Origin of the sequence: Halogranum amylolyticum, assembly GCF_900110465.1 — an archaeon.
In the GTDB taxonomy this organism is placed as follows: Archaea; Halobacteriota; Halobacteria; order Halobacteriales; family Haloferacaceae; genus Halogranum; species Halogranum amylolyticum.
The window spans coordinates 1-57671 of record NZ_FODV01000013.1; the positions used below are offsets into that span (position 1 = coordinate 1).

Genomic DNA, 57671 nt, shown 5'->3' on the forward strand with positions numbered 1-57671 from the left:
AAGTGTTCGGCCCGCACGTGGCGCTGCTGAAATACTCCGGTGACGTCGAGGAGGGCGTCGCGATCCAGAACGACACCGACTACGGACTCGCCGGTGCCATCATCTCGGAGAACTACCGCCAGATCAACTACTACCGCGACAACGCCGAGGTCGGCCTCGCCTACGGCAACCTCCCGTGTATCGGCGCGGAGGTCCACCTGCCGTTCGGCGGGGTCAAGAAGTCCGGCAACGGCTACCCCTCGGCCCGTGAGATCATCGAGGCTGTCACCGAGCGGACCGCCTGGACGCTCAACAACTCTAAAGACATCCAGATGGCTCAGGGGCTCTCCGCCGACATCAAAACCAAAGACGACTGAACCCCCGGCGCTTCCCTCCTCTCTTTATTTTTTTTAGAGAGTACAGTATATACTCGATTTGACTTTTCGACTGAAAACTTACCCGCTCGCTAACCACGAACGGTGACTTCTCCCACGACCTGTTGCCGCCAGCGAAGGAGAAAGAACCAACCGCTATTTTTAGTAACCTATCAGACAAAACTCTCAGAGATCGTTCAGCAACTCTCTGACCTCCGAAGCGTCCAACCCTTCCAACCCGTCCAAACCGTGCTGGATCAGGAGCGGGAAGAAGTGGCGGTTCTTCTCGAAATCTTCGCCGAACTCGTACTCGTAGTCCGCCTTCAGAAGTCCGTAGGTCCGCTCAATCTCTCGTTTCTGGCTCTGGGGGAGATACATGTACGTTCCGACCTGCTCTGCTTTCACCGACTGTTCGTTGTTCTCCTCAGATTTGGACTGTTTGTCTGCTTCTGACGTTTCGTTCGGTTTGGACGACTCTTCGTCGCTCTCCTCGTTGCTCGTGTTCGCCGCTCGATCTCGCGTCTTGTTCCGTCGCTCTCGGAGTCGACTCGATCGGTCGTCGCTCATGCTTCGACCTCCACGGTGTCGAACTGCGCGTCGAGTCCTTCAGCGATAGCTAGAAACACTTCACACATGTCGCTCTCGGGGTTGAATTCGAGTAGCGAGACCCCGGCATCGAGCGCCTTCTGTACGTCGGCTCGCTCCCGAATCTCCCAGACGGGAACGTCGTCGAACGCTCTGTTGATCCAATCGACCATCTCCTTGGCCTGGTTCTTCCGGACGTCGATGCGGTTGACGACGACGCCTCGTTCGTGGATGTCGATCTCGTAGTCCAACTCGAGTGCGTCGACGTGATCGAACAGGAGCTCGAACGCCCGCTTGCTCGTGGACTCTGCCAACGCTGGGATGAGGACGTTCTGTGTCGCGAAGAGAGCGTTGTCCATGAGATTCCCGAGGTTGGGGGGACAGTCGACGATGACGTAGTCGTAGTCGTCTTCGAGTTCGGCGAGCACGAGATCGAGTTGTTCGCCACTTCGTCGGGCGAGAGTGAGTTCTGGTTCGGCCGCGGTCATGTCGATGTTGCTCGGAACGACGTCCATCTCTTCGTGGGGTCGAACGATCTCGTGGATCGCCGCCCGCTGTTCGGGATCCGTGAGACAGTCGAACAGGCTGGGTGGCTCCTCGTCGTACGCTTCCATCATCCCGAGGTTCTCGGTCGCGTTCCCTTGCGGGTCGAGGTCGACGAACAGAACGTCGTGACCCCGCGCGTTCAACGCTCCTGCGACGTTGATCGCGATCGTCGTCTTTCCGACGCCGCCTTTCTGGTTCGACACACAGATCTTGGCTTGCTCGGTCATACAAACTGGTTTGTACAGCCGAATGACTTAACTCTGCGTCAGACATTCACCGAGAACTGGCAGTGCAGGTTCCTCCAGTCGGCGTCTTTCTCTTTACTTCGAACACACCGCATTCACGGGAGACCCCTGTCGTTTGGATCTCTCTGACTATTTGGATATGTTGGACAGATCGTAGCTCACAACTACTCGAACTACCCTAAAAGGGACAACCCACCAAGTCCGTCCGAACAATACGAGCGAGCCAACTGCGATTGGACCCCTCGTGACTTCTCCCACGACTCCAGTCGTGGGCTTTCTCCTCGACTCTCTGTAAGCGCGACTCAGATACGAACCTGTCGAGGCCCGTAGTCAGAAGCTCTGACTCCGCGAGTAGCACATCTACACCGCGTGCCGCCATCCGAATTCGAGCGACCTCGGCGACGGAGTTCGGATTTCTGGGTTCTCTTCTCGCTGGCTCCTCAGGTTCGAGCCCAAATCGTCGGACTAGAAGTCACCGAACGTGGTGTCGTGGTACTCTCGAAGGACGTAGAGCAGCGGCCGGAAGTCGTGTTCGCGCAACCAGCTGCGCGTTGGCTCCTCCTGTGTCAAATCGAGGCCGTCAGCTTCCAGTGCTGGAGCCACAACCGCCCAGTACGCGTCGACGAGTTCGTCGCGTTGCTGAAAAGGTAATTCGAACTGCAGAGGTCCCCGTGCTGGCTGTGCAGCTTGCTGAGTGACAGTTTCTCACCGCGTGGGGTCAAGATGAGGGGCCGGCCACCGGGGGAGTGGCTGGTGGTCGCCGATGGTTCGGGGTGTCACGACCGACGAAAAAGCGCGGGTCGTGACGAAACCGCAAGTGCCGTCTGTGCGTCGTTCGACGTACAGGAGGGTGTGAGAGCCTGTTCGTTGTTCAACTGTAGTTCACCGATGAATCCGCTAACGTTGCGGACAAGATACGCGCTCTACATTTAGCACGCAGGTTTCAGGAGGGAGAAAACGTGTGCCATTACAGAGTACGAAGGCTTCCGCTCACCGCTCTGAGAAACTCATCGGCGGAGTTGCGCTCGTTCGCGCTGTACGCTCGCGACACGTGGCCGTTCTGGACGTCGTCACTTCGTAATCCGGAGACTCGCCTCGGCCTCGTAGAGACACCCCCTTCAACAGCAGTTGTTCGAGGAGGGACTCCGCCTCCGGATACTCGACGTCGCCGGCATTGACGCGGCCGATCGCTGCATCGTGCGTGGATGTTTCGTCTGTCTCGATCAGCTGTTCGATCGGTTCGAACGCTGTTTGTTGCGATGGAGTCGACAGGGTTGAGGAAAGCCGCCTCACGAGCAGGTCGTGTCTCGGCTGACGTGATTGTTGAGACACTGTATGAAGCCCCCAATATCGATGCACCGCAATACGATGACTCCGTCTTGGGAGATCTACAGCGATTCGAACGCTTCGACGGCAGCCGACGCGACACTCACGTCTTCCTCCGCGCTTCCACCTGAGACGCCAACAGCGCCGACCACGCGTCCGTCAACCTCAAGCGGAATTCCGCCACCGAACGTGACGATTCGACCGTCGTTTGTGTTGCCAAGTCCGTACAGTGATTCGCCAGGCTGTGAGACCTCCCAAATCGTCTCCGTGTCGAGCTTTAGCGACACCGAACTGTAGGCCTTGTTCTGGGCAATGTCGATGCTCGCGAGCAGTGCATCATCCATCCGCTGGAATGCGACGAGATTTGCCCCTCCGTCCATCACTGCAATACACATCGGGACGTCGATCTCCTCAGCTTTCTCTTCGGCAGTGTCCACGAGCTGTTTGGCGATGTCAAGTGTTATCTCTGTCATCTCTACTGGTCCGATAACCGCGTCAACCTATACTGATGTAAAATTTTGTGTGCTCGAGGACCGATTGACTGTGACGTGGGCCCGTGTTCGTGGCGATGCGGGCCCACAGGGAGTGTGCCACGCACCGAGCGAAGCGTTACACCGACGTTCGTCCGACCTCATATGCCTGTGATGAGCTCGGTAGAGCGTGTCCCTTCCGGTGATTCAAAAAGAGAACCTGCCCGTGTGGCGGATCGCAGTGTTGTTGCTGTCGTCCCAACGACGCCACAGGTTAGTGTAACCCCGAAAGCTAGTCGGGGCACGACTTCGCGGTCGTCGGCTACACGGTGAACACGAAGACGTTATGGGACATATCGATGGCGAGCGGCCGTAGCTAAAAGAGTACTTTGCGCGGCGGTGTTTGTCTTAGGCGTTGTTCATCCGCAGCGTCGTCTCGGTTTGACATTCCATGCAGGTCGCCACACGATACGGCTCGCGGGAATACTCCGCGTTCTCCGGTTTTGAACTCTCTATCCGGAGCTCCACCCGGACCTTGTGGAGCGTCTCACGTGCGCAGTCCGTGCATGCTTCTGTGACTCCGTCAAGGGCGGATGGTTTGGTTGCCATAGCACTCTGTCGGACACAGGGAGACCGAATAAGGAGATATCTCTGTCTCGTATGGTTTCATTCTGTTTCAGATGCTTTCGACCGTTCGCCGCACGCCGACGGTGACTTCTAACCCTGAAACATGTCGATCATCGATGACGGCGGTTCACCCGTCTCTAAGCTAGTTAGGGAGTCGAATACGCGATCTGAGACGGAGATAACCAGCACAACTAGTCGTGGACAGCTCGGAAATGCCCGCTCGGAGAGACGCTCCCGTGGTCTAGATATTCGCTTCGGGTCGTATCCAATGAGGGGAACGTGAGAGCGACGATGAGCCCATCGACGGCTGTCTATCCTGTGTCTTCCCAGTGAGACGACTACGAGTTACGCATCGTCGCTCGGAGCGGACATGGGTTTGTTTAGTGATAGAACACTTGCGTTGCTGGGGACGATAGAGATTCTCCTCCGGTGGATGCTCGATGAGTTACCGCTGCAGGGGGGGGACAACCGCTCCCGAATGGCCGCGCTCGTGTGGGGGCTTTCGCCGTCCTTCGGGCGCAGGATGTTCCGAATCGCACTCGAGTCGATCGTGTTGCCTGCCGGGACTTTCTTCGATACTCCCAGGGTGTTGCAGGCGTGTTGCTGATTGGCCGTGAGTCTGGCGACGTCCTAGTCTGGTCTGAATGTTCGGTGCACGATCGTATCCGCTGAGACTCGACGGCACCAACTGTGTCTAAAAGGTGTTCGACTGGTTATGCTTAGAGTTGGTAGACGACTGCCTCGAACGGACGGAACTCGTGACCAGTGGGGTTAGCCGGACTGTTGTCGTAGTTGCTTACGATAACGTCCGAATCCGTGATTGCCATTGACGGACAGTTGAAGAGAGTAACTTCGGTTGACCAGTTGAGGACGACGAGAACCGTATCGTCACCAAGTGTCCGGCGATAGGCATAGAGGTGCTCGTGGTTGGGGAGCAAGAGTTCGTACTCACCGTAGACGAGGGTGTCCGATTCGTGTCTGAGCGCGATGAGTGACTGATAGTGGTGCCAGATGGACTTTCCGTCGGCAAGCGCCGCTTCGACGTTGATGTCGTGATAGCTCTCGTTGGCTCTGAACCACGGCACGCCGTCGGTGAAGCCAGCACTGGGGTTACCCGACCACTGCATCGGCGTTCGTGCGTGATCACGACTCTGATAGTTAACGAGGCCACGTACCTCCTCGAAGGAATCGATCTTCCCCGCTTCGATGAGTTCTTCCACCTTCCCGATAGTCATCACATCGTCGAGTTCGTCGAGGCTCTCAAACTCATCGTTCGTCATGCCGATCTCCTCACCCTGGTAGATATACGGGGTGCCACACAGCGTCAACAGAAACGTAGCGATGAGTTTTGCACTCTCCTCATGATATTCCTCGTCGTCGCCAAACCGAGTGACAATTCGGGGGATATCGTGATTACCGAGGAACAACGCGTCCCAGAACTCGGATGCGAGCTCGTTTTGGGCACGGGTTACGATTTCTTTGAATTCTGTAAGGTCCCACTCTCCCCACCCCTCGGGGTCCCACGGCCCGTTCGGACCATCGTCGACGGCTAAGTGATTGAACTGGAAGATCATGTCCAGCCCGCTTCCACCCTCAACCAGATACTCTGCGGCCTGTTCAATGCTCGTCCCACCCATCTCGCCGACGGTCATGACGTCGTAGTTCGCAAGGGTCTCGTCGTAGGCTTCTTGGAGATATTCGTGGATGTGAGGGCCGTGAGCGTACTGCTCGTGTCCCACGAGCGGTTCGTTTGGGTCACCGTCAGGCAGCCCCTCAGGTTTCGAAAGGAAGTTGATTGCATCCATTCGGAAGCCGTCTATGCCTCTCTCGAGCCACCACGTGATCATCTCCTTGATATCCTCTCGAACATCCGAGTTTCGCCAGTTGAGATCTGGTTGGTTCTCATCGAATATGTGGAGATACCACTGTTCACGTACCTCGTCGTAGGACCACGCCGGCCCACCGAATATGGATTGCCAGTTGTTTGGGGGAGTATCTGGCGACCCGTCGCGCCAGTAATAGTAGTCCTCGTACTTGCCCTCACGCTGTCGTGATCTCTGGAACCACTCGTGTTCCATTGAGGTATGGTTGATGACGAGGTCCATGATGAGTCGCATGTCCCGCGCATGTAGCTCATCTACTAACTCCTCCCAGTCGGCCATCGTCCCGAACTCGTCCATGATCGAGCGATAGTCACGGATGTCGTAGCCGTTGTCGGCGTTCGGTGAGTCATATACTGGACAGAGCCAAACGACGTCGACACCTAGTTCGTCGAGATAATCGACCTTCTCTGTGATACCCGGGATATCGCCAACCCCATCGCCGTTGCTGTCGTTGAAGCTTCGCGGATAGAGCTGATAGACGACGGCTTCCTTCCACCACCGTTTGTCGGTGTCGATACTTCGTCTCTGAGTCGTTGTTTGGGAATCGTCGTGAGTCATAACTGTGATTTTGTGGCGACACTACGGGGTGAGATAGACGTGAGCTTCGTACGGACCGAGTTCAAACGCCGGGCGTGGCGCTGTCGGTACGTCGGTATTCGCGAGAGCGAGCTCGAGTTCGTCAAGAGTGATGCTGTCGGGCACGACGAACTCGACCGGGTCCGTTCCGAAGTTGAGGACGACGAGGCCACGTTCGTCGCCAAGCGTTCGCGTGTAGGCAAAGATAGCAGGGTGGTTAGGGACGAGGAGATCGAACGCTCCATACACCAAGACGTCACGGTCGTGGCGGAGTTCGATGAGATCCTGATAGTAGTGCCAGACGGAGTTTTCGTCAGCGCGGGCGTGTTCAACGTTGACTGTTTCGTAGTTCGAGTTGCAATCGATCCACGGCTCGCCGTCGGTAAAGCCAGCGTCAGGCGCATCCGACCACTGCATCGGGGTGCGAGCGTTATCCCGACCGACGTACTCCACTGCATCACGAACATCGTCGTAGGAAGCTGCATCGCCCTGCTCGAGTGCCTCTTCTACGAAGTTCACCGCCTCGACGTCCCGAAGTTCGTCTGGGGAGGCGAACGAAGCGTTCGTCATCCCGAGTTCCTCACCTTGGTAGACGAACGGCGTTCCCTGAAGTGTATGGGTGAGTGTTCCAAGGAGCTTCGCGCTTTCTTCGCGATAGGTGCTGTCGTCGCCGAAGCGAGAGACCATCCGCGGCTGGTCGTGGTTGTTGAGATAGAGACTGTTCCACCCCTCGTCTGCGAGGCCGTTCTGCCACTTCGCGATGATCTGCTTGAACTCGACGAGTGACCAGTCACCGGCGTCCCACTTGTGTTCGTCATGGTCGAAAGAAACGTGCTCAAACTGGAACACCATCGAAAGACCATCGCCGTCAGGGCCGACATACGTCCGTGCGTCGTCAACGCCGGCACCAGGTGTCTCGCCGACAGTCAAAAGTGACTCGTCCGAGAGCACTTCATCGCGCATCTCACGGAGATAGTCGTGGATGTTCGGGCCGTTGAAGAAATGCTCTGCACCAGTCAGTCCCCCATCTTCGTCACCATCGGGGAGTCCGTTCGTTTTCGAGATGAGGTTGATGACGTCCATCCGGAAGCCATCGATCCCCTTCTCCAACCACCAGTTCATCATCTCGTAGACTGATTCACGAACGTCTGGGTTGCGCCAGTTCAGGTCTGGTTGTTTCTCGTCGAACAGATGGAGATACCACTGGCCGCGCACTTCGTCGTATGTCCACGCAGAACCGCCGAACACGGACTCCCAATTGTTCGGTGGGTCGCCTCCGTTGTTGGTGCCATCGCGCCAGATGTAGTAGTCCTTGAACTCACTGTCGCCCTGGCGCGACCGCTGGAACCACTCGTGTTCGTCGGATGTATGGTTGACGACCAGATCCATGATAAGACGAATGTCTCGTTCGTGGAGTGTACTCAGGAGCCGTCGCCAGTCATCCATGTCACCATAGGCGTCGTTAATTGAGCGGTAGTCGCTGATATCGTAGCCATTGTCGGCCTGCGGCGACTCGTAAACGGGACAGAGCCAGACGGCGTCCACACCAAGATCGTCTAGGTAATCCACCCGCCGCTCGATGCCACGGAGATCTCCGATGCCGTCGCCGTCAGTGTCGTTGAAGCTTTTCGGATATATCTGGTAGACGACTGCTTCCTTCCACCACGTGCGGTCGATCCCTGCTCTCGTTTTGATAGCGTCTTTCGGAGTCATTGGTTAGATTCGATCCTCTCTCACTCGCTGCTACTTGCTACGGTCATTGACCATCGACTTATACAGATACAAAATCGCGAAGAACAGCTTCTACCCGAAATTTTATTCGGGTGTGTGTAACAATCGTAGACGACCATGATGGACAATGACAATGGGAGCGGCAACCGATCGCCGCTCTCGCGGCGGCGATTCGTACAAGCGCTCGGAGCAACCGGTGTTACAGCCGGGTTCGCGGGCTGTGGTGGCCAGCAAGCGGTTGAAACGACGGGTTCTTCGTCGGATGGAAACGCTGAGAACGCTGCTAGCGACACCGCGACACCAGCCCCGGTCGATAGTGAGACCAAGCGGAAGATTCAGGAACTCGCGTATGTCACGAACCAGACTCTTCCAGTCCTCCCGCTTCAGGAGAAACTCGCCCAGTCGTTCCAGACGACTGACGACTGGTCTGTTCCCTCGAAGGACAGTCCGAACATGCAGCTCTACTGGCCGACCGAGTGGCTCCCCCGCACCGGCGCGTGGAGTCAGTCCGACGGCGCCAACGACTCGAAACTGACACTGGCACAGTGGGCAGTGCCGCAGGATTCGCAGTACAACCCGTGGAACGGCAAGAACTTCGCCGAACCTCGGCGGATGCTGTTCGATCGGTTCATGCGGTACAATCTTGCAAAGCAGAAGTACGAGCCGTACCTCATCGCCGACTACTCGCTCGACGGGGAGACCATGACCCTCTCGGTTCGTGAAGACCAGACCTGGCACAACGGTGATCAGGTCACTGCCACGGATGTCGCGAACCAGATCAAACTCGACATCTACAACGGCGGGAGCCTCGGCCAGTTCGTCGCCCCCGAGGACAAGGGGAAGGTTTCAGAGCGTGTAACGACCGTCGACGACTCCACCGTCGAACTGTCGCTCACGATGGCGGCGAACGAGGAGGTTCTTCTCGCGTATCTCCAGCCGAAATACCTCGTCGCTCACGAGAGCACCTACGGGGAGTACGTACAGCGGTTCGACGACGCAGAATCGGACGACGCTCGCTCGAAAGTGCTCGGTGACCTGACGAGCGAGACTGTCCCCGAACCGGTCGGGTGCGGCCCGTTCCAGTTCGAGAATGCAGATACCCAGCGGACCCTGCTCACAAAGTACGAGGAACATCCGGATGCCGGTCAGATCGACTTCCCGGAAGCGGAGTACCTCTACATGCCGTCGAATCAGAAGCGCTGGAATGCGCTCATCAACGAGCAGACCGACGGGTCGGCGACGCTGTTCATGCCCTCGAACAAGCTTAACCAGCTCCCTGACTCGGTGCAGGTCAGTCTCATCCCGCGTCACTGGGGGCTCGGCCTCGTTTTCAACTTCGAGAAAGAACCAGTCGATGACCCACGTGTCCGCAAGGCGATTGCACACGTGATCAACCGCGAGTCGGTGGCGAAGAACTCCGGTGCTGGCACCAACTCGAAGATTGCAGTCACGTATCCGAGCGGCCTGACCGGCGAGTTCAACGGTCAAATCGAGGGACACTGGCTAGAGGGCGTCGCAGACAAGTTCGAGACGTACGGTACGAACAAGTCGCAAACCGACAAGGCTGCCGCACTGTTGGAGGAAGCCGGCTACCAAAAGCAGGGTGGCACGTGGAAAAAGAACGGAAAGGCACTGAGCATTCCCATCAAGGGTCCCGCTGGGTTCTCTGACTGGGTCTCTGGCGCACAAACGGTCGTCTCACAGCTCCAGCAGTTCGGTATCGAGGCGGAAGCCATAATGAAAGATACCTCGACCTACTGGGGGAAGGACTACAGCAACGGTGACTTTGTCGTCGGTCTGCAGGGATGGGCGTCGTACGACCAGGCCTATCCGTATTTCCACTTCAAGTGGATCTTCGACAGCTGGGACGCGAAAAACGCATGGAACCTCTCGAGTGAGTTCGAGACACCGGTCCTCCACGAGAAGGTTCGCGACAGCAAGACGGTGACGCCTGCGGAGATTGTCTCAGAGTTAGCCACGAGCCAGTAACGGAGGACACTCATGAGCTACATCTTGAAACGGGTTGGTCAATCGGTGCTCACCGTCTTCGTAGTGATATCGGCCAGCTTTGGTCTCATTCGGTTGCTTCCAGGTGGCCCACTCGACTACTTGCGAGCTCAAGCGATTCAACAAGGCGGGAGCGACATGTCGATGGCCGAAATCAACGCTCGGATCGCCGCACAGACCAACATTGCAGTAGACGAGCCGGTATACATCCAGTACCTCGAGTATATGGCTGCGATGCTTCAGGGCGACTTTGGCCAGTCCATCTGGTACGACCGGGCAGTCACGAGTGTGATTGGCCCGGCGATACCGTGGACGGTCTTCCTGACCGCATCGGCACTGTTTCTCGCGTTCACCGTGGGGGTGTCGCTGGGAGCATTCATGGCTTACAAGGAAGGGTCGAGTTTCGACGTCGCCAGCACCGGTGTCGGGTTGGTCCTCAACTCGACGCCTGGATACGTCGTCGCGTTGCTGTCCGTGGCCTTCCTCGGTTACCGCTTCGACTTGTTCCCGACGGGCGGTCGATACGCCTCTGAACTCACGCCAGGGCTCAACCTCCCGTTCCTGACGAGCGTGCTCTATCACGGCACGTTGCCCATCCTCTCGATGGCTGTCGTCGGCTTCGGCGGGTGGGCGCTGAGTATGCGTGGCAACAGTATTCGTGTACTCGGTGAGGATTACCTCCGCGTCGCCCGCCTCCGTGGACTACCGACGCGCCGTATCGCTATCCGATACGTTGCCCGCAACGCCATTCTGCCGATGTACACCGGGTTGATGATTGCTATCGGCACCGTCTTCGGCGGGGCAGTCATCATCGAGAACATCTTCGCCTATCCAGGCGTCGGCTTCTATCTGATTCAGGCGATCAACGCCCGTGACTACCCGCTGATGATGGGTGGGTTCATTCTCATCACAGTCGCGATGGTGATCGGGATCACAATTGCTGACCTGACGTACGGGTGGCTCGACCCCCGAGCCAAAGGAGGTGCGTCGCGTGAGTCCTACTGACCGCGACAGCCACGATACACGCGGAGAGGTCGACATTGACACCGATCTCGATGAGTCCGTCGCCCACGACGACTCAGAACCCGACGTCGGACGTCCACGCTCGGCTATCACTGGTCACGCCCGAAACGGTCGCGTCGCTGCTGATGGTGGGACACCTACCTCGGAGTTCCAACAGATGGCCGAAGTGTCGATGACTGACAGGGAGCGTCGTCGCCAGTGGTTCGACGAGAAAATCCTCGCGCCAGCCCGCATCGTCTGGGACGACTGGCGCGCCCGGACAGGTGTGCTCGTCGTCCTTTTCTACCTGTTTGTGGGGACGATGGGACCGATGCTCGTCACAGCGCCACGACCCAACCAAGGGCCGCTTCTGGTCGGCGCCTTCCGGACCCTCGAGTATCCGCTCGGGACGACGGCATCAGGGACAAATATTCTCTCGCAGCTCGTCTATGCGACGCCGTCGATGCTCACCATGATCGCCTCCGGTGCCGTGTTTACGGTTGGACTCGGAACGGCGATCGGTACCCTTGCGGGCTACAAAGGTGGCCATCTCGATAGCGGCTTGATGACCCTCACGGACATCATGATGACTATCCCCGGACTGCCGCTGACGATCGTCTTGGCAGCAGCGCTCGATATCCGGGGAAGTCCAGTCACTATCGGGATTCTCATCACCATCAACGCGTGGGCTGGGTTGGCCCGGGCGGTTCGGTCGCAAGTGCTCACGCTCCGCGATGCCGAATACGTTGAAGCCTCCCGGATCATGGGTATGAAAACCCCGACGATCATCGGCGGGGACATCATCCCGAATCTGATGCCGTACATCACGATGAACTTCGTCCAGCAGGCGCGGGCGGTTATCTTCGGCTCCGTCGGTCTCTACTTCCTCGGTGTGTTGCCGTACAACGGCATCAACTGGGGGGTGATGATGAACGCGGCTGTGAACCGTGCCGGGGCGACGTCCTCGCCCGCCGCGTTCCATTGGCTGTTGATGCCGATGTTGACGATTATCGTTCTCGCGCTTGGATTGACCCTCCTCGCACAGGGTGCAGACCGTATCTTCAACCCACGGGTGCGTGCCCGTCACGCGAAGTCGATCGCGAGTGACGACGAGAGCAGTTCGACCACAACAGACACTGGAGGAATCTGAAATGCAACGAAGCAAACAACGCACAAGACACAGCACCGCAGACCCGATCGTCGAGGTCCGCAACGTGAGCGTCACCTACGATTTGGAGCACCGTGACGCGATGGTCCTCGACAACGTCAGTATCGACCTCCAACGGGGAGAGATTCTCGGCGTCGTCGGCGAGTCCGGGTCGGGAAAGTCGATGCTGGCCAACGCCATGATGGATGCCGTCGAAGAACCGGGGATCACCACTGGTGACGTCCGATACTATCCGGAATCCGGTGCGGACCCAGTGGACGTCCTCGACCTTTCAGACCGAGAGCTGAAAGAACTCCGCTGGGAGGAGATCTCGATGGTGTTCCAGGGGGCGCTTTCGTCGTTTAACCCCACGATGACGATTCGTGGGCATTTCGAAGAGACACTGAAGGCCCACGACTACGACGTCGATGAAGGGATGGAACGAGCACATCAGTTGCTCGCCGACCTCTATCTTGACCCCGAACGGATACTGGATTCGTACTCACACGAACTATCGGGCGGCATGAGTCAGCGGGCACTTATCGCGCTCTCGCTCATTCTGGAGCCGAACGTCCTCTTGATGGACGAGCCGACCGCTGCTCTAGACCTGCTGATGCAGCGTTCGATTCTGAGTCTCCTTGACGATATCAAAGAGAAGTACGAACTCTCGATTCTGTTCATCACTCACGACCTCCCGCTCGTTGCTGGACTGGCCGACCGATTGGCCATCCTCTATGCCTTCGAACTCGCGGAGGTCGGCCCGAGTGAGCAGATCGTTCGGCATTCACAACACCCGTACACTCGGGCGCTGCTGAAGGCAGTGCCGAACCTCGATGCTCCGATCGAAACGATGAAACCGATCGAGGGGTCGGCACCGAACCCAGCACACACGCCGGAGGGCTGCCATTACGCACCGCGGTGTCCACTTGCGACGAGCAAGTGTCATCGAGAGGCCCCACCGTGGGAGAACGTCGGCGACGAGCATCGGACAGCATGTTTCCACCACGAAGATGCAGAGGAAGCGGTCCCCTTCGAACAGGATGTGGTGCAATCGTGAGCGACCGATACACTGACGACGACATCGTGATGTCACTTGACGAGGTTTCCGTTCACTTTGAGAAAGAGCAGGGGCTCGTCGACTCGCTGTTCAACGATCCCGACCGGGTACAGGCCGTCGACGACATTTCCATCGACATCGAGGAGAACGACGTGCTCGCGCTTGTTGGGGAATCGGGCTGTGGGAAGACGACCCTGGGTAAAACCATCATCGGCGTCCAGCGGCCGACAGAAGGGAACGTCACGTATCGCGGACAGGACGTCTGGGACGCAAAAGACGGGGTGGGAGACGTCGATATCCCCTATGGCGACATCCGAAAGGCGCTCCAGATTATCCATCAAGACCCCGGTGCAGCGCTCAATCCCAACCGGAAGGTGTTGACGTCACTGGAAGCACCCATCGAGCGGTGGAAACCCGAGATGTCGACCGAGGATCGCCGTGCACGTATCTTCGCGCTGCTCAAGCGCGTCGGAATGGAGCCGCCCGAGGACTACGCGCATCGATTCCCCCACCAGTTGAGTGGTGGTGAACAACAGCGTGTTGCCCTCGTACGGGCACTCCTGATGAACCCAGACGTCATCCTCGCCGACGAAGCAGTGAGCGCACTCGACGTGTCACTTCGTGTCGAGACGATGGACTTGCTCTTGGAACTTCAAGAGCAGTTCAATACGTCGTTCGTGTTTATTTCTCACACGTTATCGAACGCCCGCTACCTTGCCGAGAAGGCCAATGGTCGTATCGGAATCATGTATCTGGGTGAGCTTGTCGAAATCGGGCCGCCCGAAGAGGTGCTCGGCGATCCGAAACATCCCTACTCGAAGGTGTTACGATGGGCAACTGCCGACCTTGATCCGAGCAGTCAGGAGATGGTGGATCCACCGGTCCGGTCGATCGATATTCCCGATCCGGTCAACCCTCCCTCGGGTTGTCGGTTCCACACCCGGTGCCCCGAGGCTCGGGAAGTCTGTACGACTGCTGCCCCGGAGCTGGGTGACGATGAGTCGACGCCCGGGGCACACTGTGCAGCCTGTCACCGAACCGATCCGAACCATGAGTATTGGGAGAGCCAACTACTGGAGGGCGTCCATGACAGTGACGCCGTGACGACAGGAGAAGCCGATGACTAACCATGTCGACCAACCCACGGGGAGGAGAGTCCAATGACTGCAGTCTGGCGGGTGTTCTTTGCTTTGAGCATCGTCCTGCTTGCATTCCTCGGCCTCTCCGTTCCCTATGTCGAACCAGGAACGGCAACCTTCGTCGTCGCGTTGTTGAGCTTTGGGATGCTTGGGGTGATGCTCGTCGGCTCGTCCGTCTTCATCTACTTCGACTGGGATCCGTTCGAGGAAGTCAAACTGACCAGCTGAACCATGAGCCACCAGACTACACCTATGCCACGTGCACTCGTCGCCATCGAAGACACGGACCGTGACCGAGATGTCCTGCAGCGAGCCAAAACATTCGCTCTCGGAGCAGAGATTGACCTCGTCGTTGTCGCACTCGCGACCTCAGACGAGTATACCGAGGTTGAGCGAACCTTGGACGAAATCGGCCGCGCCGAACACACGAGTTACGACGAGAATGCCGTTCTCGAAGGGTTGTTCGGCGATGTCGACGATCTCGCACACGATGTCCTTGGTGACGCCGTCGACTACGAACTGCGAACAGTTGTCGCCGACACACGCGACCAGGCGACGTCCATCGTCGATATCGCACGTCAGACTGATTGCGATCACGTGTTCCTCACGGGAGTCCGCCGATCACCGACGAAGAAGGCCATCTTCGGTGATCGAGCACAACAAATCATCCTCGAGTTCGAGGGATACGTAACTGTCAGCATGAGCTGACGAACTCGCTTTCACTTCGACCGGGGGTCTCTTACCGACCCGTCTCATACTCTCACTCACCAATATCCAACTTCTATGGCTGAGGATTCACGACTCACAAAGACAATGACTGGCGCACAGGACGACCCGGCGCTTCGAGACGAACTCAGCGTGTTCGGTCTCTCTGACACCGAGATTGATACGTATCTCGCCCTGCTGTCACTGGGTGAGGCACCGACACGCGCTGTTGCCGAGGAAGCGGACGTTACACAGCGGGCCGTGTACGGAATCGCCGAGCGACTCGAACGCCGAGGGCTCGTTCGCGTGAAAGAACACGCATCACCGACGACCATCAGTGCATTACCACCGAAAGAGGCGATTGCGAACCTCTCGTCACGGCTCGAAGCGCTGACCCCCTCACTTGAGGAGCGATTTGAGCAAACAACGACTGAGGCCCCCGAGATACAGATCATCAAATCTCGTGAGACGGTTCTCAAGCGATTGCGGAACGCGCTCTCGGAGGCCGAAACAGAGGCGCTCGTTGCTATTCCCGACCACGTCTACCCAGAGATCGAAGCAGAACTCAGGGCTGCAGTCGATAGGGGGGTATTAGTTTTTCTCCTACTTGGTGAAACTGTTGACCCCGACGACGATACACGAGATTTCACCGGTGTCGCAGACGTCGTCCGCTCTTGGGACGCAAGTATCCCATTCCTCTATACGGTCGACAACGAAGCGGCAATGATTGGTGATCCACACGTCCTCTCGATGCAGCACAACGACAAAGAGGCCGTCACCATCTCACAACCACATCTCACGTCGTCTGTCCTGGGGATGTATCTCAGTGCCTACTGGCCCGTCTCCACGATTCGACATGTGACAGAACCCGATTCGCTCCCTGCGTCGTACGACTGGTTCCGTGAAGCCGTCTTGCAGGCATTCCTCCATTGGGAAGCAGGACACGATTTCTGGGCTGACATCGTGACTGAAAGTGGCGCAGAACTCTCGGGGAAGGTGAGTGACGTTCGACAGGCATTCGTTGAACCTTCAACGAATGACTTTACTCTCGAAACGAGCCTGCATCTCGAGACGGATGATGGTGAAGTGAGTGTTGGCGGCCCAGGTGCGTTTATCGAAGACTACCGGGCAGAGGCGGTCACACTCCGATTTGAATGAAACAGATCTACACGTGAGGATGTCGGCACGCTAACAACAGTCGTTCGAATTCGATTCCGGCCTCATCACACCCGCTGTGATACGCCTCGAACGAGCGAATCGCCCAACCTCCTTTTATCCATCACTACTACTCCTAATTAGCTGCGAGGCTCCCGAATGCTGCAGCTAGTCATCCATGCGTCCCCGCGTGTTGTGTTTGTTGTCTATCATGTATCTGGTGTAAAGCACACTCTCACTATTGCCACCACATCACAACGTCTGTGATACTGCGTGAATTGGTCTTCGAGCGCGTCACCAACGTACCCGCGGAGTTCAGTACCTAGTGACATCCTCCCCGCGGTTAACGAGGGGGCTTCCCACGCCCACCAACGGGCGGTTCGTTGTTCTCTGAGGGTTTGCACACCGACGAGTGTGGGAGTGCCACGCCCCCGTTACTCCTCTCCTGTGGTGGGTTCGAGTGGTTCTGCCCCGCTGATTCAGAGTTATCTTGTTGTTGTGTGTCGGTATCCTCGCCTATCACGCAGGGGATACCTACGTGAATCGGGGTGGAAGGCCGATATTGTCCGATTGTCCCGGTATGGGGGCGGGTGTACCGCCTCGGTGATGTGCAAGACGTTCTTAATCGGCAGAAAGACGAGGTTGGTCGGATTCACGCCCGCCCTGAGGGGCGGGAGTCTCTCCTTGATTCAAGATAGTACTAAACTGATATTTCCGCGTCACTCCCCACCCAGCTCGAAGCCCTCGAAGAACGCTCCCCACAACACTACGGGACGCTCCGACGGCACCTCCTCGGCACTCCTGTCAAGCAGTGGCTACAGACTGCCTCCGAAGCTGCGGCGACACGTGATGAGAAAGCAACGCTATAGCAGGCTGTCGCCGTCTGAGGACAAGTGCCCGGATTTAAATCCGGTCTTGAGTGCTGACTAACTGGGTTCAATGCCCTTGCAAACCTTTGGTTCTCGATTCTATGTTTTGTCTCTTCTCCTGGTTAGAGAGTGACCAGCGATAAAAGACGGGCCGGGATGGCCCTAACTCGATGCGTGATTACCCGTCGACGCCCTCCACTTCGTCCGCCTTCACTTCGAACAGGCGCGCATCACAGCCCTCACACGCAGAGGCGATAACTGCCCACGACCGACAGCAAGATGTGCGGGTCTTCTGTGCCAGTCGCACGGCACCGCCGCACTCTGGACACCACTCGAGGAAAACCCGCAGCTGTCTCAGTAGCACACTTCGCTGTTCGACAGGGACGTCATTCCATCCCCGGGTCAACTCCGAGAGAGCACGCTCGGCGGTCATATCCGCGACGAACGCAGCGCGGGACTCCCACTGTCCAACTTGGTTTCCGTCGACCGTGGCGACGAACGATCGGCCACGGTTCTGGGTCGTAAGTCGTGCCGAAGGAACGTCAAGGAGATCCGCGAGCGTTCGCTCCGGAGCGTCGATCTCGAGACGTTCGACCTGCTGGTGCCACGCCTCGCTGAAACGGGGTGACAGACAGAGGTCGTCCCCGCCGGCGCACACCTCGAGTGCGTCCGCCCGCCGCAGGATGTCTTCGGCGTCGACATCCTTGATGTCGCCGTAAACGTGGAACGTCTGTGTTGGTTCTTTGTCGAACCACGCAAGCACCTGATCCGGGAAATATCGCTTCGTGAGCATTGGCGTCCCCGGGACGAGGTAGCCCCGAAGGTAGATCACCGCGATGGCCGTCACAAAGGCAACGAGTCCCGAAGGTGGCGAGAGAAACGCGAGTGCGAGGCTGCCAATGACTGAGATGACGACGTTTGCGATCGTGCAGGGTAGACAGCGATTCTCCCCGGTGTACTCGGGCTGTCGAATCGCACTGTAAATTGTGTGTTTTCTAATTGACATCGTATGTTTTGGATTCGGTTTAATAATGGGGGAACCGGATTAGCCGCTACGTGCAAGCAGCTCCGGTTCAGCTACAGTTGACGCTGGAACACTCATTGCTCCGATCTTCACACACATAGAAGTCGATGTGGCTGATCTGGGACAGCTGTCCGCCCGGGTTCACATTCGCACAGAGCTCGGATGCTTCTCTCGTTCCACACGGGAACTCGTATGTCTCGCCAGCATCTGGACCGCCACCACCCTTGACAAAGACCCTACAGATGTCCACGGTGGACGTGAAGCTGAAGCAGGACCCATTCTGAGTCACATTGGTTACTGTGATTGCACCGTCACAGTACGACTCACCTGCCTCTGGGATTCCCTCAACTTTACAGAACTTATTTTCGCAGACACATCTGCAGTCAAGAGACTCATCGGGCGTGCAGGTCTCAATGACGTTTTCGTTGTCGTCATAGAACGTGACTTCCGTTGGGTTGCAACAGAGATCCGAGAGATCGAACGTGTAACAACCGCTCTCCTCGAACGTGTGCTCCATCGAGGAAGTAGTACACGCGTTGGTACCTTTTGGAGACTCCAGAGACAGTTTCGCTGTAACTGGGCAGGTCAGTGAACCCTGTTCAACGTCGTCGACGCACACCATCACACCGTCACAACAGAACGAGTCCACCCGCGTCATATCGGCCGTGTACTCACACTCCTCCGGGGGCTCACCGTTGCAGTTGTATTCGACGGTAATGTGGCTAATGTCGTTTTGGCAGTCTTCTCCCTCTGAGGTCGTGGTACACAGCTGATCATCTTCGTTCAGCTCGACTTCCGAGAGGTACGTACACTCACAGAAATTCCCGGCCTTGAGCGCGATGTCGCTAATCGCCCCGTCCGGATCCGAGTAGCTTATACACCGGCCACTTTCGCGGGTGATCTCAATGTTGGTGTCCGGAATCGTGCACGATTCGCCCACACTGAGGCTTATTTTGCAGTACGAGCAGTTCGTGTCCTGTTCTTCTTCGGGGAAACACTGGGTTGTCCCTGCTTCGCAGGTACAGTCGTCTTGTACGCCGCTCGCAGCTCCAACACCGGAGAAGCCGGTTATCGCCGCAGCGGTACCGGCCGCCTTCATCACGTCCCGTCGATTGATTGGAAGTCCTTCATCGTCGCTTGGTTCGACATCTTCTGTCATGGTTGTAGTTCACACCCCACGAGTGGTGGGGTGGCAGATAAAGAACACGACTGTTATTAACCAGAGCAGATTGTTTGACATGGTTTCAGGCGTTATAAGTTTACTATCGACAACTACTGTACAGTATCCCCTTCGAAATAATCGTTTACCCCAGAATATACTCCTATTCCGGAGGTACTGGTAAGATTCTATAGCAATTGGTACTGCCCTACTCTGACCTCGATCTCCACCCTATTTCCTAGTCGCTGAACATCCACAAGAGACCACATCTGTCCTTTGTCTTCATAACCGTTGAATTCCATCGAAAGCAGTCATTCTTATAGTATGTTATGAATAGTCAAGTATTGCAACTGAAAAAAATGACCGATTACTAGATATGACGTACTAGATTCTGGGATGAATTATATCACGCGGCGGCGCTCAATGAACTCGAGGCACTGCTCAGGTAATTACTCCCACAGAGTGTACGCTTGGCAGCCGTCTGTCCCCCTCTCGTCACCGTTCATTTGGGTATCCACCGTTGTCGCCACAGTTGGGTGTCAGGCTGGTCGTCGACGAGTGGGTGTCGTCTAAACACGAGAGAGCGCGCATATGCAGCACGCTTGATTACAGGCCTCGTGCTCTTCTCCCGGCGATGCCTATGAGGCCGAAGGTCGTAGAAAACGCGTGGGTGAGACGGGCAAATCCACCCATAGAGCGGTGTCAGAGGCACGCACTGACACGGGTGATCATCCCGTGCAGCGCGGTTAATGTTTTCTCATTCACACATTTTATTTTTTGACGGCCGCGTAATCAGGCATGTTCTGTTACTTGTTAACTGAGTCGCCCTTCGAATGTTGCCCGAAGTTTCTGACAACGTTCGGTAAGGTATCTGTGGACGTGCTGAACTCAGCGCGCGAATCAGTTGGGGAGAGGGTATCGCCGGGGAATCTCAAAGCAGTTTTCCCCTGGGGAAATTCGCGAGGTTCTTCACTCTGCTAAAATCATCTCCCCGGTCAGGAACTGGAGATTGTCGAGGACTCTATTGCGGGGCTCTACCTCACGGAACCACTTATTACAATCCTAAGGGTCGCTGTATTGCCTTCGTCACCTACCTCGGAAACGTCAGAGGTCACGGATTACGAGATTCACTCACTGTGATCACTCATGTTTCTTATCAGAACTGGTCGGAATCTGGTCCACTAGGTAGGAGCTGACGGGGAATTGTCAGAGTACACCACTTGTCTCACATAGATACGCGAACGCCTCCTCGAGGCACTTCAGCGCAGGCCGGGAACGCGTCCGAACGACCGAAGGAGTCGGAGGAGTCGGCGCGCTGAGACCTCGGCATCCTCGCCAGCGGGGACGAACGTCATTCCTCAGTTCCGTGCGATCGTCTGGGGGACCGTGTACTTCAGGAGCCCTTCAGGCCCGTGTCACCGTCCGATTCCAGATCCTTTCGTTCCGCCCATCGGTGCCGTGGGCGCGGCGTAACCGACCGCGTAAGCATCGTTGATGGTGACCATTCCAGCGTCGAGTCGACGCGTGACAGACACGCCCCGCTGTCGATCGCTCGTCCAGACGCTCGCGTTCAATCCGTATGGCGTCTCGTTCGCCCGCCTGATTGCTTCCTCGGCGTCTTCGACCCGGTAAATGGCGATGACGGGGCCGAACGTTTCCTCAGCGCACAGCGTCATCTCCTCGGTGACGTCGACGAGGACCGTCGGTTCGTATACGGTCGGACCGACGTCGGGCCGGGCTCGACCGCCCGTTAGGACCGTCGCACCCTTCGCCACGGCGTCATCTACGTGCGCCGCCACCTTCGCGAGGTGAGCTTCCGAGATGAGCGATCCAACCTCGATGTCGTAGTCAAACGACGCGCCGAGGGTGAGCTGTTCGACCCGCTCTATGAATCGTGTGAGGAATTCGTCATAGACGGCGGCTTCGACGTAGATGCGTTCTGGGGCCATACAGACCTGCCCGGAGTTCCCAAAACAGCCCTGAACCATCCGTTCGAGCGTCACGTTGAGGTCGACATCAGCGAGGACGACCATCGGATTCTTGCCGCCGAGTTCGAGCGAACAGCTGATACCCCGTCGACCGGCTAGTTCACCTATCTGTCGCCCCGTCCCCGTGCCCCCTGTGAACGAAACGAAGTCGACGGTGTTGACGAGTGCAGCGCCCGCCTCCGCGCCCGTTCCGGTCACGACGTGGAAGGCGTCCCGCGGGAGTCCCGCTTCGTAGAGTAGCTCTGCTCCGGCGAGAGCGCTAAACGGCGTCTGCTCGGCTGGTTTGACGACGACCGTATTGCCCGCGAGGAGAGCCACTGTTTGCTTCACCGCTCTGTTCGATCAGGCCCTGTTCACGCAGCGGGCGGAACACATAGGTCCGTGAGCCCTCGGCGATATCGGCGGCAGACATGACGTCGTGGACGGGTGCGTCCCCACCGAGATAGGCGATTGCTTCGAGGGCCGACCGCCGGACACCTGTCACAGTCTCGATACTGGATTCATCGTCGTTAGTGTCGCTCATTGTGGGGTCCTTCACACTGAATCGGTGTAGGTTTTAATGCATTAGTAACCGGTTCATCGAAACCGCCGACACAATAAGGCGGGGTATGAGGTGAACGCTGGCCAGATGGGGTGTCGAACAAGCGATGCTAAGTAGTGGGGTGTCGACGACGAACGTCTCTGGAAGTTGATATAGTCGCAATGGGGGGTGTCAGGCGAGCGCTCGAGAGGGGATGTCGACCACTAGCGACAGGCGAGATGCGGATGAGTGCACCCTCGCGGCGACGCCAACCTGACGACGACACACATCGCGAATGAGGGAGGCGACGGCGTAGACTTGGCCCTGCGTGTACGACCTGTGACGTCGGCGACGACCGTCGCCGCAGGAGACCAACATTGGTGGGCCGACGACGCACTCGATCGCACTACACCCAACAGCACAAACAGTTGTGCCCACCGCTCGGCGACGAGTAGATGACGCTGGCGAGGTCACCGAACACACAGACGAAGTCACTGGTTCCAGAGTGTCCACACTCCGTGTCCGTCCGGAGGCGACACCACTACTCGGTGCGTCGGACTGCAACTGCAAGGAACGGTCACAGCTGGCCACTACACGTAACCGCGTGAGGGACGAAGCTGAGAATGCATTCTACCCACCCCGCAATCATAACCCCGCAGCGGGGAGAATGCAGATGGCATTCCGGTTTTCGCAACGCCCTCTGGCCCAGGGCGTTTTCACCCGAGGCGAGTGCGTGCGGAGTCTCAACTATTGGGTTCTCCCTGGGGACTCTCTCGCGTCGTGACTAGCGCACGCCACTGTCGCGGTGGGAGATGGGTCTGCTTTCTTCTTCGCGTGGGTGGTTTCACTAGCCGTGTTGTCGACCGTCTCTCACTCACTCAAGGACGAGTGCCCAGTGCACTGAACGAACGGGGCCATGAGTGTCTGCCTGCCAGCGAGCATGTCGATCTCGACCTCCGTGGTTCCGTCGACGAACAAACTGGCTGTGAGATGGATGCAGACTGCCAACGGCGACGACGAGGCCCGTGCTGACGAGACACCAGCGTACCCGACGGCTGCGACACAGTGGACGCGACCGGACGAACGCGAGTCCAGCCACGTGGTGTGTCACACAGTGGGTCCATCTCGGTGCTCGCGTCGTAGTTCTCTCGAGTGCGACATCCTGTCTCTGCAGCAGGCGACTACTGACAGCGCCCAGGGCGGGGTTGATTGGCACCGTCGCCGCGTGGCAGATGCATGAGTGGCGACGCCGTCGACACGTCTGTCTCGTGTTTAGACGACACCCCAGCCGGCGGCGGCCAGCCCGACACCCAACTGTGGCGATGACTGTGGACACCCCGGAGTGCAGCACTGGCTTCGTCGGCGGTGCGACAACATGCGTGGCCCTCCGAGAAACGAGACGGCTGTGTGTCAATCCACTCGTGCGTCGCGGTGGGTCACACACCCATGCTGAAACGACCAGAGTCGCTATCAACTCACTCCTCGCAACGATGAAGCCCAATCCTCGGAAAGAGACAACTGTGGTGTGACCAAGCAGATATCACACAGTGTGAAGCGAGTTGTATCGACTGTTTCTCGTGTATAATTGCCGATTACTTATTTGACAATAAAAGCAAAGAAGGTGTATGGTCCCTCGTAGTATGATTGCGCGGTCACAGAGTACTACTGACCGCGATGCAGTGGTCATCCCAGCATCGAAATACCCACACGGCTACGCGTCGATTCGCTCGCTTGCGCAGGCAGATGTGCACACTATCGTCGCTGTGTCAGACGCCTCCCACCCGCTTACCGCCTCGCGATACTGCGATGAAGTCGTCATGATCCCCCCGTCATGGGAGCTCGGTGCCTACAAAGATACACTCTTGGGCCTCGCTGCCCGGCCAGACGTGCGAACGATTATCCCCCACCGACCGCAGGAGCCCTACCTCCTCGCAAAGTATCACGACCAGTTCTCCGAGTACGTCGATCTCGCCGTGCCGTCGCTTGAGACGCTGACGCGTGTCCACGACAGAAAGCGACTGATGGAGGCTGCCGCGGACGCCGGTGTCCCAGCACCACGGACCGAACTGCTTGATGACGCCGCCGACTGGAACACCGATCGCATCATCAAGGCTCGATACAACCTGCTCGTCGACGACTATGTCGAATCGGTTGGGCCGGACGAGTCACAGATCGTGAAACACGTCGAGCACGTCTCAGCAGACGAATCCCACGATAGTGCAGCAATCCGAGAACAGATGAACCACACTCCGATCGTCCAAGCGTACGTCGACGGCCCAGAGTACATGATCGGTGCACTCTGCGAGCATGGCGAAACAGTAGCAATGTACCAGCACCGACAGATCCGGGGTGACTCACACACTGGCGGGGGTGGTGTCTACCGCGAGACGGTCAAGAACCCGGAGCTCGAAGCAAACGCTCGCGCCCTGCTGGAGACACTTGAGTGGCATGGCCTCGCTTGTATCGAGTACGTTCGCGACGCCGACACTGGCGCGTTCAAACCGATTGAACTCAACCCCCGGATGTGGCAGTCGCTCGCATGTGCGACGCGTGCAGGCGCTGACTTCCCGGTGTGGTACTGGCTGCAGGCGACTGGCCGCTCGGAGCAAATCGAGCCCGGATACGACGCCGGCGTTGGGACGCACTATCTGGGCGGGGAACTGCAACACATCGTGAGTATCGCTCGCGAGCGATCATCACTCGTCGAGACGCCGTCGCTGACGGGCCGCCTCCGTGAGATTCTCAAATCGTGCTATGAGTGCCCTGCGTTCGACTATCTCCACGCGGATGACCCCAGCCCATTCCTGCGGCAGACACACACGGGATCTATCAAAGCGATTACGAGACGACTGTGAGACGCTCACCCACGTAGATGGGGTGTGTCGGTCTCGTAGCTCGTCGGGCGGTACTCTCAGACTCGACGCTCTGCGTTCGACGCCACGCTTCCATCAGCGCAGACGTTTCTCTTCGGCTGTCATAGCGACCAGAGGGACGACATCTCACCACCGGTTGTGCGGCGTCGGACCGAGTCCGTTGTCACACGACGTCGTCGAGGTGCCTACGCGAGCAGCGTCTCAAGCTCGTCGAGGTCAACCGCGTCGTATGCACGAATGTCGTAGCGATTCGCGCTGGAGCGCTCGGTGTAGAGCTCGATGATCTCGAGCTCGACCAGCAAGGCGAGCAGGCGGCCGAACGTGCGGGCTGGGAGGGGTGGGTCCTCAAGATGGGCGTCCAGTTGCCGACTTGTTGGATAGGGCGTGTGGCGTCGTTCTTCGTAGAGTGCGGCAACGAGCGGTTCTGCGGCATGCGGTGCGATGATGAGTACCGCATCACCCTCGCCGTGCGGCGTCCTCCTCACAGAGTTGTTCGTCGTGGTCGCGGGCGCTCTTGCCGTGTCAGTCTATTGTCCCCGCTTGCGCCGGAACCAGATTTGCGAGCCGACCGGCGATTGGGTTTCGTCGATGTCGAGCCGACTGACGAAGAGGTCCCGGATTGCCAGTGTGACAACCAGTTCAACCGACTTGCCGTCAGCGTCGACGACGTCAACCACGCAGTGGCCGTCGCACTCTCTAATCCGCTCGATGGTGCCGGTCTCCCACCGGTCGAGGTCATGCGTCGGCTGCTTCGCGTGGATCCGGTCGTGTTTCATCGACCGGCGGTAGGGCCGCAGAGGTGTTCAAACCGCCGGACGAGACTTCCGAACCGGACGTGACCGACGCGACCACAACAGTCGTGCTCGTGTGGTCCTTAGCCCTGACATGGACGACGACCTTTTGTGCCGCGACGAGGCGATTCGCCAGACCAATCGATACATATATCGTATTTGACTATTGCACACCACACACCCAATGAGTCTCCTGCTCGATCTCTTGAAGAGCGTCTTTCTCGGGGCCATCGATCTGTTCGTCATCGATGCGGGCGGGGACCGCAAGTCGGTGCGACGTCAACTACGGATTGCTCGACTCGTCGTCGGGGTGCTCGTCGCCATCGCTGCACTCGTGGTTTGGACAGTCACTTCCCCGCTACGGTGGGGTGCGGCAGCTATCGGTATGCTCGCAGTTGCATACGGATTGTATGCGGAAGTCCGCTATCGCTGAGCCAGTGTGACAGATTGATCGCGGTTTGTGCCATCGAGGTGCTTACGCGAGCAGTGCCGCGAGTTCCTCGAGCGCTGCCGGGTCATATGCGCGAATATCGTAGCGGTTGGCGCTGGAGCGCTCGGTGTAGCACTCGATGATTGCGAAATCGACCAAGAGGGCAACCAAGCGGCCGAACATGTGGGGTGGGATCGGTGGGTCTTCCAGTTGATCGTACAGTTGCCGACTTGTTGGATAGGGGCGTGCGTCGGCGTCGACAAGCGATGCGAGTTAGAAGCGGTCAGTGACGAGCTCGACTGCGCCACACTGCCGGCATTTTACCGTCGGTGATCGTCGTCAAGCCCTGGAAAGCAATGCGTCACAAACGCGAGATGGCACCACGCACCGAGTCAGTTCACGGCCAATCCACACTTAGTCGTCGATGCGCTCACTAAGCTTGTTGTCCAACGCAGAGATGATTGTACGCGTGACGACGCTCAGATCGGCATCAACTGTTGTGCCAACGAAGATGCCGATTGAGTCGTCGTGGTTCCACGCGAGACACAGGGCTCGATTCGTGAAGACACGTACCGAGAGTTGGAAATCACCAAGCGTCGACGAAAGCTCGTCACTTAGCGAGTGGCTGGGATTCTCAGCCGGGAGTTGTTCATCGACGAGATACTCGATGAGCTCGATAATGATCGCGGGATCGACGTCGTCGGCCTCCGGTGGGAGATATGCTTTTACGTAGTCTCGCTGTGGGAAGTTTCCCCAGAAGACTCCGCGCAAGTCATCGCCCAGTTCGGACTGCAGTTCGGTTACTACCGCGTCGACTCTCGCTTGTATATTTTCTGAATATCTGACCGTGGATACAATAAGTACTTGGTGTTGTTTCTTCGTTTCGTCACCATTGTTCCAGTCCAGACACAGCGTGTGAACCGGTCTTCTCCTTGCTCGTGATAAGCGGCGAATTCCGACACGCTCACCGACAGCGGGTATCGGCACTCGAAGTGTACCACGAGTGGGACCCAACGCAGGTTGTGTTGTCCCCTCCAAGTTGCGAGCGACGCCGTGCGTGTGTTTCTGAGTCGTCGTACGGTGGTGTTATGTAGTATGGTGCTGGGCGTACGTCGGCGTCGGCGAGTGGTTAGAAGCGGTAGGTGACGATCTCGGGTGCGTCACAGACTGGGCAGGTCGAGTCTGTGGCCGTGCATGTCGTCCCACAGTGGCGACATTCGTGGATGACGGTGTCTGTCGAGAGCAATCGTGTAAGCCGGCTGCGGAGCGTGTCACTGCTCGACATAGTTGCGTGGTCTCGTCCCATCCCTGCTAAGTGTTTCTCTTGGGACTGTCGGGTGTGCTGATAGTGAGGTGGGGTCGAGGGGGTCAGGCCAACGTTCGGATTTCACAACCGTGTTTTCGGGGCTTCCCTTCGGGGATTTGAGCCGGTTGTGAATGGCCATCAGAGCGTCGAGTGCGGGGGAGCGCGTTTTTCGAGGGCTGTATCGGGTTCGATGGTATTGTGAATGTTTCCTGGCGGTGACCCGCTGTCGGAGCCATCCAGTGTGGGCTCCTCGGTGCTGTTGGGTCCGTCTCTTGTGGCTCTGCCTCGAGAGCGTAGGTGTCTGTATCGCCTCGAAATCGGCTTGTAGCCTCGTCGATAGACCTTTGTTCAGTCTAGCCAGCAACGTAGCTATGCGCTCTGTGTGGTCCCGTCGTCGCCTCCTCTCTGTCGTCAGTCTTTGTGGTCTGTCAGCCCTCGCCGGCTGTTCGCTGAATCCCCTCCGTTCGCGACAGCTCGCCCACGAGGTTGAGGTGTTCAACTATTCGGATCGCACGCACAACATCCACTATCAGGTGGACACAGCAGCCGGAACAATCCTCGTTGATCACCTGTATCGGCTCGAGAGTAACACAGCGAGAGAAGCAACGGAGCCATTCGTCGGCACCCCAGCGCGGATCATCGTACCAATCGACGGAAGGCGTCCTGAAACGTTCGCGTGGCCGCAGCCAGACTGCGATGCGCAGGGTGTCAGGAGTGCTGGCGGAGTGCGATTCGCATACGGGTTTGAGGAAGCGGCTGCCATTGGGATTTCGCCGACATGTGAGACGGTGTCTCTCGGGTGATCGGTAGGGGTGCTGCTTGCCGCCGCTTGAGCTTCTTCGGCAGCCAGCACTCGACGTTCGGCGTGTCGTCGGCCGTGAGGGTGTTACGCGACCGTCGCTACCGCGTTTCAACGATGTTTGGGTAACCACTCCGCGGGTCCGCGGTTCCGCAGATCATTGAGGCTTCAATTTCACAGGGATTCGTCTGGAAACTGAATCTTGCTTTGCCTGAGACCGCTCTGCGGTCACTTCAACCCCACAAGGGTTCGTCTGAATCAAGTCGGCGTTCGCCGAAGCGTGGGACGAACTCGAAGCTTCAACCCCACGAGGGTTCGTCTGAAACGGATGAGGATCGCCTGGTCGTCTCGGGAGTATTGTCGGCTTCAACCCCACGAGGGTTCGTCTGAAACCATGGCCAATTCGACCACTTAGAGGCCTGTATTAACCGGATATACATCAGACTTTCCGTCGACCTCCAATTACCCTCTCACTGCGGGGGGTCGACGGAATTCGGAGGAGGTGGCATCTGACTATACTGGAACCGGTTTAGCTGCATATACGCAAAATACGCAACTGGACAGTGGGACGTTCCGAGGTTGTAAAGACGTCGCAGAATTTGGTTCAATCTGCTCACTCACCACTGTTGTGTAGCAGGATCAAGCAAGGGGGTGATAAGAATTTGAAGGGAGATGAGCTATGCCAAGCTATCTGACTTGACAATCGTGCCTTTCGATCCGCTCCGCCAACCCTACTGTCCCACAGACGGGACACTCGACAAGCGGCGTCGGCGGTAACTCCTCGGTCGACTCCAAGGCCGCATACAGATGGGCTTGCACCTCCGTATCCTCCGTTCGCGACAGCGCTTGAGAGAGGTGCATCTCCAACTCCTCGCGTGCGCTCATGCGTGGGCCTCCTTGCGCTCTGTATCAACCTGCAGCCCAACCCGCGCAAGCTGACCAAGAGAGGCCCACCCACGCTCCTGGGCGACAAACTCCTGCCACTCTGCGAGCGGGCGGCCATCGAGTGGCTGGAAGTGATCGAGCTCGCGCCCGTTGAAGACGACGACGGCGTCGGCGGGGCGGTAATAGTGATGGGTCGACCCCGTGGCGTCGACGCCGAGGGTGAACGAGCGGGCAAGGGCGTCGGTGAGGTGGCTGGCTAGCGATGCGGTACGCTCTTGTGGTGTGGTATGCGTAATTGACATTGGTCTTCTCCAATCCATCAGAAGACCGGTCCCGCGTGCGACAACACGCGGGCATTCTCACGCCCAAGAGGGACCTGTCTTCCTTACCTTGAGACACGTGTCTTATGGTGAAAAAGGTACCGTTTTACTAGAAGTGTTCTTCCCAACAGACAGGTGTCGCAAGGGCTACGTATGTGGGTTAGTAGATGGTAGTATGACCCGTGACCGCGACGAAAAGGGGATGTTCACCGAACTTACGACGGCCGAAGCAGTTCTCAAAGTACTCGAAACATCAGATGACCCGGTGATGACAGCCAAAGAGATCGCAGATCAATTAGAGGTCTCACGTGATACGGTAGGTCGAAAACTAGCTCAGCTGTCGGAGGAGGGGAAAGTGAGACAAAAGAAGGTGGGAGCCAGAGCAGTTGTATGGTGGATTGAGGACTAAGTACGATTCAACTCAAGTTTTCCTCTAACGTCAGGTCTTCTGCTTTAATCTCACCAGCAAGGTAGGCACTACCTTTCTTTGTCAGTTCATACATTCCTCGCTCTTCGTCGTGGTATTCGACTAATCCCGCGGATTTCAGTTTCCGAAGTCGCTGGTTAACGGTCGAAAGTGTATAGCCGATATTGACTTCAATGACACCCGGTGTGGCTATTAGCTGGCGGTTTCCCTCGTTAAGCAAAAACTCCAGTATCGCGTCATCCGCACGGGTCATCCAATCTACGTGCGGTCGTCTCATGACTTCGAAAGCCTTCGTTCGACCAATAAACGTAGATGATATGTTCAAAAAGTGCATTGTTTAGGTTTCTTCAGTGCAGTGTATGGTGCACTAGTTCTAAGTAGGTTCGGAGAGTAAGCGGGAGCAACGACTGTTCGCCGGGTTTGACTGTCCCTTCAGAAAGGACCCGTGCTGAAGACACGGATCCGGTGCGGTCGTAGGAAACCCAAAACCGCATGTCTTCGAACACACCACCTACCCAAAAAGGTCTCGTCGCACAGTCGCCCGTCGCTACGGAGGGCACCCAATGAGCGCGACCACGAGTCCGGCCCTCGCCGACGAACTCGAGACGCTCAAGTCCCGCATCGACGCTCTCGAAACGAAGAACGACCAACTCGAAGCCCGGGTCGACGAGCTCGAAACCGAGAACCAAGAGCTCCAAGCCCGCGTCGACACCCTCGAAGCCGACACCGACCAGCTCGAAGCGACCGTCGACGACCAGGCCAAGACGATCGAGTCCCACCAGGCAGACCTCGCCGAGTCCAAAGCCCGCGTGCGCAAACTCGAAACAAACTACGAGTCGGCGCAGGAACACCGCAAGCGACTCCAGCAGCAGTTCCACGAGTTGACCACCGACGACGTCGCCACGAGCGACGACGACGTGACGTCACTCTCCCCGCTCCAGCAGGTCGTCGCCTTCTCCAAGGAGGCCGTCGAAAAACTCACGCCCAACGAGAAACGCGCCCGCTACGTCGCGAAGGGCATCAGCGACTACGCCACAAAGGTCCCGGCGGGCTACACAATTGATTCGAGTACCATTAGCACCGTCCTGCGCTCGAAGGACGGCGAGAGTCCCCACACGGAAACCGTCTCGCGAGTGATGGAGTTCCTCAATCGCTTCGGCAAAGACGAGACGAAGCTCGTGAAACGTCGCGGGACGAAACGCGTCGTCTTCACAGAGCAAGCGGTCGCGGACCTCGAGTCAGCGACGAGTGAGGACACACGCAGTATCACAGACGTTGTGATGTGGTGGCGACAGTGAGGGCGTGATAGCCGCCTCCTCTACACCAGATACACGATAGGGAGCTAACACAACACGCGGGGACGCACGGTTACACTAGCAGCAGCATTCGGGAACCCCTTGGTTGTTGTAGGAGTGGTAGTGGTGAATGAAACGGATTCGACTGGTTCGCTCGATCGGAGCCTATCACAACGGGTGTGATGAGAGCAACGAGGCCAGTGTCAGTACCGTGGAAATTCGGGGTGCTCACAAGCGAGTACTGAGTAAAGAGGACGTGCCGATACGAGGGTTCTTGTCTGATTCACCCTCACCTGTCTCTGAGAGTTCTCTGGGTACTGACAGTGGTGGTGATGGCTAGACAACGGACGTGCGTAACCCCAGGTGACGAGATGAGGACTCGAGAGACCGTGAGTATCGACTCAAATAATCGACGTCGGAGAGGTCGAATGACCCCACTGTCGTCACCCGAGGGGATTGTCAGTGACGACGAGATCTCCGCGATCGGCACGGTTCTCAAGTTTTCCGGGCGAGATATCGAACTCGAAGACACCTTTCGGAAGCGCGAGCGTCGAACACGCGTTGGGGATATCGACGACACCGCTTTGTCGGCCTTCGGCGGGAACCGTTCCGAGGATATGGAGTGCTTGCTGGCCGGTGTAGCCGAACTTCTTGAGGTAGTCGATTGCCTGCAGACACGCCCGCCGGTAGGCCGTATGCGAATCGATGTAGCGTTGTTCACCGTCCTCCGTGACTGAGTAGCCACAGAATGTGATGTAATCCTCGAAGTGTGGGCCGCGGTGACCGGGTTCGAAAATCGGATGGTCGACACCATGCTTCTTCATCCCGTCCTTGACGAGGTTGAACTCGACGTCGACATAGCCGGCCATTTCGATCGCGCCACAGAACGTGATCTCACCGTCGCCTTGCGAGGCATGGAAGTCACCGACAGCGAATTTCGCGCCGTCAACGTAGACGGGGAAATAGACGGTGGATCCAATGGAGAGGTCCTTGATGTCGTGATTCCCACCATGTTCTCGTGGAGGGACAGTCCGCGCCGCTTCTTGTGCGGCTTCTTCGGCGGCATCAGGATCCATCTCACCCATGAGGGCACCTTCTGTCGTTGGTGGGTTTGCAACAGGCGGCTCGGACTCGCCGGTCGGATGATTCGGAATCGACTCAGGGTCTTCCTCAAACTTATCGATGAGTTCCTGCTCTCGTTCGTTCCATTCTTGAAGCAGTTCTTGACTGGGTGCACAGCCAGCGAGTCCGGGGTGTATCTTCCCTTCATACCGAACATCTGGGACGTGCCGTGAGGAGACGGTGTATCCATCAAGATCCCAGATGGATTTCGCTGCATTCGGGAAATGGTCAGTCAAGAACCCGCCACCGTTCTGTTGTGAGAACGTCCCGGTGAAGCCGAACTCAGAGCGATTGTTGAGCGGTCCCATATCGTGGAACTCTACTTTCAATAGGTCGCCGGGTTCGGCACCTTCGACGTGGACTGGCCCTGCGAGATAATGAACCTGTGAGAGGTCGACATCACGGACCTCATTGGCATTATCGTTATCAGAAATCTGACCGCCGGTCCAATCGAGTGCTTCTAAGCGAATCGTCTCACCGGGCTCGGTTGTGACAGCAGCGGGGATATCCGGATGCCACCGATTGAACGGATTGGCACCGGGTTGGTCATCTGGTGGACTATCGACGTCGACTTCGAATTTGACTTCGGGCATCTCCGCATAATATATTACATGACTAATCAATAAGAATTCGCTAATATTTCAAACATCTATTGATTGATATGAATTTGGGTGTTCACTTTGTCCCAGCTAAATTCATTACGTGTGTAAGATGCTGAAATATTCTCAAACACGACCCACAATGAGCCACGCGAGACCGATCGCGACAAGCGCGCCGACGAGGTTGCCGGTCGCATACGTGAGTGCCAAGATAACCTGGTCGTCTTCCCATAGCTGAACAGTATCAACGGAAAACGAGGAGAACGTAGTGTAGGACCCACACGCACCAGTCCCGACGAGAGACAGAACTGCGTCACTCGCACCCAGAAAGGTCACCAATGCTAGGACGAAACTTCCAACGACATTGACGGCGAACGTTCCCAATGGAAACTCGTGGCCACCGAGAGTACCGGCGACGGCTCGGTTGGTGCCATATCGTAAGAGAGCACCGAGAGCTGCACCGGCGCCAATTAAATGCGCCGGCTCAACCATCTATTTCTCCCCCGATGCGAGCAGCAAGTGATCGACCAAGGAGGACTGCAATAAGCCCAAGACAGTAGTTCGCGATGACGTTGAGAACACCGAATACAGGCGTTGTAAGCGTGGTTTCGAGAGCGAACGTACTGTACGTCGTGAACGAAGAGAGAAACCCCGTCCCGGCCAGTACTGAAAACTCATCCGAGAGTACGTTGGCATACTCTGATTCGTACACGAGGAAGCCAAGAGCGAAACAACCCAACACGTTCGCGACAAGCGTCCCACCGAGACCTGGAATCAGACCAGCGAAGAAATGACGAAGATTCGCGCCTGCGAACGCCCCGACTGTAATGAGACCAACGACTTGGGTACCATAGAGCAGTTGTTGTCTATCGGGCGTGAAGGTGAACGAAACCATATATGAAGCGCGTCAGGATTCAAACTTTGAAGGGTGAATCAACCAGCGACTCAATGGGTGGAAGTGGAGCTATGAGTGTTAGTCAGGCAGCGCAGCAGTACCACGGTCGACGCCACCCGCATTCTCGAGATTGTCTGGGTCGACATCGAAGTCGAAGACAGCCTGTGGGACGGAGACGGTCACACACGTATTTGGCAAGTCAACGACGCCCGCAAGTCGGCTCTCGACCGGGGCTGTGCTGAGGATGATGTACGCCTGTTCTTTCGTATACCCAAAGTTACTCAGGTAGTCAATGGCGTCGAGACAGGCACGACGCATCCCGATGTTGGCGTTCTTGTAGTGTTGCTCTCCATCTTCCGTAACAGAGTAGCCCTCGAAGGTGATGAACTCGGAGAACTGTGGTTCGACGTTTCCAGGTTTGAAGATTGCATGGTCGACACCAAACTTCTCCATTCCGTTTTTGATAACGTCGACCTGGAGGTCAAGCCAACCAGGCATCTCGATGGCTCCACAGAACGTGATCTCGCCGTCGCCCTGCGAGAAGTGCAGGTCGCCAGTAACAATCTTCCCGCCCTCGACAAAGACGGGAAGATAGACACGCGACCCCCGGCTAAGGTTCTTGATATCACAGTTCCCAGCATTCTCGCGTGGGGGGATTGTCCGGGCTGCCTTCTCTGCGGCTTCTTCGACAGCTTCGTCGTCCATGTCACCGAGAAGGACGTCGTTTGGTTCCGGTGGAAGCGCAAGGGGCGGTTCGTCCTCACCGGTCTCGTGGTTGACCGCCGTTTTGTCGTTGGGGCCGCGTTCGATGAGGGCACGCTCACGCTCGTTCCACTCCTCAAGGAGTTCATGCGAAGGAGACGTACCGAGAATGCCGGGGTGGGAGAGGCCGGCAAAGTGGACATCGGGGACGTGACGCGAGTGCGTGTAGACACCGTCGAATTCCCAGATTGCCTTCCGGGCATTTGGGAATTTGTCAGTGAGGAAGCCACCTCCGTTCTCTTGGTCGAAAATACCGGTGAATCCCCATTCAAGGTCGGGGAACGGACCGAGATCGAGAATGTCAACGACGAGCAAATCGCCGGGTTCAGCGCCTTCGACCTCGATCGGGCCACTGAGGTGGTGGTTCGGGTCAAGTTCCATGTCCCGAATGTCGTTGGCACTGTCGTCGTTAGAGACTTGGCCACCAGTCCAATCGAGGGTCTCAACACGGAATTTGTCACCCGGTTCAACAGATGCTGCCGCCGGCACGTCCGGGTGCCATCGGTTGACGATGGGATCTGGTTGCTCTTCCGGTGATGCGTCAACGTCGACCTCGAAAACAGTCTCAGGCATGATGCATGATAACAAGCATCCTGACTGATAAAAAATCTAGCTATTATTTTTCATTAAATTACTATTTGATAATTTGGGTGTCAAGAGACAGCTCACAAGAATCCACACAGTCATCGTAGCTTGCTTCACGGACTTCAGGTGGGTTTAGTTGCCGCACACAAATCGCCGCCTCGGGACGGATAGAGCAGAAAAGGACAGTCCAAACTCTTAGTGACCAATCGCCCAGGGGTACCCTTCAGTATGCTGAAGGCCAGTATGATCGTGGTCGTGGTCATGGTCATGTCCGTGGCTATTCGTCGTCTGCTCAGCGGCGATCACGTCGTCGACACGGAGAATCATTGTCGCTCCCTCAAGTGCATTCCTGATCGCGTACTGTTTCACTGCAAGCGGTTCAAGAACGTCCTTCGTTCGCATATCTGCGAGTGTGCCATTGGTAACGTCGACCCCCACTGTCATCTCACCCTGATGGTGGCGTGCACGAAGGTCAATGAGTGTATCAACCGGATCGCATCCAGCGCTGGCTGCGAGTGTCGCAGGAACCGTCTCCAGCGCGTCAGCAAACGCTTCGATAGCGAGTTGTTCTCGGGTCCCAACCTGGGAGGCATACGAATTGAGGTGGTATGCAAGTGAGAGTTCGATTGCACCACCGCCAGGGACAACGGCCTGTCCTTGGAGGGCAAGCTGGATGACAGCGATGCAGTCCTTGAGTACCCGCTTCGTTTCCTCAGCAACGTGTTCAGTACCACCTCGAAGCAGGAAAGACACATGTGCACCCGAGATCGCTGTCGAGATGATAACAAGTTCGGTCGAGCCGACAGTGCGCCGTTCAATATGTGGTGCCTGTCCAACTGTCGCCGGTGACAACGCATCAACCGAGCGTTCGAGCGCTGCATCAGTCACGTGGGCCAGTTTGTTAATCTCGTCTTGTCGTGTTCGTTCGATTGCGAGGATTCCCGCTCGAGCAAGCCGTGACCGAATCTCGTCGTCGATGCTCTTCTGACAGAACACGACGTCAACACCAAGGTCAGCGAGTTTCTGGACTGCTTCGATACGGACTGATTCCTCATACGACTGTAAGTCCCGAAGTTGGGATGGGTCACTGACCGTCGTGTTCGCCACAGCGTCAGCTTTCTCGATCGTGAGTTCGGCATCAAGGAGTGCGACGGTCGCCGACTCGTACGTATCGGGCAGGTGAGGCGCGAACACTTCGATCGATGTAGAAGAACTCCCAACATCGATACTGAGTCCATCGAGAAGAGTAGAATCACGGAGTGATCCGCCTGGCACTGATTGGAGAGTCATATTTCGGACATCGACGGCGTCTCCCCCGGCGATTTCGGAGAGTCCACGAACGGCTAATTCAGAGAGATACCGGGCGGATTCGTTGTCCCATTTCCCCGTCACCGCAGTTGCGCCGATTCGTCGCAACTCAGCTTCGTCTGTCGGATCAACATCAATTGTTTCGGCCTGGAGACGGTCGAGAGCCACCTCGCCAGCCTTCCGGTAGCCCTCAATGATTGTTGTGGGATGGACACCCATTTCAAGAAGATCCTCAGCTGCTTCGAGTAATGCACCCATGAGCGTGACTGCTGTGGTCGACCCATCACCGACAGCGTTATTCTGACTTTGGGCGGTCTCAACGAGCATCTTCGCCGTTGGATCAGTCACGTCCATTCGGTCGAGAATACTTGCGCCATCGTTTGTGACGATGACCGTACCGTTACTCCCAATAATCATCTTGTCCATGCCGTTTGGTCCAAGTGTCGTTCGAACCGTCTCTGCGAGCGATTTTGCCGCGGCAATGTTCGCTGCCTGCGCCGTCGCACCTTCAGTGCGGTCGACTTCGTGTGTAACCCACAGATTCGACCCGCGTTTGCGACGTTGTGTCATGTCATCTCGAATCAGTGCTCTCATACGGCATAAGTCATTGCATCAGAATAACAGGTCTGACGGGGATAAGGCTAAGGACGTCGACTCAGAAACCTCGCTATCCATGTCATCACCTCACTTACCAAACCTCGACGAGTGCGTAGAGATATATCTCAACGTCTGGGACGAGTTCAGGACTGAGTCATTCAGTATCAATGAGTTCGTAGTTGAACTGCAAAGCCGGAACCCTGACACAGACATCTTCGCCGATGGTGGTCCCCAACGACAATTTGACCTTCTCGTGGCCTACGGCCTCTTCGAAAAGGTGTCGAGCAACCGGTACCAGGTGCGATGTTCTCCCGATGAAACACAACTGGAATGGTGGCAACAACTTGAGACCCAAATCGAGACACTCCACAATGCAGTTCACCAGACCCAGCAAATAACCTCAGGCGAAAATACTCATCCACTCTTGACCTACCGCGGTGATAGATATGTCAGTCTTTATATTAATCAGCAAACCCAGCATACCGACATTAGTGAATCATTAGAAGAAATCGAAGAGTTTCACGATGGGATCGTCCTACGGTCACCAGCGATGATTGCAGACGACGTTCAAGATATCGCCGACTCGCTCTCTGCCGGGAAGTTGAATGCCGAAGAGGTATTTGAAAAAGTTAATTCGGAAGTGAAAGGCGCAGATAGTACTGACCTGGAGTTCCGGCTCTACATGAACCCACACCACAACAGCTGACAAAAGACTATAATGTCATACGGTACCATTGCTCGTCCATGCCATCGCGAATCGAACCACTATCACCGACCGACGTCGAAGATAACGAACTCAGACAACTGCTAGAGGAGACACAAGACGGCTGGTACCAAGAGACTGCATTCTTTGGGGCGATGGCGTACGTGCCAGATCTTTTGGAGCGAATTTATTCGCTTTTCGCTGTGTTTCCGGTTAACGAGCAGATCGACCTTGAGTTACTTGAGCTAATGCGGTTACGTATCGCTACGGTCCATGAATGTGCGTACTGTGCGACGGTTCGCACTGTCGCTGTCGAGGATACAATCGCAGAGAAAGAGGATGCAGTGATGCGCTCAGAGATAGACGAACAGCCGTTGACGACTCGGGAAGTTGCTGCAGTCCGTCTCGCTGATTCTCTTGCCGAAAATCCGCAACGATTGTCCGATACTGAGTTTACTGCACTGCAGGAACCATTTACCGAAGAGGAATTTATCGAGCTCTTGATATTTGCCAGTATCGAGGTCGGCTTCGACCGCTTCTGTATTGCACTCCGGCTCGATACAACAACCGAGAGCGACTACCCATCGGGACTTGAGTACCCCCACAACCCAGAGTGATAATTCTCCATATTAGCAATTGAAAAAGCATTGTAAATATAACAAAATTATAAATGTCGAAATCCCATGTGTGGTATTGTCAGCCATGTTGGCAAAACACCGGGTGGTGAGAGATGACGCTGTATAGCGTACTTGGAATGGGACTGCTATTCGTGGGGGGCGTCTTGATGGTCAATGGGCTGTGGTTACATGGGCATGGAGCGGACCGTGATGTTGCGGTGTTTAATCTCCTCGTCGGGGTGATTACATTCTTAATCGTGCTCTGGTGGGGCTTCGGTGGAGCGGCTTCAGAAGGAACGCCATTTAATGCAGCTGGAACAATGTTGTTCTCATTCACATATCTCTGGCTTGGTGTTAATGCACATCGGGGTATCGAAGATCAGCGTTCGTTTGGTTGGTACTGTGCATTTGTAGCCGTTGTTGCCCTTCCGACAGGCTATCTCGTCTTGCAAACTGGTGACCTGGGTCTAAGTCTTCTCTGGTGGATTTGGGCCGTGTTATGGGCCGCATTTTTTGTTCTTCTGGCATTGAACCGAGACGAATATACGGCACCAATTGCTTCATTCACAGGTATCGTTGGTGCCATCACTGCCATTGCTGGTTACCTGATGGCGGCCGGGTTCTGGCCTTGGGCCTAAACAACTACAAATCGACTCCATCACTAGGGCGCTACGACTCGGCGACGATCTCGGCGAAGGCCACGTTCTCGCGAACCGTCTGAATCTTCACGTCCACGACGTCGCCGGGGTGGCCACCGTCGACGATGACGACGTAGCCGCGCTCGACCTTCGCGATGCCGTCACCTTGCTCACCAAGCGTCTCGATTGTGACCTCCCGTACTTCGCCCTCCTCGACGGGCGGGCCCTGCTGCACCTGTGGTTCCGTGTCCGAGGAAGCGGCCGAAGACGAGTCTGACGACGACGCCGCGGCAGTATGCGTGAGCACGCCAACGCGATAGAACCCGCCGACGTCGAGTTCGCCGTGTGCAACTTCTTCGCGTGGAATCTCGATACGGTACGACCCCTTCCGTTCGGTCACAGACGCAGTACACAGACACTGCAGTGAGTCAGGAATTTCGACCATCGGCGTAGTGACCGTGCTTCGAGAGATCACTGTATAATGGTCTAGGTCGCTCGTATCGTAAACCATCACTCGAGCGGGCCATTCGCAGCTCATTAACCAACAGAGCCGAGTATGTTGATTAATCGGCACCGCGCCGACGGTCGAGCGCCCAGCCGTAAACGAGAGACCCGAAACCAACTGACGGCCCCACGAGAGCGACAGAGAACTCTGAAATGATTCTCAGGATGGTGTAGGCGTCCCAAACGCTGTCTCGACAGGTCACGCTGTTACACTAAACCCCAACAATCACCGTAGCAGCGGCGCAACGGACTCCTCATGCGGCATTCGCCGAACCGATTGACCCCAACACAACAAACAGCCTTCGAACAGATCGAACAGGCGGTTGCAACAGACGAGCCATTCACGCACGACACAGCGATCGACTGGATCACTGCCGGCGAAGTCGAGCACTCCGAGGCCGAAGCGCTTCTCGAACAGCTGCTGTTGAAAGGCTATCTCTACGAGACCGACGTCGGCCTCCGAATTACGAAGTGACAGCCGCAACGTATTCTCCACTCTGTCTGTTGCACGACTTTCCTGACAAGAATTGATTAGGTTTCTCTGTTCGTGCTGAACTCAGCGCGCAAGTCGGCCATTGGCTCGGATGATATATTCGCGGAGATTATCCAGAAAGTATTTGTCAACGTTCCATCTAAATTGCATATGAGTTCCAGCGGTCTTAGTAGATTTGCAGCAGGTCAGCGATTCGTTTCGGTCGGCCTTCGAGTAGCAGGAATCATCTTACTCGCCTTGCTCGTAGAGTTGTACATCGGAATGACACTCATCACCGTCCCGTTCCTCCTGCCAGAACAGGCTGCCCCTGTTCGCGATCTACTCATGTCATTCGTGCGTTTGACCGGTGTCTCCCTTGCAGTCGTTTACGGTATCGCCAATCTGCAGTGAATTTCGCGCAGATAATCGTGAGTCCTTCATAGAGCGCGCTATGAGACTACACCCGAGGTTGGGCCTGCTGAACTTACTCTCTAAGTTCAGCACGCAGATTCTGACAGCGTTCGGTGAGGTTTCTGTGGTCGTGCTGAATAGAGCGCGCATATCTTACAATGATTTTTTGTTGTGACCCAATAGATTGATTTACTGAGTATTCAATGTCGAAATGTGTCTGAGACCCTCCACCGCCAATTAAACGTCCTAATTGTAATCTGCTCGGCAATCCTCGGAATCGCTTTGACATATCTCTTCTTAAGCAGTCAGGTTGGATTCCTATTCTTCGTCTTTGCGGGAATCCCGGCGAGTATAATCTCGTTCTTCGCTTTCGTTTACGTTGGAAATTGAGCCAGTAATCACAGTCGCCGTAGTGAACGATACACCCTCTGTATGTGTCACGCCACTTCTGACAGCATCCGGAGAGTTTTCTGTGACCGTGCTGAACTCAGTGCGCGAATCGGTCACGGTCTCAACGCTCACACCGATGGAGACGAATCGCTCTGTGCAGGCGAACCACCTTTCGGTAGGTGTTTCAATTGACTCTCTTGATATCTGGTATGATTTCCCGTGAGAATCAGATAATGATTGGCTCTGCTGTGGTAGCCCTTGCTGCTCTTTTCGCCTTACGGGCATTCACGAACTTGGGATTGTTGTCGAGGTTTGTGATTATCATCGTCGCCATAGTCACCACACGATCCGCTCTCAGACGAGTGTATCTGTAAACAGGCGCTACTCAGCGGTTAGTTCAGCGTGGGTGAGATGGAATAAATGAATCCTCACTGACGAACACACCCTCTGTATGTCGCACACCACTACTGACAGCATTCGGTGAGGTTTCTGTGGTCGTGCTGAATAGAGAGCGCAAGTTGGTCAGCGGCGACTGACTCAATCAACACTTTCTGAGGATGGTAGAAGAGACAGTTGGCTATCAATCAGACGGGAGTGGCGGGAGAGAGACATCCGGCGAGTCCGTCATGGTTTTTCTTCCCCAGACGAGGACGACTGCGCTGGCAAGCACGAACCAGAGCGGATAGTAGATTAAATCCGGGACGACGATAATCTCGGCGGTGAAGTTCAGCCACCCGTGGAAGACGATAATGCCAAAGACGCTACGACCGGTGTTGTTGTAGAGCCACGTAACAACGGTCGAGGCGGCGAGGGCGCCGGTCATGAACAGCCAGAACCCTGTAGTCGCAAATCCGACCGAGTCGTGTTGATAGGTTCCTTCAATGAAAAACAGGGGGAGATGCCAGAGCGCCCAGACAGAACCCAGAATGAGGCTTGCCCCCAACGCGGACCACTTCAGTTGAAGACGGTCTAACGCGTACCCCCTCCATCCCAGCTCTTCTAAAATTGGGGGAAGCGTTGCAAAGAACAACGCCGGAAAGATGGCGAGAGGAGTGACACCGAACTGAGTCACCCCTTCTCCCCACATAGGCCCAGGTCCACCGAGGAGCAGGTCCACGACACCAGCGAGAACGCTGGCACCTAAGGGTACGAGTAGAATCACGACCAGCCAGCGGATTTCAATCCGTCGAGGGTCAGTAACGCGATTCCAGAAGTCGACTCGCCCACGTTCGTCATAGACGAGGTAGACGAACGCGACACCAGACACACCGGGGACGGCAAGGCCAGCGAGGAGCAACGCGAGTCCCACCGCACTATCGAAACTTACCCCAAGAACGATTGCTGCTAGCCAGAATGTCCACGTCCCCCCTACGGCGACGGCGAGGTACAGCCACCAACTTCCGACACCGGTGGAGACGCTCTCGATCCGTTCATTCGATTCAACGCGCGGAGTTGATGTATTCATAATTGTCGATATGACTACGTCAAACATAACCTACTCTGTTGGTTCTCAAGAACAGAGATTCACCGATGACCGGATGTGGTTATTCCGCACCGAATCGACGTTCGAACCGCGTAATGTTCTCGTCAGTCCCGGCGATCACTACCTCGTCGGTAGCCTCGAGCCGAAAACGTTCAGGGTCGAAGTCGGTGATCGACTCACCGTCTCTGACGATTGCCACGACCGTACATCCCGTGACTGTTCGAACCTCCTCATCCACCAGCGTTCTCCCTTCCAGACTGGGTGCCGGGAGACGCACCACGCTAACTTGCTTGTCGTACACTAGCAGATCCTCGTCTTCAAACACCGTTGAGGCCAACATGCGCCCGCTGACCGTCGCCAACGACTGTACGTAATCTGCTCCCGCCCGATACAGCTTCTGCACATCTTCCTCCTCATTTGCTCGCACGACGATTTGAAGATCGGAATTCAGATCCCGTGCGATCAGCGTGGCGAAGATCGCCGTCGTGTCGTCCTCGACCGCGAGAAGCAGAACTGAGGCTTCCTCGATTCCTGCCGCTTCTAGGACATCCGGATCACGGGCATCGCCAACTACGTCGGTATGTTCCTTCTCTTCAATGTCGAGGACGGTCAGTCGTGAACTGGTATTCATGAGTGCCTCGTAAGCCGCTTGCCCGGTGTCTCCATATCCGGCTATGATGATTTCCTGCGCGGAAAATTTGCTGACGGTGGCAGCCGTCGCATCTCGGAGCATATCCAACTGATCGGACTCGCCAGCCACGAGCAGCCGTGTTCCGGCGTCCAGTTCATCATTCGGATCGATTGGGGTTTTGAAATTCCCGTTGAACCAGACCCCGATCACGTTCGCCCCGAATCGCTCGCGCAGCTGTGCCTCGGCGAACGTTTTGTCACAGAGATCACTACCTTCCTCGACTGAGAGTTCAACTAACTCGAAGTCATCGCCGATTTCGACGCCTTCCTCAACAGTTGCTGTCACAGCGGTCGGGACTTCGCCTGCCAAGCTCTCACCTAACAGTTGACGCGGCGAGAGAACAGTGTCCGCTCCGGCCAACTGATGATACCGGGCTAATGCTGCATCTTCGATCAACGATATAATTCTCACATTGGGATTGATTTCGAGTGCCGAGAGAGCAATGCTCGCGTTCGTATCATCGGCGGCATCCGCCACAATGGCGATTGCCGAGGAGATCTGTGCATTTTCGAGCACGTCAGTAGATTCGGGATCGCCGTGGATGACGTTATATTCCGCCTCGTGGAGGCTGCTTGCGATGTCCGCATCCGGTTCGATGAGAACGTATTCGCGGTCACGCGCATCAAGTTCCTCAATCAAGACATCGGTGCGAGGCGTATGTCCGCAGATGATAATATGCCCATCAAGACCATGAACTGTTTCGGGAGCCATCGGAGAAAGCGCGTCACGAAGCCACGGAACCGCAAATACGTCTACAGCGGTGAGAATGAGTCCGATCCCTGCGAGTTGCATCACGATCGCCAGGAGGTTCATCTGCAAGGTTCGCCACGGTGCGTCTTCCCCATATCCGGTTGTGGTGAAGCTCTGGATGACGATTTCGAGGGAATGATATAGAGGCTGAGGACGATTCTCCCAGATGGCCATGCCGACGTTGTATACCACCGTGAAAACAAGAGTCGTCACGATGACCAATGCGAGATAGTAGACGGTTCGACGAGTGCGTAACGCCATATAGACGGGTACATTTCGCCGGTAAGTATTAACAAAGGGTCTGAAACCCCTATGCTAGATGGAGGCCGCGCACCCTATTGGAACCCTCGGCGAGCTTCACGACGCGCGCCAATCTCTGCATCACCCAGGAACTCCTCTTTCACTTGCTCAAAATAGTCCATGAGGTCGTCGGTGATCGTCGGGCGGATCTCCTCTATCGCTGTCCGGAAGTGACGCATCTCGACCCTCTCCGCCTCGGAATCCTCGCGGAGTACTGCTATCGCCGTCCGAAGGGCGTCCCCTCGAAAGCGTCGTTCACAGTGAAGACGATTAACGGCAAACGACTACGAGTACTGGCAGTGGCGAGAGGACGACAGTATCAAATCGAAGTATCATGGTCCAGCTGACGACGAGTGAGCCTGGAGCGTCGATTCCTCGATGGCTCATTCGAACCCTCAGGACGGGGGGATTGCCAGAAACCGAGAAGCTCACCACACACCATGTTGCCGTTGTAAATCCAGCGCTTACAGGGTCTAGAGGGAAGTACGCGACAGTACTATAATCGGGCCATATTCTCAACACGGGTGTAGAACACCGTTTAGTTCGGCTAAACCACGGTGAGAACCACTTGCCGCCGAGCTTGGTTGGGGAGAGAGTCAGCTCGAGCAGCCGGTGACGGCGGACACCCCACCGTGTCCGCATAATCTTCCTCGCGAAAATGGAGGTCACACATGGCTGTTTCTCCTCATTATCGATGTGGAAGCACACAAGTAACGAGGTAACTAATTATCCAAGTAGATATATTAAATAGCACTATCAGTACACGAGATTACAAATACGTGCTCAACTTGGAATCTGTTGTTCTCTTCTAATCCCGAACTTTGAGCGCTCTGAACCACTATCCCTCACGCTAGAAAAATGAAAGGGTTCAATCATGCTGGTCACGCAGCCAGGGCAAGAAATTTGTGTTATTCATATAATATACGTGGAATCAAAATCTTCCCAAGATACTGGATCAATCCCTCTACCATAATCTTTCTTATTCTATCCAATTGTTCTAAATAACGACACCAAATAGGGTCATCGGTTCAGGTCTCTGAATGACATTTCTAATAGAGGAAATTGGATATTCACGCTACTCTATTGTTGATTCAACTACTTCGATTTAGTTATATAAGAATCCTGATTGAACGTCGGTCGAATTGCTAGTTGATATTCCAGGGGGACAGTTAGTATAAGTCAGTTCGTGGAAAGAGGAAGACCGGCGCTAAACGACTCCTCGTTAGTAAATAGCTGGAGTAGTTTCCTGGGGGTTATGGAGATCAACCTTACCAGTTGCTACTCAGTCAGCCATCAGTTCACAGATTTTTTAGAGTGGCGCGGGTGCCGACCCGGTGACTCACAGGGAAACGTAGGGCTGGTTACGAGACAGTGGGTCGACACACCACTTACTTCACGGTCACTGCTGACCCGGACGACACACACTGTTCTTGTAACAGTGTGACATTCGGTAGCTAGAAACACAGGATTATCAATCTATGTGTGAAATCAACATTGGACACATGAATTCTAAACGATACTATCTCAGAGCACCGCAGTAGTGTCCAATTCCGAGTTGCGCTGGAGAACCGCCAGATTTCAGCGTAGCGACTCCACGATATCGGTTGCAATCGAAGCAGCAGAATATTCCGAGTGCGTCCTCAACAACCCCCATGCAACGGAATTCATCAACCAGATAAGCGCCGTATCCACTCCTTCTCAATCTTACTTATAACGAGATAAGAATTCGATGAGCTACAACATTGCCGGATAGGTAAACTCGTCTTCCTAAAAGCCTCAGGCGCACGCTCGTCGCAGTCGAAGACTTGAACGTCGCCGGGATGATGCAGTTCAACAAAAACTCGCGTAACCGAGCATCCGCCGCATGGAGTACTTTTCTTCGGATGCTCGAATACAAATGCGAGCGAGAAGGAACACACTTCATCTCGGTTGACCCACGGAATACGACCAAAGAGTGCGCCGCATGTGGAGTGAAAAGCGACAAGCCGTTGTGGGTACGCGAACACTCCTGTCCCTCGTGTGGCTTCACGGCAGATCGAGATTGGAACGCGGCGTGGAACATTCTTTCTCGCGGTATCAAGCAGTTAGGAGCGGGACGCTCCGAATCAACGTCCCCAGAAATCAAAGATTTCTGGTGTGCGAACGAATCGCGTCGCGATTCGTTAACGCCTGTGGAGACTGCGCTCCCTACAAGAACCACTTCGGTTCCTGCAAAGCGCGTCGTAGAAGCAGGAAGCCCCATCACCAGAAGTCAGAGACTGCTGGTTAGCAGTCAGAACTCTTTGAGTTCTGACGACACCCTCAAGCGCGAGCCGTCAGGCGAACGGTAGGGTGGGGTAGTTCACTGAATTTCTTCCTCCATGTCCTCAATCAGAGCGACAGTACCGACGTGGACCGGCACGCGTTGGTGCAGGTCGGTCGGTTCGACGTTGAGCAACGACTTCGTGCCATCGGAGGAAGACCCGCCAGCCGTCTCGATGATGAAGCCGATAGGGTATCCCTCGAACTGGAGGCGAAGCTTCCCGTTTGGCGCGGACTGAAGCGCCGGGTAGGCGAAGATACCGCCGTAAGTGAGCACCTGATTGATGTCACCGATCATCGCCCCGCCGTAGCGCAGTTTCATGCTCTCGTCTGCCTCGATATCGTCAACGTACCCCGCGAAGTCCGTCGGCCAGTCGGGGACGCGACCGCCGAAGCCGTAGACCGAGGGGTCGTCGGGGAGGCGTACGTCTTCTTCGAGCACTTCTCGCCTCCCGTCGTCGACGAGATACTCCGTGACGCCGTTAGCGTCAGCAGCCATCATCGTCGTGATGGGGCCGAACAGCACGTACGCTGCGGCGACAAGGTCCGCGCCCGCAGCAGGGAGCGGAGCGTCGTAGACGGCGACAATGGTCCCCATCGTGTTGTTGGACTTCAGGTTCGAAGAGCCATCGAGGGGGTCGATGGCGACCGAGAGCCCTGATTCTCCATCGTCGTCTGTCGGAACGACCTTTGTCCGTTCCTCGCTGGCGTACCCGACCACCGCATCGAGCGCCCCGAGTTCCTCGAGGAACAACTCGTCGGCGTAGGCGTCGGCCGCGAGCTGTGTCTCACCGCTCGGATTTGTCTCGTCGTTCTGCGTACGCCGACCCGGAAGCGCCTCTCGGACGTCGGGAGCGAGTGCAGCGACCGTGTCGAATATCTCAGTGACTGCATCAGTGTGGGAATCCACGTGCGTCGACATCAATCAGAGGTGGTGTCAGCACGACTCTCCGCCGAAGACATAACTCCGAGCGCCTCGTCAGCCGTCTTGTCCTCGAAGATGACCTGTTCAAGACCGTCGAGCAGTTCTGTCGGGTTCTCTCGCTGGAAGACGTTGCGGCCGACCGCGAGGCCCGAGGCACCGGCGCTCATCGCCGTCTCGACGGTTTCGAGGAACTCCCGATCGCTGGTCTTCGACCCGCCGGACATGACGATCTTCGTGTTGCCGGCGACGTCGCAAGCCCACTGCATCGCGTCGGCGGAGCCCGGATACTTGATCTTCGTGATGTCGGCACCGAGTTCGAGTCCGAGGCGGGAAGCGTAGGCGATGGTACTCGCGCTGGTGTCGTTCTTCAGGCCCTGCCCACGTGGGTAGGACCACATGACGACGCCCATGTCGTGGTCGCGGGCGGCCTCCTGTGCGTCGCGGAACTCCTCGGCCATCTCGACTTCGTTGTTCGACCCACCGTAGTGCGTAAATCCGATTGCCTCCGCACCGAGGTCGGCCGCATTCTCGACGGACCAGTTCACGGCGGAATCTGGCTCACCCATCCACATGTTGGAGGTCCCGTTCAACTTCGCGAGAAGCGTGACGTCGTCCTCGTAGGACGGATAGTACGCTTCCGCAAGACCCTTCCCGACGGCGAAGGCGGTGACAGCGTCGTGGGTCGCGACGTCGAACACCGTCTCGGGGTCCGCCGACGCTGGGACGTCTTCGAAGTCGATTGGACCATGCTCCAGCCCGTGGTCGTACGCGAGGATCAGTGCCTTGTCACTGCGTGTAACTGCAGAGTCTGCTCCAGATATCATCGACTAATTCCATTCACACCTTGTACTTAGACTTTGGTGATTGGTGAGATATTCACCATTCAGTAGAGAGATTCTACCGTATTCTCGGGTCCCACGATAGCCGACAGACAAGCCTGTCCATCTCTATCTTCAAACCCGGTTCCGACGCTGGCAAAGGGGGGTTCACACCACCTGTTATGTTGACAAGAGGACAATCCTTCTCCGCGAGACAAGCCGCTGTGGTCGCTACCGATATTGGACACCAGTATTCGGCGACATTCCTAGGCAGTAATGTAGGCGGCCATGTCGAGCATGCGGTTCGAGAAGCCGTACTCGTTGTCGTACCACGTGAGGATCTTGGCCATCTCGCCGTCGTTGACGACGTTCGTCGAGTTGAGGTCGACCGTCGAGGAGAATGGCCACCCGACGATGTCCGAGGAGACGACCTCGTCGTCGGTGTAACCGAGGACGCCGGCGAGTTCGTTGTCGGCGGCCTCACGGAACGCTTCGTTGATCTTCTCTGCACTCGGGTTACCCTCGAGGTCGACGACGAGCTCCGTGATCGAACCGTTCGGGACCGGTACACGAATTGCCATCCCGTCGAGTTTGTCATCCAGCTGTGGCAGAATCTCGGTGGCGGCCTGTGCGGCGCCCGTCGACGTGGGGACGATGTTCTCAGCGGCGGCGCGGCCACGGCGGGTCTTGCCCTGCGGGCCGTCGATGAGACTCTGACTACCCGTGTAGGCGTGGACTGTCGTGAGCAGGCCACTATTGATGCCGAAGTTCTCGTCGAGCACTTTCGCGACCGGCGTCACACTGTTGGTCGTACAGGAAGCATTGGAGACGACATCCTCGTCGTCGTACTTGTCGTGATTGACACCGTAAACCAACTGTTTGACGGGCTTGTCACCCTTCGGCGGCGCCGAGATGACCACCTTGTCTGCTCCCCCTTCGAGGTGCTCGCTCGCGCCGTCCAGCGTCCGGAAGATGCCCGTACACTCCAGGGCGACGTCGACGTCCAGCTCGTCCCACGGCAGTTCGGCGGGACTCTGCTCGTTGTACAGCGGCACCGACGTCCCACCGATGGTGAGGTGGTCGTCTTTGAGTTCCACGCCATCATGGCGACCCATGACGGTGTCGTATTTCGCGAGGTACGTCATGTCCTCGACGTCCATCACGTCATTGATGCCGACGAGGTCGATACGCGGGTCTTCCAGTACGGCACGGAACACGTTGCGGCCGATGCGGCCGAAACCGTTCAGCCCAACACGAATCGTATCTTCGTTGGCCATGTCAGTGGCTGAATCCAAGTAGGAACTATCGTTCGAGTTCATCCATTTCAAATCGGGGTACAATCACTATTAAATCTCCTTGTGTGCGCCCAATATGGCCGTACCTATCCGATACACCCCTTTGGAAAGCACACCTACGGAGACGACAGAAACCCCTACTGACTGATAGCTCCCTGTACAGGCCTACTGGGTTGGTCCCTAATTTTTTATACACCCACCATAGTATCTCCATTCATGAGTCTGCTAGCAGAATCGCGGGTACCGACGGTTATCGAACCGATCGGATACACTCCGCAGGGTATACTGCAGTATCCAACCGAGACCGAGATGCTCGTACAGTCCACTGAATATCAATTTACGACATCAGTGAAACACCGTGCCAGAGATGCTGCCACAGGAGTGCTGTGGGAACAAGCGCAGGCAGACAATGGAATGTGAGACCGATGACACCAACTAACTATCCAGATTCCCAGACGCGTGACGCGGTAGTTTCGTGCCAGAAGCACCTTCCGTCCAACCCGAGCGGTGGGGACGTAGTGTTCGGCTTTGATGGCTACATTGATAATGTCCGACAGGCCGGGACGAACGCTGGTGCATCGGACAACGAGCGCATCACGACACTGGACGAGTTCGGTGAGGAGATTGTAACATCGGCAGCTGCAGGGAGCTCGCTGTCAATCTCGTGGGAACGTTGTGGACAGCGAACTGGTGGACACGTCAGCCACTTATCTCGTGTGTACCAGAACCTGGGGTTCGATCCGACAATCGTTGGGATGTGCGGAGACCCGGTTCTCGACCTCTTCGAACAAGAGTTCGGAGAGTGCACAATACATTCGCTGGGAGACCCGGGAGTCACCGACGCCATTGAATTTGATGATGGAAAGTTCATGTTGATGGATAGTGGTGGTGCTGCAACACTGGACTGGGAAACGCTCCAATCACACGTCGGAATCGACACACTAGTCGACGAGCTTGACGGGGCAAAGCTGCTTGGAATCGGCTACTGGGCGATGATTCCTGAGCTCGCGACCATCTTAGATCAGCTGCGAGAGACGGTGTTCCCGAAGCTAACAGATCCACCGCAGCACGTCCTGCTCGATCCAGCGAATATCCGAGAAATCGACCGTGAAATGCTGGAGTCAATTGTCGCGGCGACACGCCGACTCAGGGACGTTGTCGAGGTGACCGTCTCGGCGAACCGCTACGAAACCAAAGAGCTCGCGACTGTACTCGGAGATCAGACCGGCGATGACCTCGAAGCCGACGCTCGCGTCGCATTCGATGCACTGGATGTCGACCGGTTTGTCGGGCATAGCGCGACCGAGTCAGTGGTGGTAAGCGATAACGACATGACGAGTGTGAGCGTCGCTCCAGTCGAATCTCCGGAGTTGACCACCAGCGCTGGGGACCACTTCAACGCGGGGGTCTCCCTCGGTCTCGTCGAAGGGCTGCCCGAGGACGCTGCTGTTGTCTTAGGCAATGCGCTTGCTCGCGTGTTCGTCCAGACGGGTGAGACACCGTCGTACGACGACATCGCAGAAGCCGTGACTACCTACGACACGCAGTTCGAGTAGTACTCCGAATCGATTCTGTTATGTTGAAATCGATATTTTCCCTTGTTGCTAATCGCAATTTCACGAATCCAGGGTGACCATTCCTTTGATGACGTTCGGGTCCATCGCTCGCTGGAAAGCGTCGTCGATGTCTTCGAGCGAAGATTCGAACTGGATGATCCCTTCAACGTCGACGATGTCATCAGCCAAGAGATCGATCGCTGCCGGGTAGGTGTTCTTGTATCGGAACGATCCGAGGACATCGAGTTCGTTGTCGATGATCTCAAGCACATCGAAGGGGACTGTCGCCTCACTTGCGAGCCCGACGAGGACGACGGTACCTCCCCGGCAGACGACGTCGAGTGTGCTCTGGATGGACGGAACTGCACCGGACGCCTCAACGGCCACGTCGACACCGACGCCGTCGGTATAGTCATCGACAGTTGCCTCCAAATCGTCCTCCGCGACATTGACTACGAGGTCGGCCCCTCGCTCGCGAGCGAATGTGAGCTTCTCGTCGACAACGTCCGTCACGATGATATCGGTCGCACCGGCCGCTCGAGCGGTCTCCATTACCAGTAGTCCGATTGGACCTGCACCAGTCACGAGTACGGTGTCACCCGTTTCAACATCTCCACGGTGACAGGCGTGGATACCAACGGAGAGCGGTTCACAGAGTGCTCCCTCTGTGGTCGAGACGTTCTCAGGCAGTTTGTAGGCGAAATCGGCCGGCCAGGAGACGTACTCGGTGAAGGCACCGTCGTGGGGTGGTGTCGCCATAAACCGAACGTCCTCACAAAGGTGGTAGTCGCCCTGCTTGCAGTGGCTACATCGACGACACGGAACACCTGGCTCGAGGGCGACGCGATCACCCGGTTCGAGTTCGGTGACGTTATCACCGACATCGACAACCTCTCCCGCACTCTCGTGGCCGAGGACGAGTGGGTTTTCGACGATGTAATCTCCGATACGACCGTGTTCGTAATAGTGAACGTCGGAACCACAGATTCCAACGTCTCGAACGGCGACGAGGACGTCGTCTGGACCTGGCGACGGTTGAGGACGATCTTGGAATTCAAACTGTAGAGGTTCGACTAACACTGCGGTTCGCATGCACAACGATACATAATACAGGCACTAATAGCTGTGGCATGCTATGACGCAGTCATCACTCTCCGATACTCCCATCCTCGGGAGACCACGCCGGATAGTACCAGTTGACTGTGTCTGTGCCTTCTTGCGGATGGGTCTTCAAGCAGGGCGAGCCGTTGACTTGGTTCAGGAGCGTACAGTTCGTGGCCTGTTCTTGCATGACAACGTTCTGTGAACAGAAGCCGACGTGGAGACTGGCAGTGAATGCGATAGAACCGATCAGATAGATCTCAGAGACACACAGTTGTAATCAATAGTCTCTCATAGATTAGCCTCAGTTACACGGGTCGCCAGCCGCTAGTGAAGGCGAAGTGTGAGTACCTTCCACCTGTGAACAGCTACGACGGTGAACAGTGAGAAGACGACTATCGACGCCCAATTGAAACTGCTGGTGGCTTACCTCGGTTCATTTAATGTGACTTCCGTATCTGAATCGAGTTTGCGCTGGTGAATTGTCTCCCCCGAAATCGCATCGAACAGATGGACATCTTCTTTGGGTATTTTGACGTTGATATGCTCTCCCTCGGTGATCGGTTGTTTGCCATCCGCCTCTACGACGAACGTCTTATCGCTCTCCTGCGTTCGCGGGCGGAGATAGACGTAGGAGATGCTTCCCATTGGCTCGACGACGTCAACCACTGCCTCGAACTCGTAGTTGACATTGGCACGCTCGTGGAGCGTGATGTCCTCCGGTCTGATCCCAAGTACGATTTCGTTTTGGTTCTCAACTGATGACTGCATCTGGCCGGTGAGGTCGAAATCGAATCCATCGGCTTGGAGCGTTCCGCCCTCGAGATGGCCCTCGAAAAAGTTCATCGACGGCGATCCGATGAACCCGGCGACGAACTGGTTCGCCGGACGGTAGAAACACTCCAGCGGCGTACCCACCTGCTGAAGTTCGCCGTAGTTGAGCACGACGAGACGGTCGCCCATCGTCATCGCCTCCGTCTGGTCGTGGGTGACGTACAGCGTCGTCACGTCGAGGTCGTTCTGGAGACGATTGATCTCGGTGCGCATCGTCGTTCGGAGTTTCGCGTCGAGGTTCGACAACGGCTCGTCCATCAGGAACACGTTCGGGTCACGAACGATGGCTCGGCCCAGCGCGACGCGCTGTTGCTGGCCCCCGGAGAGCTCTCCGGGTTTGTTGTCCAGCAGATTGCCGATTCCCATCATCTCGGCGGCGGACGTGACCTGCTCCTCGATTTCCTCCTTCGAGAGGTCCGTCGACATCTTCAATCCAAACGACATGTTCTCCTGGACAGTCATGTTCGGGTAGAGCGCGTAGTTCTGGAACACCATCGCGATGTCCCGTGCACGCGGGCCGAACTGATTGACAAGCGCGTCACCGATGTAGATATCTCCTTCCGACTGTGTTTCGAGTCCCGCGACGGTCCGCATGAGCGTCGACTTACCGCTCCCTGATGGACCGACGAAGACGACGAACTCGCCATCTTTGATTTCGAGGGAGATGTCGTCGACTGCGACGACTGAATTGCCACTGTCCCCGAACCGTTTCGTAACGTCATCTATCGTGATGCTGGCCATTAGTGTACCTCCGTAGTGCGGTTGTCCGATTTCCACCGTATAGGTGCATTTTGCGAGCAGTGCGTGTCGTCGATACGAAGCTGTGTCATTCTTTGATCACCACGCCGAAGCTGAGGCCGGCAGCGAGGTATTTGTTCACCGCGATCAGGAAGATGATGACGGGAACGATCATCGCCGTCGAGGCGGCCGCGAGCATCCCCCACTCGATAGAGCGGGAACCGATGAACGAGTAGACGTACAGCGTCACCGGTACCGCCTTGAAGCTCGTCAACACGAGTCCGAAGAGAAGCTCGATCCAGGCGAAGATGAAGCTGATAATCGCGACCGAAATGATTCCGGGTTTGGCCGCAGGAAGGACGACCTTGCGGAATCCCTGGAACCGGGTCGCGCCGTCAACGCGGGCCGCCTCCTCGAGCGTCTCTGGGATGCCGTCGAAGAACGCTTTCATCACCCACACCACGAGTGAGAGGTTGATACTGATGTACATGAGCACCATCCCGATTCGCGTATCGAATAGGTTCAACTTCTGGAAGATGACGAAAAACGGGATGACGACGGCGATGGGCGGGAGCATCCGTGAGGAGAGAATCCACACGAGCACGTCCCGTTCCATCGGGATGTCGTACCGTGAGAGGACGTATGCGGCAGGGACACCAATGAGCAGGACGAGTATCACGGACACACCAACCATGATGACGCTGTTGGCGAAGGCCGCGATGAAATCCCCGTTCTGGAGGAGCTGGATGTAGTTGTACACCGTCGGCAGGAAGATCCAATCCGGCGGAAGCGAGTTCGCCTCTCCTGGTGGCTTCAGCGACATCGACGCGAGCCAGTACAGGGGGAACAACACGACGAACGACCACAGTAGCAAGACGGCGTGACGACCGATTTTGACAAACGTCTCGCGGGTGTCTTTGTCGAGTCGCTGTGAACCAGTCGTGGATTCGAGGTCCTGGGCCGCCATCAGTCCCACACCCCCTCGAAGCCGACTTTCGCGATGACAATGTTCGCGATCGCGATAACGAAGATGAGGTAGACGACCGCGATTGCAGTGGCTACCCCGGGCGAATTATTAATGAACATCTGTTCGTAGACGTTGATACTCACCAATTGAGTTGCCGTCCCCGGACCACCCTGGGTTAGCCCGTAGACGACTCCGAACGTCCGGAACAGGTCAATCATCCGAATAAGGGTGGCGACAAACACCACTGGCTTCATGTACGGAATGATGACGTGGATGTACCGCCGCCACAGCGGCGCACCGTCGACGCGTGACGCCTCAACGAGGGTGTCGGGCACCGACGAGAGGCCAGCGTAGAAAATGATGAACATGAATGGCGTCCAGTTCCACGTATCCAGCAGAATCACCGTCAGCAACGGGAGGTCGGAGAGGAACGCTGGGGCTGCGAACGGCGTCGCCGTGTTGATGAGATACGGGATGATGCCGACCTCGCTGTTCAGCATGATTCTGCCGATGGTCGCGAGCGAAACAGGTGCGACTGCCATCGGGATAATGAACAGCACCCGGTAGAACGACTTCGCTCGTGAGGATTCGACACCGGCGACGAATGCGGCGAGGACGAACCCGAGGACGCTTTCGAGGAACAAGGCACTGACGACGACGGTGACCGTGATGACGAACGAGTGGAACGCCCCACCGCGAGTGAACGCCGTCTCGAAGTTGCTCAGACCGACGAACTCGGCCTCGAAGATGTTCAAAGTCGGTTCTGCAATCAGGCTGAGATAGAGGTCGTACGCACCGGGGAAGAAGGTGATCATCATCATCACCAGCACCATCGGTGCCATGAACCAGTACGGGAGGTAGTCGTTCCACAGGTCCCGTAGTCTAGCTAGACTGTGTGTATCAGTCGTTTCTGTCTGCGTTGGTGTGCTCATGAGTGTATGTAGATGCTAGCTCGATATCAGCCACTGTAGATGTCTTCTGCGACCTTCGCGGCTTGCTTCATCGCGGCCTCAGCAGGTTTCTGCCCGGCGATAGCCCGTTGCAGTTCCTCGGAGTACCGCTGCCCCCATTCGGGGTATTTGCGGTCGAACGGGTCCGGCGCTGCTTCCTTCAGTGATTCGAGCGAAACCTGTGCGTAGTCCTCACCAACTTTCGAGCGGTACTCATCGTTCTCCCAGACTGACTGTCGCACGGAGAACACACCGCTGCTCTCCAGATGCATCCAGGTGTCGGTCGGTTGGGACGTCGCCCACATCATGAACAGGAACGCTTGCTCGGAGTTCTTGGCGTTTTTCGACGTCGAAATCTGCCACGTGAACGCGTTCGGGTTCAATTCACCGCCTTCAGGCTTGGGCACCTTTGCGATCTGGACGGTATCGGCAACGCTGGACTCGTCGTTAGTCAGGCCGCCCCAGAACATGTTGGCGTCGGCGACGATGTGGCCAGTCCGACCTTCCTGCATCGTCGCTTGGACATCGGACCACGTCTGCGTGGATGCACCTTCCGGACCGTAGTCCTGAAGCAGGCTGGTGTACCACTCTGCTGCTTCGATGACGCCCTGGGAGTCGAGTCCGGAGTCGTTCGGGAAGTCGGTCCAGAGCTTGGTTCCTTTCTGACGGAGTAATGTGTTCAGGATGTAGATGTTCATCCCGTAGCCCTTCTGGCCACGACCGGCCGTGCCGACGATGTCGGACTCGTTCTCGTGGATGGTCTTGGCGTTCTCGCGGAACTGTTTCCACGTTTCCGCAACCTCGAGTCCATGTTTGTCGTAGAGGTCCTGTAGGTAGAACTGGGTCTGGACCTCGATTGTGATCGGCATGCCAGTCCATTTGTCGCTGTAGCCGCCACCATGGCACTGCCACTTTGACGCCTCGAAGAGGTCGTCGGGCTTGTACCAGCCCTCGTCGTACAAGCTGCTATCGTTGAAGTACTTATCGAGAGGCTGGAGCCACCCTTCGTGGCGGAACTGGTTGACGACCTGATCCATGAAGAAGACGTCGAACTGCCCTGCACCGGTACTGACGTCGGTCTGACGCTTGGTCCGGAACTGCTGTTCAGGCAGGATGTTCCAAACGACGTCGATTCCGGTGAGTTCCTCGAAAACCGGGATGGCGGGTTTGATTGCCGACACCCACGGATGCTGGACAGCACCGATGTTGATCTTATCTCCTTCGAACTGTTTCCAGTCGATGTTCGCGTCTTGGTACTTGCTAAGTGGAATGGCAAGGTCTCCGGAGGATCCGCCACCGCTACTGTTGGACGAACCTCCATCTCCGCCTGCACCCCCACGCGTACATCCCGCAAGGCTGCCCAGAACACCTAAACTCGTTGCTCCTGCCGCTTTTAGAAACTGCCGTCTATCGTGGTCGCTGGTCATGTGTGCTTACCGTATACACACCACTAGAATGATGATATTTAATTCTTTCTCCGGCTACGGGCCAACCGACACCGATACTCGGTCGTGACCGGGCACATGTATTTAACTGTCCCAAGGAAAACCAGTTAGTGCAATGGATTGCAACCTCACAGGTAAGACTGCACTAATCAGTGGATCAGGGAGAGGAATGGGACGAGCGTCCGCCGAAGAACTGGCTCGAAACGGTGCCGATGTCGTCATCAACGACATCGACGAGGCAGTGGCCGAAAAGACCGCAGCGGACATTCGAGACCTTGGTGTCGAGGCAATTGGCGTTCCCGCGGATGTAAGTGACGAGGCAGAAGTAGCTGCAATGGTCGAAACGGCGACGGATGAACTCGGTTCAGTCGACATCCTCGTCAACAACGCCGGCGTGGGCGACGCAGGACCGTTCCTAGACGAAGGGTACGACGGGACCTTCGAACTGAATCTGGACGTGCATCTACATGGAGCGCTGAACTGCACCCGCGAAGTGGTCGATGGAATGGTTGAGCAGGGATACGGGAAGATAATTAACTTCACCTCGATTCACACGAAGAACGGCGTCGGGATGTCACCCGCGTACGACGTTGCAAAGTACAGTCTCTTGGGGTTGACAAAGAGCCTCGCGCTTGAACTCGGACGAGAAGGAATTCGTGTCAATGCGGTCGCTC

The 57671-nt window shown here is 56.4% G+C and carries 54 protein-coding genes and 1 pseudogene (1 of these 55 running past the window's edge); 21 read left to right on the forward strand and 34 right to left on the reverse strand.

Annotated elements, in window-relative coordinates; translation table 11 throughout:
- A partial coding sequence (locus BSG17_RS17895; protein WP_139246685.1) for an aldehyde dehydrogenase family protein occupies positions 1-356 on the forward strand: 356 nt, incomplete at its 5' end.
- Between the two features lie 183 nt (positions 357-539).
- On the opposite strand, the gene BSG17_RS17900 is transcribed toward BSG17_RS17895, so the two are convergent.
- From BSG17_RS17900 to BSG17_RS17935, 7 genes are all read right to left on the reverse strand, one after another.
- On the reverse strand, positions 540-920 hold the full coding sequence (locus BSG17_RS17900; RefSeq protein WP_089826562.1) for a DUF8160 family protein: 381 nt from the start codon (positions 918-920) through the stop codon (positions 540-542).
- Positions 917-1711, reverse strand: a complete 795-nt coding sequence (locus BSG17_RS17905; protein ID WP_089826564.1) for a ParA family protein — start codon at positions 1709-1711, stop codon at positions 917-919. The genes BSG17_RS17900 and BSG17_RS17905 overlap by 4 nt, the downstream gene beginning before the upstream one ends.
- 483 nt (positions 1712-2194) lie before the next feature.
- Positions 2195-2332 carry a hypothetical protein gene (locus BSG17_RS27160; RefSeq protein WP_170864858.1) on the reverse strand — a complete coding sequence of 46 codons (138 nt, stop codon included), beginning with the start codon at positions 2330-2332 and terminating at the stop codon, positions 2195-2197.
- A gap of 785 nt (positions 2333-3117) precedes the next feature.
- Positions 3118-3528, reverse strand: coding sequence for a GlcG/HbpS family heme-binding protein (locus BSG17_RS17915; RefSeq protein WP_089826566.1), 411 nt, complete (start codon positions 3526-3528; stop codon positions 3118-3120).
- Positions 3529-3933: 405 nt separating this feature from the next.
- Positions 3934-4134 carry a DUF7835 family putative zinc beta-ribbon protein gene (locus BSG17_RS28650; protein WP_089826567.1) on the reverse strand — a complete coding sequence of 67 codons (201 nt, stop codon included), beginning with the start codon at positions 4132-4134 and terminating at the stop codon, positions 3934-3936.
- Positions 4135-4871: 737 nt separating this feature from the next.
- Positions 4872-6593, reverse strand: coding sequence for a glycoside hydrolase family 13 protein (locus tag BSG17_RS17930; protein ID WP_089826571.1), 1722 nt, complete (start codon positions 6591-6593; stop codon positions 4872-4874).
- 21 nt (positions 6594-6614) lie between these two features.
- Positions 6615-8324 carry a glycoside hydrolase family 13 protein gene (locus tag BSG17_RS17935; RefSeq protein ID WP_089826572.1) on the reverse strand — a complete coding sequence of 570 codons (1710 nt, stop codon included), beginning with the start codon at positions 8322-8324 and terminating at the stop codon, positions 6615-6617.
- Positions 8325-8459: 135 nt separating this feature from the next.
- On the opposite strand from BSG17_RS17935, the gene BSG17_RS17940 reads away from it, so the two are divergent.
- From BSG17_RS17940 to BSG17_RS17975, 8 genes are all read left to right on the forward strand, one after another.
- The gene (locus BSG17_RS17940) at positions 8460-10331 is read left to right on the forward strand and encodes an ABC transporter substrate-binding protein (protein ID WP_089826574.1); all 1872 of its coding nucleotides are present in this window, start codon (positions 8460-8462) and stop codon (positions 10329-10331) included.
- Positions 10332-10343: 12 nt separating this feature from the next.
- Entirely contained in the window at positions 10344-11354 is a 1011-nt protein-coding gene (locus tag BSG17_RS17945; protein ID WP_089826576.1) for an ABC transporter permease, read from the forward strand.
- Positions 11341-12501 (forward strand): ABC transporter permease, encoded by a 1161-nt coding sequence (locus BSG17_RS17950; protein ID WP_089826746.1) that lies wholly within the window; start codon positions 11341-11343, stop codon positions 12499-12501. The genes BSG17_RS17945 and BSG17_RS17950 overlap by 14 nt, the downstream gene beginning before the upstream one ends.
- Position 12502: 1 nt before the next feature.
- Positions 12503-13555, forward strand: coding sequence for an ABC transporter ATP-binding protein (locus tag BSG17_RS17955; RefSeq protein ID WP_089826578.1), 1053 nt, complete (start codon positions 12503-12505; stop codon positions 13553-13555).
- A gap of 29 nt (positions 13556-13584) precedes the next feature.
- Complete coding sequence (locus tag BSG17_RS17960; RefSeq protein ID WP_089826747.1) at positions 13585-14682, forward strand: ABC transporter ATP-binding protein; 1098 nt, start codon at positions 13585-13587, stop codon at positions 14680-14682.
- Positions 14683-14715: 33 nt separating this feature from the next.
- The gene (locus BSG17_RS17965) at positions 14716-14922 is read left to right on the forward strand and encodes a hypothetical protein (RefSeq protein ID WP_089826580.1); all 207 of its coding nucleotides are present in this window, start codon (positions 14716-14718) and stop codon (positions 14920-14922) included.
- Between the two features lie 24 nt (positions 14923-14946).
- Positions 14947-15402, forward strand: coding sequence for a universal stress protein (locus tag BSG17_RS17970; protein WP_089826582.1), 456 nt, complete (start codon positions 14947-14949; stop codon positions 15400-15402).
- A gap of 150 nt (positions 15403-15552) precedes the next feature.
- On the forward strand, positions 15553-16557 hold the full coding sequence (locus tag BSG17_RS17975) for a TrmB family transcriptional regulator (protein WP_244531591.1): 1005 nt from the start codon (positions 15553-15555) through the stop codon (positions 16555-16557).
- Positions 16558-17601: 1044 nt separating this feature from the next.
- On the opposite strand, the gene BSG17_RS17980 is transcribed toward BSG17_RS17975, so the two are convergent.
- From BSG17_RS17980 to BSG17_RS27165, 4 genes are all read right to left on the reverse strand, one after another.
- Positions 17602-18270 carry a DUF8054 domain-containing protein gene (locus BSG17_RS17980; RefSeq protein ID WP_244531592.1) on the reverse strand — a complete coding sequence of 223 codons (669 nt, stop codon included), beginning with the start codon at positions 18268-18270 and terminating at the stop codon, positions 17602-17604.
- 226 nt (positions 18271-18496) lie between these two features.
- On the reverse strand, positions 18497-19606 hold the full coding sequence (locus tag BSG17_RS17985; RefSeq protein ID WP_139246686.1) for a hypothetical protein: 1110 nt from the start codon (positions 19604-19606) through the stop codon (positions 18497-18499).
- A 1415-nt stretch (positions 19607-21021) separates the two neighbouring features.
- Positions 21022-21912, reverse strand: coding sequence for an aldehyde dehydrogenase family protein (locus BSG17_RS17990; protein ID WP_170864859.1), 891 nt, complete (start codon positions 21910-21912; stop codon positions 21022-21024).
- Entirely contained in the window at positions 21854-22117 is a 264-nt protein-coding gene (locus tag BSG17_RS27165; protein ID WP_170864860.1) for a hypothetical protein, read from the reverse strand. The genes BSG17_RS17990 and BSG17_RS27165 overlap by 59 nt, the downstream gene beginning before the upstream one ends.
- A 1814-nt stretch (positions 22118-23931) precedes the next feature.
- Here BSG17_RS27165 and BSG17_RS17995 point away from each other — a divergent pair.
- A complete protein-coding gene (locus tag BSG17_RS17995) occupies positions 23932-24969 on the forward strand; it encodes a carboxylate--amine ligase (protein ID WP_211609197.1) in 1038 nt (345 codons plus the stop codon).
- 203 nt (positions 24970-25172) lie between these two features.
- On the opposite strand, the gene BSG17_RS18000 is transcribed toward BSG17_RS17995, so the two are convergent.
- Together BSG17_RS18000 and BSG17_RS18005 are read right to left on the reverse strand one after the other, a co-directional pair.
- On the reverse strand, positions 25173-25472 hold the full coding sequence (locus tag BSG17_RS18000) for a hypothetical protein (RefSeq protein ID WP_139246687.1): 300 nt from the start codon (positions 25470-25472) through the stop codon (positions 25173-25175).
- A gap of 42 nt (positions 25473-25514) precedes the next feature.
- Positions 25515-25763, reverse strand: a complete 249-nt coding sequence (locus BSG17_RS18005; RefSeq protein ID WP_089826593.1) for a DUF7861 family protein — start codon at positions 25761-25763, stop codon at positions 25515-25517.
- Positions 25764-25962: 199 nt separating this feature from the next.
- Here BSG17_RS18005 and BSG17_RS18010 point away from each other — a divergent pair, with 199 nt between their 5' ends.
- Entirely contained in the window at positions 25963-26211 is a 249-nt protein-coding gene (locus BSG17_RS18010; protein ID WP_089826595.1) for a hypothetical protein, read from the forward strand.
- A 411-nt stretch (positions 26212-26622) separates the two neighbouring features.
- On the opposite strand, the gene BSG17_RS26200 is transcribed toward BSG17_RS18010, so the two are convergent.
- From BSG17_RS26200 to BSG17_RS18030, 3 genes are all read right to left on the reverse strand, one after another.
- A complete protein-coding gene (locus BSG17_RS26200; protein ID WP_139246688.1) occupies positions 26623-27195 on the reverse strand; it encodes a DUF7522 family protein in 573 nt (190 codons plus the stop codon).
- Positions 27196-29000: 1805 nt separating this feature from the next.
- Positions 29001-29198: a hypothetical protein gene (locus BSG17_RS18025; protein WP_089826599.1), complete on the reverse strand. Its 198-nt coding sequence runs from the start codon at positions 29196-29198 to the stop codon at positions 29001-29003.
- Complete coding sequence (locus tag BSG17_RS18030) at positions 29195-29500, reverse strand: hypothetical protein (RefSeq protein WP_089826601.1); 306 nt, start codon at positions 29498-29500, stop codon at positions 29195-29197. Before BSG17_RS18030 ends, BSG17_RS18025 begins: the two co-directional genes overlap by 4 nt.
- Before the next feature lie 193 nt (positions 29501-29693).
- Here BSG17_RS18030 and BSG17_RS18035 point away from each other — a divergent pair, with 193 nt between their 5' ends.
- The gene (locus BSG17_RS18035; RefSeq protein ID WP_089826603.1) at positions 29694-29927 is read left to right on the forward strand and encodes an HTH domain-containing protein; all 234 of its coding nucleotides are present in this window, start codon (positions 29694-29696) and stop codon (positions 29925-29927) included.
- Positions 29928-29934: 7 nt separating this feature from the next.
- On the opposite strand, the gene BSG17_RS18040 is transcribed toward BSG17_RS18035, so the two are convergent.
- Entirely contained in the window at positions 29935-30198 is a 264-nt protein-coding gene (locus tag BSG17_RS18040) for a MarR family transcriptional regulator (protein WP_089826605.1), read from the reverse strand.
- A gap of 310 nt (positions 30199-30508) precedes the next feature.
- Between BSG17_RS18040 and BSG17_RS18045 the strand changes: the two genes are divergently transcribed.
- Positions 30509-31243, forward strand: a complete 735-nt coding sequence (locus tag BSG17_RS18045) for a hypothetical protein (RefSeq protein ID WP_089826607.1) — start codon at positions 30509-30511, stop codon at positions 31241-31243.
- A gap of 440 nt (positions 31244-31683) precedes the next feature.
- On the opposite strand, the gene fmdA (BSG17_RS18050) is transcribed toward BSG17_RS18045, so the two are convergent.
- The 5 genes from fmdA (BSG17_RS18050) to thsA all read right to left on the reverse strand — a co-directional run bounded on the left by fmdA (BSG17_RS18050) (position 31684) and on the right by thsA (position 37081).
- The gene (gene fmdA, locus BSG17_RS18050) at positions 31684-32955 is read right to left on the reverse strand and encodes a formamidase (protein WP_089826609.1); all 1272 of its coding nucleotides are present in this window, start codon (positions 32953-32955) and stop codon (positions 31684-31686) included.
- A 132-nt stretch (positions 32956-33087) separates the two neighbouring features.
- Positions 33088-33453, reverse strand: a complete 366-nt coding sequence (crcB, locus tag BSG17_RS18055) for a fluoride efflux transporter CrcB (protein ID WP_089826611.1) — start codon at positions 33451-33453, stop codon at positions 33088-33090.
- Positions 33446-33856 carry a CrcB family protein gene (locus tag BSG17_RS18060; RefSeq protein WP_089826613.1) on the reverse strand — a complete coding sequence of 137 codons (411 nt, stop codon included), beginning with the start codon at positions 33854-33856 and terminating at the stop codon, positions 33446-33448. Before BSG17_RS18060 ends, crcB begins: the two co-directional genes overlap by 8 nt.
- Positions 33857-33934: 78 nt before the next feature.
- Positions 33935-35191 (reverse strand): formamidase, encoded by a 1257-nt coding sequence (gene fmdA / locus BSG17_RS18065; protein WP_089826615.1) that lies wholly within the window; start codon positions 35189-35191, stop codon positions 33935-33937.
- A gap of 207 nt (positions 35192-35398) precedes the next feature.
- Positions 35399-37081, reverse strand: a complete 1683-nt coding sequence (thsA, locus tag BSG17_RS18070; protein WP_089826749.1) for a thermosome subunit alpha — start codon at positions 37079-37081, stop codon at positions 35399-35401.
- Here thsA and BSG17_RS18075 point away from each other — a divergent pair.
- The 3 genes from BSG17_RS18075 to BSG17_RS18085 all read left to right on the forward strand — a co-directional run bounded on the left by BSG17_RS18075 (position 37080) and on the right by BSG17_RS18085 (position 39066).
- Positions 37080-37814 (forward strand): hypothetical protein, encoded by a 735-nt coding sequence (locus BSG17_RS18075; RefSeq protein ID WP_139246689.1) that lies wholly within the window; start codon positions 37080-37082, stop codon positions 37812-37814. The genes thsA and BSG17_RS18075 overlap by 2 nt on opposite strands.
- Positions 37815-37852: 38 nt before the next feature.
- Positions 37853-38428, forward strand: coding sequence for a carboxymuconolactone decarboxylase family protein (locus BSG17_RS18080; protein ID WP_089826619.1), 576 nt, complete (start codon positions 37853-37855; stop codon positions 38426-38428).
- 113 nt (positions 38429-38541) lie between these two features.
- Positions 38542-39066 carry an AmiS/UreI family transporter gene (locus tag BSG17_RS18085; RefSeq protein WP_211609198.1) on the forward strand — a complete coding sequence of 175 codons (525 nt, stop codon included), beginning with the start codon at positions 38542-38544 and terminating at the stop codon, positions 39064-39066.
- A 31-nt stretch (positions 39067-39097) separates the two neighbouring features.
- Here BSG17_RS18085 and BSG17_RS18090 read toward each other — a convergent pair whose 3' ends face one another.
- Positions 39098-39511: a TRAM domain-containing protein gene (locus BSG17_RS18090; protein WP_089826623.1), complete on the reverse strand. Its 414-nt coding sequence runs from the start codon at positions 39509-39511 to the stop codon at positions 39098-39100.
- A gap of 336 nt (positions 39512-39847) precedes the next feature.
- Between BSG17_RS18090 and BSG17_RS18095 the strand changes: the two genes are divergently transcribed.
- A complete protein-coding gene (locus BSG17_RS18095) occupies positions 39848-40045 on the forward strand; it encodes a hypothetical protein (RefSeq protein WP_244531593.1) in 198 nt (65 codons plus the stop codon).
- A 168-nt stretch (positions 40046-40213) separates the two neighbouring features.
- Complete coding sequence (locus BSG17_RS18100; protein WP_139246690.1) at positions 40214-40453, forward strand: hypothetical protein; 240 nt, start codon at positions 40214-40216, stop codon at positions 40451-40453.
- Positions 40454-41423: 970 nt separating this feature from the next.
- On the opposite strand, the gene BSG17_RS18105 is transcribed toward BSG17_RS18100, so the two are convergent.
- The 3 genes from BSG17_RS18105 to BSG17_RS27170 form a co-directional block, all read right to left on the reverse strand.
- Positions 41424-42308 (reverse strand): type II CAAX endopeptidase family protein, encoded by an 885-nt coding sequence (locus tag BSG17_RS18105; protein ID WP_089826629.1) that lies wholly within the window; start codon positions 42306-42308, stop codon positions 41424-41426.
- A gap of 79 nt (positions 42309-42387) precedes the next feature.
- Positions 42388-44028 (reverse strand): potassium channel family protein, encoded by a 1641-nt coding sequence (locus BSG17_RS18110; protein WP_089826631.1) that lies wholly within the window; start codon positions 44026-44028, stop codon positions 42388-42390.
- A gap of 74 nt (positions 44029-44102) precedes the next feature.
- The gene (locus BSG17_RS27170; protein WP_170864862.1) at positions 44103-44246 is read right to left on the reverse strand and encodes a hypothetical protein; all 144 of its coding nucleotides are present in this window, start codon (positions 44244-44246) and stop codon (positions 44103-44105) included.
- Between the two features lie 1608 nt (positions 44247-45854).
- On the opposite strand from BSG17_RS27170, the pseudogene BSG17_RS18115 reads away from it, so the two are divergent.
- Positions 45855-46397, forward strand: a pseudogene (locus BSG17_RS18115) (RNA-guided endonuclease InsQ/TnpB family protein); the annotation flags it as partial.
- Between the two features lie 11 nt (positions 46398-46408).
- Here BSG17_RS18115 and BSG17_RS18120 read toward each other — a convergent pair.
- The 3 genes from BSG17_RS18120 to gap form a co-directional block, all read right to left on the reverse strand.
- Positions 46409-47290: a class 1 fructose-bisphosphatase gene (locus BSG17_RS18120; RefSeq protein ID WP_089826633.1), complete on the reverse strand. Its 882-nt coding sequence runs from the start codon at positions 47288-47290 to the stop codon at positions 46409-46411.
- Positions 47290-48117, reverse strand: coding sequence for a class I fructose-bisphosphate aldolase (locus BSG17_RS18125; RefSeq protein WP_089826635.1), 828 nt, complete (start codon positions 48115-48117; stop codon positions 47290-47292). The genes BSG17_RS18120 and BSG17_RS18125 overlap by 1 nt, the downstream gene beginning before the upstream one ends.
- 260 nt (positions 48118-48377) lie before the next feature.
- Positions 48378-49430 carry a type I glyceraldehyde-3-phosphate dehydrogenase gene (gap, locus tag BSG17_RS18130; protein WP_089826638.1) on the reverse strand — a complete coding sequence of 351 codons (1053 nt, stop codon included), beginning with the start codon at positions 49428-49430 and terminating at the stop codon, positions 48378-48380.
- A 401-nt stretch (positions 49431-49831) separates the two neighbouring features.
- Here gap and BSG17_RS18135 point away from each other — a divergent pair, with 401 nt between their 5' ends.
- Complete coding sequence (locus BSG17_RS18135) at positions 49832-50962, forward strand: PfkB family carbohydrate kinase (protein WP_139246691.1); 1131 nt, start codon at positions 49832-49834, stop codon at positions 50960-50962.
- Positions 50963-51022: 60 nt separating this feature from the next.
- Here the strand turns inward: BSG17_RS18135 and BSG17_RS18140 are convergent, their stop codons facing one another.
- The 5 genes from BSG17_RS18140 to BSG17_RS18160 all read right to left on the reverse strand — a co-directional run bounded on the left by BSG17_RS18140 (position 51023) and on the right by BSG17_RS18160 (position 56979).
- Positions 51023-52054 carry an NAD(P)-dependent alcohol dehydrogenase gene (locus BSG17_RS18140; protein WP_089826642.1) on the reverse strand — a complete coding sequence of 344 codons (1032 nt, stop codon included), beginning with the start codon at positions 52052-52054 and terminating at the stop codon, positions 51023-51025.
- A 435-nt stretch (positions 52055-52489) separates the two neighbouring features.
- The gene (locus tag BSG17_RS18145) at positions 52490-53638 is read right to left on the reverse strand and encodes an ABC transporter ATP-binding protein (RefSeq protein ID WP_089826644.1); all 1149 of its coding nucleotides are present in this window, start codon (positions 53636-53638) and stop codon (positions 52490-52492) included.
- Between the two features lie 85 nt (positions 53639-53723).
- Positions 53724-54602, reverse strand: coding sequence for a carbohydrate ABC transporter permease (locus BSG17_RS18150; protein WP_089826646.1), 879 nt, complete (start codon positions 54600-54602; stop codon positions 53724-53726).
- The gene (locus BSG17_RS18155) at positions 54602-55534 is read right to left on the reverse strand and encodes a carbohydrate ABC transporter permease (RefSeq protein WP_089826648.1); all 933 of its coding nucleotides are present in this window, start codon (positions 55532-55534) and stop codon (positions 54602-54604) included. The genes BSG17_RS18150 and BSG17_RS18155 overlap by 1 nt, the downstream gene beginning before the upstream one ends.
- A gap of 26 nt (positions 55535-55560) precedes the next feature.
- On the reverse strand, positions 55561-56979 hold the full coding sequence (locus BSG17_RS18160; RefSeq protein WP_089826650.1) for a substrate-binding domain-containing protein: 1419 nt from the start codon (positions 56977-56979) through the stop codon (positions 55561-55563).
- 133 nt (positions 56980-57112) lie between these two features.
- Here BSG17_RS18160 and BSG17_RS18165 point away from each other — a divergent pair, with 133 nt between their 5' ends.
- On the forward strand, positions 57113-57671 hold the 5' portion of the coding sequence (locus tag BSG17_RS18165) for an SDR family NAD(P)-dependent oxidoreductase (RefSeq protein WP_089826651.1). The gene runs 218 nt beyond the window's last position; the window shows 559 of its 777 coding nt (coding positions 1-559); the start codon lies at positions 57113-57115; the stop codon falls past the right edge of the window.

Bases quoted from the DNA above. Each gene is read 5' to 3' on its own strand.
- BSG17_RS17900 (WP_089826562.1), bottom strand. From the start codon at position 920: ATGAGCGACGACCGATCGAGTCGACTCCGAGAGCGACGGAACAAGACG.
- BSG17_RS17905 (WP_089826564.1), bottom strand. From the start codon at position 1,711: ATGACCGAGCAAGCCAAGATCTGTGTGTCGAACCAGAAAGGCGGCGTC.
- BSG17_RS17915 (WP_089826566.1), bottom strand. From the start codon at position 3,528: ATGACAGAGATAACACTTGACATCGCCAAACAGCTCGTGGACACTGCC.
- BSG17_RS28650 (WP_089826567.1), bottom strand. From the start codon at position 4,134: ATGGCAACCAAACCATCCGCCCTTGACGGAGTCACAGAAGCATGCACG.
- BSG17_RS17930 (WP_089826571.1), bottom strand. From the start codon at position 6,593: ATGACTCACGACGATTCCCAAACAACGACTCAGAGACGAAGTATCGAC.
- BSG17_RS17935 (WP_089826572.1), bottom strand. From the start codon at position 8,324: ATGACTCCGAAAGACGCTATCAAAACGAGAGCAGGGATCGACCGCACG.
- BSG17_RS17940 (WP_089826574.1), top strand. From the start codon at position 8,460: ATGATGGACAATGACAATGGGAGCGGCAACCGATCGCCGCTCTCGCGG.
- BSG17_RS17945 (WP_089826576.1), top strand. From the start codon at position 10,344: ATGAGCTACATCTTGAAACGGGTTGGTCAATCGGTGCTCACCGTCTTC.
- BSG17_RS17955 (WP_089826578.1), top strand. From the start codon at position 12,503: ATGCAACGAAGCAAACAACGCACAAGACACAGCACCGCAGACCCGATC.
- BSG17_RS17960 (WP_089826747.1), top strand. From the start codon at position 13,585: ATGTCACTTGACGAGGTTTCCGTTCACTTTGAGAAAGAGCAGGGGCTC.
- BSG17_RS17965 (WP_089826580.1), top strand. From the start codon at position 14,716: ATGACTGCAGTCTGGCGGGTGTTCTTTGCTTTGAGCATCGTCCTGCTT.
- BSG17_RS17970 (WP_089826582.1), top strand. From the start codon at position 14,947: ATGCCACGTGCACTCGTCGCCATCGAAGACACGGACCGTGACCGAGAT.
- BSG17_RS17985 (WP_139246686.1), bottom strand. From the start codon at position 19,606: ATGACAGAAGATGTCGAACCAAGCGACGATGAAGGACTTCCAATCAAT.
- BSG17_RS27165 (WP_170864860.1), bottom strand. From the start codon at position 22,117: ATGAGCGACACTAACGACGATGAATCCAGTATCGAGACTGTGACAGGT.
- BSG17_RS17995 (WP_211609197.1), top strand. From the start codon at position 23,932: ATGATCCCCCCGTCATGGGAGCTCGGTGCCTACAAAGATACACTCTTG.
- BSG17_RS18005 (WP_089826593.1), bottom strand. From the start codon at position 25,763: ATGAAACACGACCGGATCCACGCGAAGCAGCCGACGCATGACCTCGAC.
- BSG17_RS18010 (WP_089826595.1), top strand. From the start codon at position 25,963: ATGAGTCTCCTGCTCGATCTCTTGAAGAGCGTCTTTCTCGGGGCCATC.
- BSG17_RS18025 (WP_089826599.1), bottom strand. From the start codon at position 29,198: ATGAGCGCACGCGAGGAGTTGGAGATGCACCTCTCTCAAGCGCTGTCG.
- BSG17_RS18030 (WP_089826601.1), bottom strand. From the start codon at position 29,500: ATGTCAATTACGCATACCACACCACAAGAGCGTACCGCATCGCTAGCC.
- BSG17_RS18035 (WP_089826603.1), top strand. From the start codon at position 29,694: ATGACCCGTGACCGCGACGAAAAGGGGATGTTCACCGAACTTACGACG.
- BSG17_RS18040 (WP_089826605.1), bottom strand. From the start codon at position 30,198: ATGACCCGTGCGGATGACGCGATACTGGAGTTTTTGCTTAACGAGGGA.
- BSG17_RS18045 (WP_089826607.1), top strand. From the start codon at position 30,509: ATGAGCGCGACCACGAGTCCGGCCCTCGCCGACGAACTCGAGACGCTC.
- fmdA (WP_089826609.1), bottom strand. From the start codon at position 32,955: ATGCCCGAAGTCAAATTCGAAGTCGACGTCGATAGTCCACCAGATGAC.
- crcB (WP_089826611.1), bottom strand. From the start codon at position 33,453: ATGGTTGAGCCGGCGCATTTAATTGGCGCCGGTGCAGCTCTCGGTGCT.
- BSG17_RS18060 (WP_089826613.1), bottom strand. From the start codon at position 33,856: ATGGTTTCGTTCACCTTCACGCCCGATAGACAACAACTGCTCTATGGT.
- fmdA (WP_089826615.1), bottom strand. From the start codon at position 35,191: ATGCCTGAGACTGTTTTCGAGGTCGACGTTGACGCATCACCGGAAGAG.
- BSG17_RS18075 (WP_139246689.1), top strand. From the start codon at position 37,080: ATGTCATCTCGAATCAGTGCTCTCATACGGCATAAGTCATTGCATCAG.
- thsA (WP_089826749.1), bottom strand. From the start codon at position 37,081: ATGACACAACGTCGCAAACGCGGGTCGAATCTGTGGGTTACACACGAA.
- BSG17_RS18080 (WP_089826619.1), top strand. From the start codon at position 37,853: ATGCCATCGCGAATCGAACCACTATCACCGACCGACGTCGAAGATAAC.
- BSG17_RS18085 (WP_211609198.1), top strand. From the start codon at position 38,542: ATGACGCTGTATAGCGTACTTGGAATGGGACTGCTATTCGTGGGGGGC.
- BSG17_RS18090 (WP_089826623.1), bottom strand. From the start codon at position 39,511: ATGGTCGAAATTCCTGACTCACTGCAGTGTCTGTGTACTGCGTCTGTG.
- BSG17_RS18100 (WP_139246690.1), top strand. From the start codon at position 40,214: ATGAGTTCCAGCGGTCTTAGTAGATTTGCAGCAGGTCAGCGATTCGTT.
- BSG17_RS18105 (WP_089826629.1), bottom strand. From the start codon at position 42,308: ATGAATACATCAACTCCGCGCGTTGAATCGAATGAACGGATCGAGAGC.
- BSG17_RS18110 (WP_089826631.1), bottom strand. From the start codon at position 44,028: ATGGCGTTACGCACTCGTCGAACCGTCTACTATCTCGCATTGGTCATC.
- BSG17_RS27170 (WP_170864862.1), bottom strand. From the start codon at position 44,246: ATGCGTCACTTCCGGACAGCGATAGAGGAGATCCGCCCGACGATCACC.
- BSG17_RS18120 (WP_089826633.1), bottom strand. From the start codon at position 47,290: ATGTCGACGCACGTGGATTCCCACACTGATGCAGTCACTGAGATATTC.
- BSG17_RS18125 (WP_089826635.1), bottom strand. From the start codon at position 48,117: ATGATATCTGGAGCAGACTCTGCAGTTACACGCAGTGACAAGGCACTG.
- gap (WP_089826638.1), bottom strand. From the start codon at position 49,430: ATGAACTCGAACGATAGTTCCTACTTGGATTCAGCCACTGACATGGCC.
- BSG17_RS18135 (WP_139246691.1), top strand. From the start codon at position 49,832: ATGACACCAACTAACTATCCAGATTCCCAGACGCGTGACGCGGTAGTT.
- BSG17_RS18140 (WP_089826642.1), bottom strand. From the start codon at position 52,054: ATGCGAACCGCAGTGTTAGTCGAACCTCTACAGTTTGAATTCCAAGAT.
- BSG17_RS18145 (WP_089826644.1), bottom strand. From the start codon at position 53,638: ATGGCCAGCATCACGATAGATGACGTTACGAAACGGTTCGGGGACAGT.
- BSG17_RS18150 (WP_089826646.1), bottom strand. From the start codon at position 54,602: ATGGCGGCCCAGGACCTCGAATCCACGACTGGTTCACAGCGACTCGAC.
- BSG17_RS18155 (WP_089826648.1), bottom strand. From the start codon at position 55,534: ATGAGCACACCAACGCAGACAGAAACGACTGATACACACAGTCTAGCT.
- BSG17_RS18160 (WP_089826650.1), bottom strand. From the start codon at position 56,979: ATGACCAGCGACCACGATAGACGGCAGTTTCTAAAAGCGGCAGGAGCA.